Raw genomic sequence first — 57671 nt, 5'->3', positions numbered from 1 at the left:
GCACGGGCAGGGCAGTCTTGCCTGGGTGTCGCTGCTCGCGCTGGTCGGCATCGTGTTGTTGTCGCGCGTCGGCGCCTGGTACTCGCGGCATGCGCTGAAGCCGAAAGCGATCAGGAGTGCCGCTGCGCCCGTCCCGACGCTGCCGCGGCGTCAGGTCGCGATCGCGATCGCGGTGCTGCTGGCGCTGATTTTCTCCAAGTATTTCTATCTGATCAGCCTGTCGAGTTACTACACGTTCTATCTGATCGAAAAATTCCAGCTGAGTACACAAAGCGCACAAATCCACTTGTTCTACTTTCTCGGCGCGGTTGCGCTCGGCACCTTCGTCGGCGGCCCGCTCGGCGATCGCTTTGGGCGCAAGCTCGTTATCTGGGGTTCGATCCTCGGCGTGCTGCCGTTCACCCTGCTGTTGCCCCACGCCAACCTGTTCTGGACCAGCGTGCTCAGCGTGGCCATCGGCCTGATCCTGTCGTCCGCGTTTTCCGCGATCCTGGTGTATGCGCAGGACCTTCTGCCGGGCAAGGTCGGCATGGTCGCCGGCCTGTTCTTCGGCTTCGCCTTCGGCATGGGCGGCATCGCTGCGGCCGTGCTCGGCGAACTCGCCGACATCAAGGGCATCGAGTACGTGTACCAGATCTGCGCCTTCCTGCCGGTAATCGGTCTGCTGACTGTTTTTCTGCCCGACCTGCATCGGCGTGCCCTGGTGCAGTGACGCTGAGAAGCAGTACCGGATATCGGTGCGCGTTGTGGTGTAGGTTGTGCAGCAGACAAGTCCGCTCGTCCACGCCGATGCGAGACACTACACCTGGTCGGCCCCGGGCAACATGCTTCACAGCTGATTGCAGAAGGAGGAGACATGGGCACGATCAGCGATCCGCTTTCCGCGCAGCGCGCCCTGCTGGCGATGTATGCGGAGGAAATGTACAACCCCAGTCAGAGCGATGCCCTGAATCCACCGCTGGATGTCCGCGCGCGTGATTCCTGGCGAATCGTGGGCTATCTGACGGCCGCGAACGCACTGTTCAGCGCGCAGGCGATCCAGCTCGGCGAGCGGGTCTATTTTGGGTTCCTCGCAAACTCGATCGCCACACCGAGTCAGTATGTCGCCGTCGTGCGCGGCACCGAATCGGCGATCGAATGGCTGGAAAATATCGAAGGGCTGCTCGTGCCGCATCCGCTGGCGGGATATGTGGAGCAGGGCTTCTTCTCGATCTACCAGTCGATGCGCTACAGCCCGGCCGGAGTCGGAACGCTGTTGCGCGCACAGGCCGATGGCGGTGCGCCATGCGCGGCCGGCATCGGCGCGGCACTGCCGGCGAATGCGACGTTGACCGTTATCGGACACAGCCTGGGTTCGGCGCTGGGCACCTATCTGCTGTGCGATCTGGCGCAGATCACGCCACAGCGGTTTTCCCTCGACGCGTGCCTGATCGCATCGCCGCACGCCGGCGATCGCCAGTTCGTCGAGCGCGTCGACCACGATGCGCCACTCTACAAAGTGTACAATTACATTTTCGACATCGTGCCGCACGTTCCGCCGAGCCTGCCGCTCGGATTGGGATTCCAGTCGCTGCCCAAGGCGATGTGGATCACCTCCAACGATGCCCAGGCCAGGATCAACAACGATCTGCTGTGCAATCACCACGCCTTCTGCTACGCGGCGATGCTCGACTACGCCTCGGTGGCCGGCATGGTGAACCCGTATACCAAGTGCATTCTGCGCAAGTCGGGTTGAGCCGGGCAGCCAGCCCGTTTCGCCGCTGCCGATTCTAGAGTATAATGCGAACCATTCTTATTTAGATTGGTTGTAGCGTGCTGCTTTCGGAGTTGGCCAAGGGTGATTCCGCCGTGGTGCTGCAGGTTGACGACAACGGGCCCAATGACGCGATCGCACAGCGTTTGCGCGATCTGGGCTTCGTTGCCGGCGAGCCGGTGCGGCTAGTCGCGCGCGGGCCGCTCGGCGCCGACCCGCTGCTCGTGCAGATCGGCTACACGCGCTTTGCGCTGCGCCGTGCCGAGGCCGCGCGCGTTCGCCTCGCCGCCGCAAACGGGCAGGGCTGAAGCATGACTGCCGCGGCCATCCAGATCGCCCTCGTCGGCAATCCGAATTGCGGCAAGACCGCCTTGTTCAATCTGCTCACCGGCACGCGGCAGAAAGTTGCCAACTACGCCGGCGTCACGATCGAACGCAAGGAAGGCCACTACACCGCGCCCTCGGGCCGCAGCGTACGCGTGCTCGACTTGCCCGGTGCCTATAGCCTGGCAGCGGCGAGTCCCGACGAAGCGATCACGCGCGATATCGTCACCGGCCGACATCCGCAAGAGGCCGTGCCCGACCTGATCGTCTGCGTCGCCGATGCGACCAACCTGCGCCTGCACCTGCGCTTCGTACTTGAGCTCGCGCGCCTCGGCCGGCCGATGCTGCTTGCGCTGAACATGATGGACGCGGCCGCACGCCGCGGCATCCGCATCGATACCGTTGCGCTGTCGAGCGCGCTGGGCATGCCGGTGGTCGGCACGGTGGCGGTCAAGCGCGGCGGTGCGGCGACGCTGATCGCGCAGGTCGATGCGGCGATGCCGCCGGCACCGGTCGCGCCCGGTGCGGACGCGGACCTGCACGCGCAGGTGCGCGCGCTGCTCGCATCCGCGGTCAGTGTGCCGCAGCGCACGGCGGCGCTCGACGACGCGCTCGACCGCATCGTGCTGCATCCGGTGTTTGGCCTGGCGATACTCGCGGCCGTGATGTTCCTGATTTTCCAGGCGGTGTTCTCGTGGGCGACACCGCTGCACGACGGCATCGGCGCGGGCGTGTCGGCGCTGGGCAATGGCCTCGGTGGGCTGCTGCCTGCGGGCGCGCTGCGCAGCCTGCTTGTCGACGGCGTGTTCGCCGGTCTCGGCGCGGTGCTGGTGTTCCTGCCGCAGATTCTGATTTTGTTCCTTTTTATACTTGCGCTCGAGGAATCCGGCTATCTGCCGCGCGCCGCATTCCTGCTCGATCGCATGATGTTCATGGCCGGGCTGAGCGGGCGCTCGTTCATTCCGCTGCTGTCGAGTTTCGCCTGCGCGATTCCGGGCATCATGGCGACGCGCAGCATTTCCGATCCACGCGACCGCCTGACCACGATCCTCGTCGCGCCGCTGATGACCTGCTCGGCGCGCCTGCCGGTGTACACCCTGTTGATCGCGGCCTTCGTTCCGCAGCGCACGATTGCCGGCCTGTTCAATCTGCAGGGCGTGGTGCTGTTCACCCTGTATGTCGCCGGTATCGTTTCCGCGCTGTTCGTGGCATGGGTAATCAAGCGCGTGCGCCGCGACAAGAGCGAACATGCGCTGATCATGGAACTGCCCGCGTATCGCATGCCGCATCCGCGCGATATCGCGATTGGCCTGTACGAGCGCGCAATGATTTTCTTGAAGCGCGTCGGCGGCATCATCCTCGCGCTGACCGTGCTGTTGTGGTTCCTGTCGAGTTTCCCTGCGCCACCCGCAGGCGCTAGCGAACCCGCGATCAATTACAGCCTGGCCGGCATACTCGGCCGCGGCCTGCACGTCGTGTTCGCGCCGCTCGGCTTCAACTGGCAGATCTGCATCGCGCTGATCCCGGGTCTCGCCGCGCGCGAAGTCGCGGTATCGTCGCTGGCGACGGTCTACGCGCTTGCCGGCAACGCCGACGGTTTGCAGGCGGTGGTCGCGGCGCAATGGTCGCTGGCCACGGCGCTGTCCCTGCTCGCCTGGTACGTGTTCGCGCCGATGTGCATTTCCACACTGGCGACCGTGCGGCGGGAGACCAATTCCTGGCGTAACGTCTGGATTATCGCCGGTTACCTGTTCGGCTTGGCCTATTTCGCCTCGCTGGCGACGTATCAAATTACGCGGTTGTTGTCATGATCTACGCGATTTTCCAGGGCGTCGTGATTGCACTCGTTGTCGCGTGGAGCGCGTGGTTCGCGGCGCAACGCCTGTTCCCGCGCAGTTATCGCGGCGTGCAAGCCAATCTGGCCAAACGCCTTGCCGTCTCGTCGAATGCTTTCCTGCGCACGCTCGGCGACCGCATGACGCCGCTACAAGTCGCGAGCGGCGCCGGCTGCGGCAGCGGCGGCGGCTGTTCGAGTTGCGGCGCCTGTGTGCCGTCGTCGCCGTCGCCAGCCGACGTGCGGCCGTTGGTGTTTCATCCGCGCGCGAAATCCTGATGGGACAATGACCGTTCGCCCTGAGCGTGGGCGCAGGGCGCCGAAGTCGAGGGGTGCGCTTCGACTTCGCTTGCTGCGCAAGCTACGCTCGGCACGAACGGTTCGGGGACAGCGGCAGAAACATGGCTGCGGCGGATATGCAACAACAAGCAATTGACGTTCTTGTCGTCGGTGGCGGCATCAATGGTGCGGCGATCGCGCGCGACGCGGCGGGTCGCGGCTTGTCGGTGCTGCTGTGCGAACAGGACGATCTCGCCGCACACACCTCGAGCGCAAGCAGCAAGCTGATTCACGGCGGCCTGCGCTATCTCGAACAATACGAATTCGCCCTGGTCGGCAAGGCGCTGGCCGAGCGCGAAGTCATCCTGCGTCTGGCGCCGCATATCGTGCGCCCGCTGCGTTTCGTCCTGCCGCACGAGCCGCACCTGCGCCCGGAATGGATGATCCGCGCCGCGCTGCTGCTGTACGACAATCTTGGCCGCCAGCGCGCGCACAACCTGATTCATTCGCGTCGCGTGGACTTGCACGAGCACGTGGCCGGCGCGCCATTGCAGCCACAGCTACGCAAGGGTTTCATTTATTCCGACGCCTGGGCCGACGATGCGCGGCTGGTCGTGCTCAATGCGCTGGACGCAGCCGAGCGCGGCGCGGAAATCCTCACGCGCACGCGCTGCGAGCAGGCGCGGCGCGACGAGCAGGGCTGGTATGTGCAGCTGCGCGCGGCAAACGGAGGTTTGCGCGAAGTGCATGCGCGCAGTCTGGTCAATGCCTGCGGACCGTGGGCCGCGGAATTCCTCGCCGATGTCGCGCGACTGCCGCAACCACGCGCGCTGCGATTGATCAAGGGCAGCCATATCGTCGTGCGCAAGCTCTACGAACACAAGTATGCGTATACGTTTCAGCAGGAGGATCGGCGCATCGTGTTCGCGATTCCGTTCGAGCAGGATTTCACCCTGATCGGCACCACCGATGTCGAGTTCGATGGCGATCCTAGCGTGGTGCGCATCGATGCGGGTGAAACGGCGTATCTGTGCAACGCGATCAACGGCTATTTCGCGCGCTCGATCGCGCCTACCGATGTGGTCTGGAGCTACAGCGGCGTGCGGCCGCTGCTGGAAGAGGAAGGCCGAGCGGCGGCAGAAGTCACGCGCGACTATCAGCTCGATTTCGATGCGCAAGGCGCACCGCTGGTCAATGTGTTCGGCGGCAAGATCACCACGCATCGCAAACTCGCCGAGGAAGCACTCGACTGGCTCGCGCCGACGCTTGGCAACGAAGCTCCGGCGTGGACCGCGGATGGGCCGCCGCTGCCGGGTGGCGATCTGGACAACAAACGGCCCGCCGACAACACCAACTTCGACCGCTTCCTGCACAACGTCGTGCAGCGTTATCCGTGGTTGCCGGGCGGACTGGCGTTGCGCTACGCGCGCACCTACGGCACACGTGTACATACCGTGCTCGACCATGCCGCGCAGCTAGGCGACCTCGGCGAAAACATCGGCAGCGATCTGTATCGAGTGGAAGTGGACTACCTCGTGCGCACGGAATGGGCGCGCAGCGCGGACGATATTCTCTGGCGGCGCACCAAGCTCGGTCTGCGCGTGACTGCCGCCGAACGCGCGCGTCTCGACACCTGTCTGCAATCCATGTTGCGCGGCACGCCGGCATGAAGGAGTGCATTCTCGCGATCGATCAAGGCACGACGAGTTCGCGCGCGCTGGTGTTCGATCATGACGGCCAGATCGTCGCCAGTGCGCAGCGCGAGTTCGCCCAGCACTTTCCGCAGCCGGGCTGGGTCGAACACGATGCGCTGGAAATCTGGACGAGCGTGCAGACGGTCGTCGCCGAAGCGCTCGCCAGTGAGCACATGCCTGGTCGGCGCGTCGCCGCGATTGGCATCACCAACCAGCGCGAGACGACCGTGGTCTGGGATCGGCAGACCGGCAAACCCATCCATAACGCGATCGTCTGGCAATCGCGGCAGACGCGCGACATCTGCGATCGGCTGATTGCCGCCGGCCACGATGCGCTGGTGCGTGAGCGCACCGGCTTGTTGATCGACGCGTATTTTTCCGCGACCAAAGTGCAGTGGATATTCGATCGCGTCGACGGCGCACGCGCGAAAGCGCAGCGCGGCGAGCTGCTGTTCGGCACGATCGACAGCTGGCTGATCTGGAACCTGACCGACGGCAAGGTGCACGTCACCGACTACAGCAATGCCTCGCGCACGATGCTGTACGACATTCACGCGCAGCGCTGGGACGAGGAGTTGCTTGCCCTGTTCGAGGTGCCGGCAGCGATGTTGCCCGAGGTGCGCGCGTCGAGCGAAATCTACGGCCACACGTCCTTGCTCATAGCGGGCGAAGCTGTGCCGCTTGCGGGCATCGCCGGCGATCAGCAGGCCGCATTGTTCGGCCAGGCGTGTTTCAGTCCGGGTATGGCCAAGAATACCTACGGCACCGGTTGTTTCATGCTCATGCACACCGGCGACAAGGCGGTGAAATCCGCCAACGGCCTGCTCACCACGATCGCCTGGGGACTCGACGGCAAGGTCGAATACGCGCTCGAAGGCAGTATCTTCGTCGCCGGCTCGGTTGTGCAATGGCTGCGCGATGGCTTGGGGATCATCGCCACAGCCGCGGAGGCGGATGCTTGCGCGAGCCGCCTGATGTCCAACGACGGTGTCTATCTCGTGCCGGCCTTCGTCGGCCTCGGCGCGCCGTACTGGCGCAGCGACGTGCGTGGTGCGATCTTCGGTCTGACCCGTGGCACGCGTCGCGAGCAATTGGTGCGCGCCGCACTCGAATCGATGGCCTACCAGACGCGCGACGTGCTCGCGGCGATGCAGGCCGATGCCGGCATCGAGTTGAAAACGTTGCGCGTCGACGGTGGTGCGAGCGCAAACGATTTTCTCGCCCAATTCCAGGCCGATATTCTCGGCGTACCCGTGAAGCGCGCGCGGCAGACCGAGACCACCGCACTTGGCGCGGCCTATCTGGCCGGCCTCGCCGTCGGCTTCTGGAAGAGCAAGGACGAAATCGCGCAGCATTGGAATGCGGATCGGCATTTCTCGCCGACGCTGAGCGCAATCGAACGCGAAGCGCTTTATGCAGGCTGGAAGCGCGCGGTCGGAGCGACGCTGGAGTTTCGAATCGAGTGAGAGTAAATGGACGGGAGCGTACATCTGAATTGTTCTGCATAGCGATTTTGGTTGATTATCAGGATTACCACTGACGATGCGCGACACGCTGATGAAATGCACAACCCACCGCACCCCGGCGAAATACTTCGTGACGATGTATTGCCCGAATTGGGGTTCAGCGTCACTGCTGCTGCGGCTGCGCTCGGCATCTCGCGTGTGAGTCTATCGCGCGTGTTGCATGGGCACGCTGCGATTTCCGCCGAGCTTGCCGTACGCCTGGGCGAATGGCTGGGCAATGGTGGCGGAGTCTGGCTGCGCATGCAGGCGGCGTACGATCTGTGGCAGGCTGAACGTGCCTCACGTCCACGTATCGCGCCCGCGCGCAAGGCGGCGTAGTCTCTGCTTCAATAATGAAGAAGCCGGCGCAAGGCCGGCTTTTCTGTGGAGCGAGTGACGCTCAGCGCTTCATCGAATTGAAGAACTCGTCGTTCGACTTGGTGTTCTTCATCTTGTCGAGCATGAATTCCATCGCCGCGAGTTCGTCCATCGGGTGCAGCAGTTTGCGCAGGATCCAGATCTTCTGCAGCATGTCCGGCTCGATCAACAACTCCTCGCGGCGAGTGCCGGAGCGGTTGATGTTGATCGACGGATAGACGCGTTTTTCGGAGATGCGGCGATCCAGGTGCACTTCCATGTTGCCGGTGCCCTTGAATTCCTCGTAGATCACCTCGTCCATCTTCGAGCCGGTTTCGACCAGCGCGGTGGCGAGGATCGTGAGCGAACCGCCTTCCTCGACATTGCGCGCGGCGCCGAAGAAGCGCTTCGGCCGTTGCAACGCATTCGCATCTACACCGCCGGTGAGCACCTTGCCGGACGACGGCACGACGGTGTTGTAGGCGCGCGCGAGACGCGTGATCGAATCGAGCAGGATGACCACATCTTTCTTGTGTTCTACTAGGCGCTTGGCGCGCTCGATGACCATTTCGGCGACCTGCACATGACGCAGCGCCGGTTCGTCGAACGTGGAGGAAACCACTTCGGCGCGCACGCCGCGCTGCATCTCGGTGACTTCTTCCGGACGCTCGTCGATCAGCAGGATGATCAGATGCACGTCGGGATAGTTGTGCACGATCGCCTGCGCCACGTTCTGCAGCAGCATGGTCTTGCCGGCTTTGGGCTGCGAGACGATCATGCCGCGCTGGCCGCGGCCGACCGGCGAGATCAGATCGAGAATGCGTCCGGTGATGTCCTCGGACGAACCGTTGCCGCGTTCGAGGCGAAAGGTCTTGCGCGGGAACAGCGGCGTGAGGTTTTCGAACAGCACCTTGTTCTTCGACGCTTCGGGCGGCTCGGCATTGATCGTGTCGACCTTGAGCAGAGCGAAATAACGTTCGCCTTCCTTCGGTGGCCGCACGCGACCGGTGATCGAGTCGCCGGTGCGCAGGTTGAAGCGGCGGATTTGCGAGGGCGAGATATAGATATCGTCCGGACCGGCCAGATACGACTCGTCCGGTGTGCGCAGGAAGCCGAAGCCGTCCTGCAGGATTTCCAGCACGCCTTCGCCGAAGATGCTGCCGCCGGCGCGTGCATGCGCCTTGAGGATCAGGAACACGATGTCTTGCTTGCGTGCGCGCGCAACGCCTTCCTGGATGCCGAGCGTCTCGGCAAGGTCGAGCAGGAGGTGCGCGGGCTTGCGCTTCAATTCGTTCAGATCGATCACCACGCCCGTGTTCGGGCCCTGGATCTCGGTGAACTCTTCTTCGCTGTCGCGGTTCTGCCCGTTCTGGTTCTGCTGTTGATTGCGGTGACGATTGCGCCCGCGCGGACCGCGGCGATCGTCGCGTTGCGGACGACCGTCGTTCTGCTGCCGGGGAGCGGATTCACCGCCGCCGCTTTGCGGCGTGGCGACGTTGCCGTCGCCTTGCGGCGCGCGCGGCGCGGCTTCATTGGAATTGTCGCGGCTGTTGCCGCCGTCTTCTTTGGATTCGGTTTCGGACACGGGCAAACCTCTTGGGCGCCGTTTTGGCTGGATACGGATTGGAGCGGGGATGGGGTGTTGCAGGCGGGGGCGGTACACCCCTCTGTCTTAAGTATACATTAGCACCTTGCGGCAGCGCCGTCCAGCAATGCTGGCGCTGCCGTTCAGACTGGGACGGGTTGGGTCGACGCGACGCCCGCCTGCAGTCTGCATCAACCGCGTGTTAAATCGCGTTGTCGATCAGCTGCGCGAGCTGCTTCTTGCCGACCGCGCCGATCTGCGTCGCCTGCACCTTGCCGTCCTTGAAAATCATCAGCGTCGGAATGCCGCGCACATTGTAATTGCGCGGAGTCTTCTGATTCTGGTCGATGTTGACCTTGGCGATCTTGATCTTGCCGGCGTAGCTCAGCGCGAGCTCGTCGAGGATTGGCGCGATCATCTTGCACGGCCCGCACCATTCGGCCCAGAAATCGACGAGCACCGGCTCGCTGGATTTCAAGACTTCGCTGTCGAACTGATCGTCGCTGATATGGGTAATGGTGTCGCTCACGGCTTTGGCTCCGGCATGGACTTGACTAGGTGTGGCCGCATCGAAAGCGGCAGATTGATCCGGCTTAGGCTACACTCGCAAGGTTACACGAAGCGCAAGGGTGCTGATATGCGGCGGGTCGCCCCCATTTCAGCCCAAGCGCAGATGTAATTCAAGCAGCAGCATTGCAAGCGGATATGGGGTCTGATTTGGGTCGGCGTCGAGGGGTTTCAAGCCCGAATCGGCAGGCCCGCCTGATCAAGCATGCCCAGATGCCTGCCCCCGCCACTCGCGCGTCCTCGCGCCATCAATGATTTGAACGCATGCCACAACAAACGCTCACCGATATCTTCTTCGAAAGCTTCGACCTGCATCCCAGCGTCCTTTCCGGCCTGCACGCGGCCGGCTTCACCCGCTGCACGCCGATCCAGGCGCTGACCTTGCCGCTTGCACTGATCGGCCGCGACGTCGCCGGCCAGGCGCAGACCGGCACCGGCAAAACGGCCGCGTTTCTGGTCGCCACGCTCAATCGGCTGCTCACGCGCCCGGCCCTGCCCGAGCGCACGGCGACCGATCCGCGCGCGCTGATCATCGCGCCGACGCGCGAACTGGCGATCCAGATCGAGAAGGATTTCCAGGCCATCGGCCGCAACACCGGCCTGAAATCCGCGCTGATCTACGGCGGCGTCGACTACGACAAGCAGCGCGATCAATTGCGCGGCGGCGTCGACATCATCATCGCCACGCCCGGTCGCCTGCTCGACTACTTCAAGCAGCACGTGTTCTCGTTCCGCGCGGTCGAGGTGATGGTGATTGACGAGGCCGACCGCATGTTCGACCTGGGCTTCATCAAGGACGTGCGCTTCGTGATGCGCCGCCTGCCCGAGCGCGACCGCCGCCAGTGCATGTTGTTCTCGGCGACGCTCTCGCATCGCGTGCTCGAACTTGCCTACGAGCACATGAACGAGGCGGAAAAGCTCACGGTCGAAACCGAAAATATCACCGCCGACCGCGTGCGCCAGACCATTTATTTTCCGGCCAGCGAGGAAAAGATTCCGTTGCTGGTCAGCCTGCTGTCGCGCATCGACGCGACGCGCAGCATGATTTTCGTGAACATGAAAGTCGCCGCGGAAAAAGTCGCGCGACGCCTAGAGCGGCAGGGTTTCCTGGTCGGCATGCTCTCCGGCGACGTACCGCAGAAAAAGCGCCAGACCCTGCTCGGCAAGTTCCAGCGCGGCGAGATCGAAGTGCTGATTGCGACCGACGTGGCCGCGCGCGGCCTGCATATTGCCGACGTCAGTCATGTGATCAACTACGACCTGCCGCAGGATGCCGAGGATTACGTGCATCGCATCGGCCGCACCGCGCGCCTCGGCGCCGACGGCGACGCGATCAGCTTCGCTTGCGATCTGTATGCGCAGAGCCTGCCGGAAATCGAGGCCTACATCGGCCAGAAGATTCCGGTCGCCACGATCGATCCTGCGATGCTCGTGCTGCCGCCGCCGCGCCATCGACCCGCATCGTTTGTGTCGAGCATCGATCAGGACGATGAGGAAGAAACCACGCTCGCGGCCGCAGTGAGTGGTCCCGGCGGATCCCGCCGCCCACCGCCGCGCCAACGCCATGGTTCGTCGGGCCCGCGGCGTGAAGGATCCTCGCGCGAAGGTGCGCGCCGGCCGCATGTCGCTGCCGCCACTGCTGTGGCGCCGATCGTCGCCGCGGCGGGAAACACGCCGGCAGCGAATGAATCCGTAGCGAAAGAACCACGTTCGAATGACGCCGCATTGAATAATCCAGGCGACAAACGCCGGCGTCGCGGTGGTCGCGGCCGGCGTCGCGGTGAACGCATCGAGCGTGGCGACGCCCCGACCGAATCGGCGCAGCCCGCCGTCGCCGCGGCAAGTGCCGCAGCGGCCAGCAAAGCCGAGGCCAGACCCGCGTCGAAGAAGCCCGGGTTCTTTCATCGTCTGGGCCGCTTGTTCAAACGCTGACGCCGCACACGCATGCTCAATCCGCTGTCCGCCGCCGACACAGAGCGCACGTCAAAATTCGCGGCGCGCGCGGCGTGTGCGCTCGCCGGACTGCTCTGCATCTGGCTGCTCGTGCGCGTGATCTGGTTGTTCGTGCCGCGCGCCGGCGACTCCGCGCTCGCGCCAGCCGTGCCGAATGTGGCGCCGGCGACCGCGGCAGCTTCCGTGGCGCAGTGGCATCTGTTCGGCAACCCACAGACCGTGGATCTCGCCGCACGCGCGCTGAATGCGCCGAAGACCGCGCTCAAGCTGGTTCTGCGCGGCACCTTGGCGATGTCCGACGCGAAGGCCGGCATCGCCATCATCGCCGACGAACAGAATGTCGAACACAGCTACAACGTCGGCGATGCGGTTGCCGGCAGTGCGAAATTGACCGAGGTGTACACCGATCACGTCGTGCTGAGCCACGACGGCGTGGCCGAAAGCCTGCAGTTGCCGCGTCCCGACGAGTACGCCGCGCCGAGCGCCGATCGTGCGACGGTTCGCGCTCCTGGCACCGCGGCAAGCGTGCCGCCCGGTTACGCGCCGAATGCCGGCGCCAATTCCGCTGCCGTGCGTGCGGGCAATCCCGGCGCGCTCGCACGCATGAACGCGGCCGATCTCGCGCGCCAGGTGCAGTTCGAACCGGTGTTCGACGGTGGCAAGATCACCGGCGCGCATCTGTCCGGCAGCGGCGCGGCGGCGGCGTTGATGAACCAGATCGGGCTCAAGCCCACCGATATGGTCACCGCGGTCAACGGTACGCCGCTGTCGAGCGTCTCCAACCCGCAGCAATTGCTCGACCAGCTCGGCAACGCGTCAAGCCTGCAAATCACCGTGCAGCGTGACGGCAGACCCGCTACCCTTACCCTCAATTTGCGATAATCTCGCTGAAGCAGGCGCAAGACTACTGCGCTCGTCAGCTTGTGCGCCGGCGGTGCTCGGAATGCTCATGTACTTCAACGTACACTCCGCTTCCTGCGCTCCGGCGACACACAATCTGTCTTCGCTCGCTACGTCTTGCGCCTGCTTCAGAAAGCGACTCTCTAGTAGAGAAATATAGAATGCTACTTCGCCCCTTGCGCGTCGCGTCGGTCCTGATCGCAGCCGTTCCATTGTTCATCGCCGCCGCGGTTGCGCTGACCGGCGCGGACCTTGCCGTGGCCGCGCAAAACGCGGGCAGCGCCAGCGCGGCGAAGAATCCGCCGGGCACGCATACGCTGAATCTCAAGGATGCGGATATCGGCGTGCTGGTCGCCACGGTGTCGGAAATCACCGGCAAGAACTTCATCCTCGCGCCAAACGTGCAGGGCAAGGTCACCGTGATCTCGGCCAAGCCGATGCGCCCGGACGAAATCTACGATGTGTTTCTCTCGGTGCTGCGCGTGCACGGCTTCGCCGCGGTTTCGGCCGGCAGCATGATCAAGATCGAGCCCGAAGCCGCCGCCCAGCAGGACGGTTCGGCGGGCCTGAGCAGCGCGCCCGCACAGACCGCCGACGAGCTCGTCACCCAGATCGTGCCGGTCAAGCACGTGAGCGCGACCGAACTGGTGCCGATCCTGCGTCCGCTGATGCCGCAAGGCGCGCAGCTGATCGCGCATGCGGGTTCCAATTCGCTGGTCGTGTCCGACCGCGCCGGCAATGTCGCGCGCATCGTCAGCATCGTGCAGCGCATCGACACGGTGTCCGACGCGCAGGTCGAGATGATTCCGATGCAGCATGCGAACGCGGCTGAAATCGCGCGCACGCTGACCGCACTGAGTGAGAACAAGGCCGCCGACGCGACCGGCGACTCGCCCAAGGTATTCGCCGATACGCGCACCAATTCGATCCTGCTGTCGGGCGGAAAAAGCGGGCGCCTGCGCCTGCGCGCGTTGATCACGCATCTGGATACGCCGGTCGCCAACGGCGGCGATACCAATGTGGTCTATCTGCACTATGCCAGCGCCAAGGATCTGGTGCCGATCCTGCAGGGCGTCGCCGCGACGCTGACCGGCGAAGCGGTGCCCGGCCGCGGCGCGAATGCGGCCAATTCCGCGGTGGCGAGCAATGCGTTGACCGGCGCCGGCGCGCAGGGCGGCAGCCTGGCCACCATCCAGGCGCACGAAGACACCAATGCGCTGGTCATCAGTGCGCCGCCAGCGGTATTCCGTTCGTTGGCGGATGTGATCCACAAGCTCGACATCCGGCGCCAGCAGGTGTTGATCGAAGCGGTGATCGCCGAGGTCTCCGAGGAAACCGCGAACGAACTCGGCGTGCAGTGGCAGTCGGGCGACAGGCACATCATCGGCGGCACCAATTTCACCAGCGGCAACAGCAGCGCCGCGGGCAACAACATCATCGGCGCAAGCGCGGGCCTGAACGGCGTGCCGCCGAGCATATCGCTCGGCAACGGCTTCAATCTGGGCTACCTGGAAAGCATCTCCGTGGGCGGGCATAAGCTGGTGCAGCTGGGCGCCTTGGTCACCGCGCTGCGCAGCAATGGCAAGAACAATATCCTGTCTACGCCGTCGGTGACGACGCTGGACAACCAGCAGGCGATCGTCAAGGTCGGCCAGGAAGTGCCCTTCGTCACCGGTTCCTATTCGACCAATACCGGCACCACGGTCAACACCGGCGGCACGGGCACGGCGACCACCGGCATCAGCAATCCGTTCCAGACGATTCAGCGCAAAGACGTGGGCATCACACTCACCGTGACGCCGCATATCAACGAAGGCGATACGGTCAAGCTCGATATCCATCAGGAAGTCTCGTCGCTGGCGCCGCCGGTCAGCGGCGCCAGCGACCTGGTCACCAACAAGCGCGAGATCCAGACCACGGTGCTGATCAAGGACGATGCCGTGCTCGTGCTCGGCGGCTTGATTTCGGACAACGTGCAGGACAACGTGCAGAAAGTGCCAGGCCTCGGCGACATTCCACTGCTTGGCAATTTGTTCCGCTATCGCAGCAACAGCCACCAGAAGCAGAATCTCATGGTGTTTCTGCATCCGCGTATTCTGCGCGATCCGGCAACCGAAGCTTCGGTCTCCAGCGAAAAGTATAATTATATACGAACCGAGCAACTGCAGATGCGCCAGAACAGCGAGATCGTCACGCCGCCGATCAACATGCCGATGTTGCCCGATGTGCACGACTTCCTCGCCAGCCCTCCGCTCGACGGGACGCGCGCACAAGCGGCGCCGGCCGGCAAGCATCAATAACGGCGGCGCAATGACTGCCCAAACGCATCCGCCACGCCCTGGGTTCGGTTTCGCCCGGCGCAACGGCGCGACGCTGATCGCATGGCGCGACGATGCGGCCGATGTCGCCTATCGCGATGGCGTGAAACCCGAAGCGCTGGCCGAGCTGCGCCGTTATCTGGGCGTACCACTGCATCTGCATAGGCACGACAGCGCGGGCTTCGAGCGTCTGCTGCGCGCGCTCTACGAAGAGGGCGACGATGCGCGCGCGATGGTTGCCGATTTCGACGGATCGTTCGGCGACGATCTGGATCTGAAAACCCTCGCCGACGAATTGCCCGAGCCCGACGATCTGCTCGAATCCGAGGACGACGCGCCGATCATCCGCCTGATCAACGCGCTGCTCACCGAGGCGGTGAAAGAGGGCGCGTCGGATATCCATATTGAACCGTTCGAGAACCGCCTCGTCGTGCGCTTTCGCATCGACGGTGTGCTGCGCGAAGCGCTTGCCTCGCAGAAGGCGATTGCCAGCGCCGTGGTTTCGCGCGTCAAGGTGATGGCCAAACTTGATATCGCCGAGAAGCGTCTGCCGCAGGATGGCCGCATCAGCCTGCGTATCGGCGGGCGTCCGGTCGATGTGCGCGTGTCGACGATTCCAGCCGGCCATGGCGAACGCGTGGTGCTGCGCCTACTCGACAAACAGGCCGGCAAGCTCGATCTCGCCCAGCTCGGCATGGGTGCGGAGACGCTCGTCCACCTGAGCGAAACGATCGAGCGCCCGCACGGCATACTGCTGGTCACCGGTCCCACCGGTTCGGGCAAGAGCACGACGCTGTACGCCTCGCTGCTCAAGCTCAACGACCGCAGCCGCAACATCATGACGGTCGAGGATCCGATCGAGTACTACATCGACGGCGTTGGTCAGACCCAGGTCAACACGCGCGTCGACATGAGCTTCGCGCGCGGTCTGCGCGCGATCCTGCGCCAGGATCCTGACGTCGTCATGGTCGGCGAAATCCGCGACCTCGAAACCGCGCAGATCGCGGTGCAGGCGTCGTTGACCGGGCACCTGGTGCTGTCGACTCTGCACACCAATTCGGCCGTCGGCGCGGTCACGCGCCTGCGCGACATGGGCGTCGAGCCATTTCTGCTGTCGTCATCGCTGCTCGGCGTACTCGCCCAGCGCCTCGTGCGCGTGCTCGATCCGGCCACGCGCGCAATGGACAGCGCCAGCGCGCGCGAACTCGCCGCGTTTGGCCAACCCGCCGACGCGCACGCGAGCGTGTATCGGCCCGCCGCAGGGAACGGTAATCGTCACGCCGGCTACCGTGGCCGCACCGGCATCTACGAATACGTCGTCGTCGACGAAACCATGCGCCGCCTGATCCACGCGAGCGCGGCCGAGGCCGACCTCGAACGCCACGCGCGCACGCGCACGCCGGCGATGCTCGACGACGGCTGGCGCAAGTGCCTTGCCGGCATCACCTCGACCGAGGAAGTGTTGCGGGTAACGCGGGAGGAGTAGATGGATGCAGTTGCCGCGAGCAGGGTATGGGTTGCTGTCGATCCGGAAGGAATCGAACACGAAATCGTCCTGAGGGTTGGCGTGCCGTCGCTTCAGCCTCGCGGGGAGTGGCTTGCGGAAGCGACACTCGATGGACTTGAGAAGAGGTCCCACCGCATTGCGGGTGTCGATGCTTGGCAAGCCGTCGGTTTGGCTATGTCCTTCATCGCAAGCCAAGTTGAAGATTTCGAGAGCCGTGATTGGCGTTTTTCTGGGGACATGGTGGAGATTCCGTCTCGGCGTCAGATCTCGCAAAACCACTTTCGGTTAGATGATCCGCATCGCTGCAGCGAACGATTTCCCAACCATCCTCGCGCTCAATGCCGAATCAGTGCATTTCCTGAGTCCGCTCGATGAGACCCGTCTGCGTCATCTGCATGCGCAGGCTGCCTATCATCGCGTCGTCGAAATGGAAGGCCGCGTGGTGGCATTCCTGCTTGCGTTCCGCGAAGGCGCGGACTACGACAGTCCGAACTATCGATGGTTTGCGCGGCATTACCCGGCATTCCTGTACATCGATCGCGTGGTCGTCGCGCGCGCGGCGCAAGGTCAGGGTCTCGGTGCGAAACTCTACGACGATATCCTCGCGTTTGCCGCGCGCAGCAGCGTTGCGCGTCTGACTTGCGAGTTCGATCTGGATCCGCCGAATCCGCCTTCGGCAAAATTCCATCAACGCTACGGTTTCCGCGAAGTCGGCACGCAGTGGCTCGGCGGCGGCAAGAAACAGGTCTCGCTGCAGCTGCGCGAGGGTTGAAGTCCGGGCGCGGAACTCCGGTATCATCGCCGCGCTGATTACCCGGGGAGAGTCATGAGTCTGATCGCGCAACTCACGCGGCACAAATCGATCGAACAGTTGCAGGCCGATCTGGGCACGCGCAAGGATTTCCGGCGCGTGCTCGGACTCTGGCAGCTCACCGCAATCGGTCTGGGCGGCATCATTGGCGTCGGTATCTTCGTGCTGGCCGGACAGCAGGCCGCGGCAAACGCGGGACCCGCGGTGGCGCTGTCGTTCATCATCGCCGGCATCGCCAGCACGGCGGCCGCGCTGTGTTACGCGGAATTCGCCGGCCTGATTCCGGTCACCGGCAGCGCCTACACCTATGGCTACGCGGTGCTCGGCGAGGGCGTGGCCTGGCTGATCGGCTGGGATCTGCTGCTCGAGTATGCGTTGATCGTCGCCGCGGTCGCGAGCGGCTGGTCCGGCTATGTGCTCAATCTGCTCGACGCGTTCGGCATCCATTTGCCGGTAGCGTTGCGTGGCGCGCAGGGTTCGGGCGAGGGTCACGTCTTCAACCTGATCGCCGCGGTGGTCGCAATGTCGGTTGCCGTGCTGCTGACGCTGCGCACGGAGTGGGGCGCGCGCGCCAACACGCTGATCGTCGCGATCAAGATCGTCGCCGTGATACTCGTGATCGGCGTCGGCATCTTTTACGTCAACCCGGCGAACTGGCATCCGTTCGTTCCGGAGCGCGTCGTCGATGCGCAAGGCGTTGCACATTTCGGATGGTCAGGAGTCGTCACCGCCGCGGCCGTGGTGTTCTTCGCCGTGTTTGGTTACGACACGCTGACCACCGCGGCCGAAGAGGCGAAGAACCCGCAACGCGACCTGCCGCGTGCGATCCTGTTGTCGCTCGGCATCTCGATGGCGCTGTACATCACGATCACGCTGGTGTTGACCGGCATGGTGCCGTACACGCAACTCGGCAACGAAGCGCCGGTCGCGGAGGCGTTTCAGGCGCTGGGCATGAAGTGGATCGGTGCGGCGATTTCGGCGACGGCCATCGCCAGCATCCTCAGCGTGATCTTCGCGTTCATGCTCGGCGCGGCACGCATCTGGTTTGCGCTGGCGCGCGATGGCCTGCTGCCGGGGTGGTTCGCGAAAGTGCATCCGCGCTACGGCACGCCGCACCGGCCGACGATCGCGCTGGGTTTGTTCACTGCGGTGGTCGCCGGTCTGTTCCCGCTAGGCGAAGTCGCAAAACTCGTCAACATCGGCGTACTTTCGGCATTCATCGTGATTTGCAGCGCCGTGATCATGCTGCGCGTGCGCAAGCCTGAGCTGGCACGCGCATTCCGCACGCCATGGGTGCCGTTCGTGCCGGTCATCGGTATACTTTTTTCTATCTGGCTGCTGAGCGAACTCGCCGCGATCACCTGGATGGTGTTCCTCGCATGGATCAGCCTCGGTCTGCTGGTGTACTTTGCCTATGGCATGCGCCACAGCAAGTTGGCGCAAAGCGAGCAACCTTAGGTCCGCGGTGCCCGCATTCGCCTACCAGGCTCTGGATCAAGGCGGCAAGACGCAACGCGGCGTCATGCAGGGCGACACCGCGCGCGCGGTGCGCGCGACGCTGCGCGAGCGCGGCCTGAATCCACTCGATGTCGCGCCGGTCGCCGAGGCGCAATCACGTTCGCTGCTGTTCGGCCGGCGCGGCCTGAGCGGCGCGCAGCTTGCCCTGCTCACGCGCCAGCTGGCGACCCTGCTCAAGGCCGGACTGCCGGTCGACGAGGCGCTCGCCGCGCTCGGTGAACAGAACGAGGATTCGCGTTCGCGCGCGCTGGTTGCGAATTTGCGTGCGCGTGTACTCGAAGGCTCGTCTCTCGCGGCGGGCTTGGCCGAGGCGCCGGAAAGTTTTCCGGAAATCTATCGTGCGTCGGTTGCGGCCGGCGAACAGTCCGGACGTTTGGATACGGTGCTCGCGCGGCTTGCCGATTACAGCGAAGCGCGCGATGCGCTGAACCAGAAGATCTGGGCCGCACTGATTTATCCATTGCTGCTGAGCGTGGTTGCGGTCGCCGTGGTGACGGGCCTGCTCGTCTACGTCGTGCCGCAGATCGTCGGCGTCTTCACCCAGATGCACCAGGCCTTGCCGTGGCCGACGCGCGCGCTGATTGCGCTGAGCGAATTCGTCAAAGCCTGGGGACTGCTCCTGCTGGTATTGATCGTGATTGCGGCGATCGGCGGACGTCTCGCCCTGCATACCGAGCGCGTGCGCACGGCCTGGCACGGGCTGCTGCTGCGCCTGCCGCTGGTCGGCCGTCTCGTGCGCGCGGCGAACACGGCGCGCTGCACGCGCACGCTTGCTCTGCTCACCGCGAGCGCGGTGCCACTGCTCGATTCGCTCAATATCAGCGCGCAGGTGATGCCGAACCTGCCGATGCGCGCGGCCGTGCGCCGTGCCGCGGTCAAGCTGCGCGAGGGCAGCGGGTTTTCGCGCAGCCTGGGCGAGAGCGGTTATTTTCCGCCAGTCACGTTGCGCCTGATCGCCAGCGGCGAACGCGCGGGTGAACTCGAACGCATGCTCGATGAGGCGGCGAACCACCAACAGCGCGAACTCGATCGCTGGATGACCGCGCTCACCGCGATTCTCGGGCCGCTGGTGATTCTGCTGGTCGGCGCGATGGTGCTGTTCATCGTGCTGGCGATACTCTTGCCGATCTTTGATTTGAATCAGATGGTGAAGTGAAAGCCGGGACTCGGGACTCGGGACTCGGCCAACTATCGGCAATCAAGAATTATAGAATGGTGCATATGCTTTTCATTTGTAGACATGACACGCCGGATTTCCGTGACGAAGCCGTTCTCGCGAGTCCCGAGTCCCGAGTCCCGAGTCCCGGCTCTCCAGCCTGATGATCCGCTTCGAGCAAGTCAGCAAACGCTACCCATCGGGGCAGGAGGCACTCGGCGATCTGTCCTTCGAACTCGATGCGGGCGAGATGGCCTTTGTCGCCGGGCATTCCGGCGCGGGTAAAAGTACACTTCTGCGCCTGATCGCGCTGATGGATCGGCCCACGCGCGGACAGGTCACGGTGAATGGGCAGAATCTGGGTCAGACCAAGCGTCGCGGCATTCCGCAGCTGCGCCGCGGCATCGGCATGGTGTTCCAGGATCATCGTCTGCTGATGGATCGCAGCGTGTTCGACAATGTCGCCCTGCCGCTGCGCATCGCCGGCGTCGCGCGCGAGGAAATCGGCAAGCGCGTGCGCGCGGCGCTGGACAAGGTCGGTCTGCTTGCGCGCGAGGCGTCAGCGCCGGTGACGCTGTCGACCGGCGAGCAGCAGCGCGTCGGCATCGCGCGCGCCATCGTGGCCAAGCCACCGGTGCTGATCGCGGACGAACCGACCGGCAATCTCGATCCAATGCTTTCGGCCGAGATCATGGCGCTGTTCGCCGAGTTCCAGCAGGTCGGCACGACAGTGCTGGTGGCGAGCCACGATCTCGCCCTGATCAAGCGCATGCACAAGCGCGTGCTGGTGCTGGACCACGGGCGCCTGATCGACGACTTCAGGCCGGCGGCGCGCGCATGAATCGGCGCAAACCCAACGGGCGTGCCAAGGAACCTGCAGTTCCGCCGGTTGCGCCGGTGCGCGAAACTTCACGTGCGTCAGCGCGTGCGCGTCCGGGTCTGCGCGCGTGGCGCGAGCAGCACGTGCAGAGTTTTTACTCGAGTTTGGGCCGGCTCGCCGCGCGGCCGTGGGCATCGACATTGACCCTGCTCGTGATGAGTCTAGCGCTGACCTTGCCGCTGCTGCTCTGGCTGCTGCTCGACAATGCGCGCGCGCTCGGCGGCAATCTCGACGACGCGCGTGCGATCAGCGTGTTCCTTAAAGCGGATCTCGATCCCGCCGCCGCACAAGCGTTCGCCGCGTCGTTGCGCACACGCGGCGACGTCGCCCAAGTCACGTTGAAGACGCCCGAACAGGGCTTGCAGGAATTCCGCAACCAGTCGGGGTTTGCCGATGCGCTCAAGGTGCTGCAGACCAATCCGCTGCCCACGGTTTTGATCGTCACGCCGAAAATCGATGCGCTGGCGAAGAGCGTGCCGCCGCCTCTGGTCGCCGAGCTCGAACGCGACGCCAGCGTCAATCTGGTCCAGTACGACGCGCTCTGGCGCCAGCGCCTCGATGCGATACTCGAGTTCAGCACGCGCGCCGCAGCGGCACTAGCGATCCTGCTCGCCCTCGCTGCGCTGCTCGTGGTCGGCAACACCGTGCGCCTGGATATACTGAGTCGTGCGGACGAGATCACAGTCGTGCAATTGCTGGGCGCGAATAATGCGTTTGTACGCCGGCCGTTCCTGTATGGCGGCCTGTGCTACGGTGTCGTCAGCGGCTTGCTCGCGCTGCTCATGATCGGTATCGTCGAGCTCGTGCTGGCGCACCCGCTGAGCGAGCTCACCGCGAGCTACGATCATCGCTTCGCGGTGCATGGCCTGTCCGCCGCGCAGGCGCTGGCGCTGATCGCGACGAGCGCGGTGCTCGGCTGGCTCGGCGCGTGGCTGGCCACGACGCGGCATCTTGCGCTGGGTCAGCCGCAGTAACAAAGTATACTTTTGCGGCGCCGCCGCTCTCGGGAAACGACGATGGAAGCCAAGCCGCTCACCTACATTGCCAACGAGCAGCCGCGCGTCATGGTCGTCGACGGCTCCAAGGTCGTGCGCCGCCTGCTCGAACAGCTGCTCAAGGCCGACCTCGCCCAGGTCGACGTCGTCGCCTGCGAGACCGGTGCGGACGCGATGCGCGCGCTCGCCGCCGGAGCGGTCGATTTCGTCAGCACCGCGCTGCGTCTGCCGGACATGGACGGCATGGAACTCGCGCGCCATGTACGCGAGCAGACGGCGACGCAGACCTACGTACCGATCGTGATCGTCTCCGGCGATGTCGACGAGCGCTTGATCAACCGCGAACTTTCCGAGCACGTCACCGATTATTTCGACAAGGCGCTGGGCCTGTCGGCGCTGGCCGCGTTTATCCGCGGCTACGTCAATCCGCAGGCGCATGCGACCGGCACGGTGCTGTACGTGGAAGACAGTCGCGTCGTCTCGGTGACCACTCAACGCCTGCTCGAACGCCACGGTTTCAGCGTGCGCCACTTCACCAGTGTCGAGGACGCGCTGGAACTGCTGCATGCGGCGCGCGACGCGGGCACGGGTCCCGGCGTCGACGTGGCGCTGTCCGACGTGAGCCTGCGGAGCAAGCTCACCGGTGGCGATCTGCTCGACCGCGTGCGCGACGAGTTCGGTTACGGCAAGGGCGAACTGCCGGTGCTGATCATGACCGGCGATCATAATCCGCGCCACCAGACCACGCTGTTGCGCGCGGGTGCGAACGATCTCGTGCTCAAACCGGTGGACGAGCGCCTGCTGATCACCAAACTCGCGTTCCAGACGCGCATCGCGCAGGACTGGCGCGCGCGGCGCGCACATGTGGCGTGAGTTCTGGTTCGCCCAAGCCGGATTCGCTCAAGCCTGATTCGATCAGGCCCGATTCGAGCGCGAGCGGGCGCGTAAAACTCGAAGCTTCGTGGCGCACGCGCGTCGGCGCGTACCTGGAGCGCCCCGAGATGCTCAAGCTCAGCGAATTCCTGCGCAATGAACTGAAACTCGGCAAGGCGATCTACCCGCCGCCGAAAAGAATTTTTGCGGCGCTTGATGCGACCCCATTCGATGCAGTGAAGGTTGTCGTCCTCGGCCAGGATCCGTACCACGGCCCCGGCCAGGCACACGGCCTGTGCTTTTCCGTGCCGCCAGGGGTGGTGGTACCGCCGTCGCTGGAAAATATTTTTGTCGAAATCCAGCGCGATCTGGGCATTGCGCGGCCCGAGCACGGCTGCCTGTTGCCATGGGCGCGCCAGGGCGTGCTGCTGCTCAACGCCACCTTGACGGTGGAGCGTGGACTGGCCGGCTCGCATCAGGGCAAGGGCTGGGAAGGCTTTACCGATGCCGTGGTCGATCAGCTCAACCGCGAGCGCGAAGGTCTGGTCTTCCTGCTCTGGGGCAGCTATGCCCAGGCCAAGGGAAAACTGATCGACGCGCGCCGCCATCGGGTGCTCAAGGCGCCGCATCCGTCGCCGCTGTCGGCCTATCGCGGCTTTATCGGCTGCGGGCATTTTTCCAGCGCGAACAACTGGTTGCGCGAACACGGCCAGAGCGAAATCGACTGGCGCCTGCCACCGATCGGCGAAATTTCGTTGGATTGAGTTCCTTTCGAACCTCTAGCGCAACGCAGCGTTCCATGGGCGGCACGCTGGGATAATAAAGTTTAACGCCGTCCTAACTCGTTTCATGTACTATCGAGTACAGGAACGGTGTTCGATCAATGGCGGCAGCCCCCAGATCATGACGATCGCAAAACAGGCGGGCGCCTGCCTTGGGCGCTGTTCCGAGGGAACTTAGCTCGCTCTTAGCACTCTCAATACACGAGTGCTAAAATGCGCTCCAACGGAGACCCCAATGTCATCAGCTGCTACCGCGTCTGTTACTGCTTTGGTTGCGAACAATCTGCCGATCCCGAGTGCGATCGGTAGTCTGGATTCTTATATCAGCGCCGTACACCGATTTCCGGTGCTCACGGTCGAAGAAGAACAGTCTCTCGCCAGGAATTTTCGCGCGAACGACGATCTTGAAGCGGCGAAAAGGCTCGTCATGGCGCACCTGCGCTTCGTCGTGCATGTCGCGCGCGGTTATTCCGGTTATGGCTTGCAGATCGGCGACCTGATCCAGGAAGGCAATATCGGCCTGATGAAGGCGGTCAAGCGCTTCGATCCGGACGTGGGCGTGCGCCTGGTGTCGTTCGCGGTGCACTGGATCCGCGCCGAGATGCACGAATTCATCCTGCGCAACTGGCGCATCGTCAAGGTCGCCACGACCAAGGCGCAGCGCAAGCTGTTCTTCAACCTGCGCAAGTCGAAAAAGCGCCTCGGCTGGATGAACTCGCAGGAAGTGCAGGCGGTGGCCAAGGATCTGGGCGTGCCGGTGGCCGACGTGCTCGAAATGGAATCGCGCCTGTCCGGTCAGGATATGGCGTTCGACGCGCCGAGCGATGCGGACGACGATGCCAGACCGGCGCCGGTCGCGTATCTCGTCGACCATGCCGCCGATCCGTACCACACGCTGGAAAATAACAATCAGGAAGAGTCCGATCTCGGCACGCTCAAGGCTGGCCTGGACAAGCTGGATGAGCGCTCGCGCGATATCATCCGCCGGCGTTGGCTCAGGGACGGCGACAAGACGACTCTGCAGGAACTCGCCGACGAATACGGAGTTTCCGCCGAGCGTATCCGCCAGATCGAAGTCAACGCGATGAAGAAGATGCGCACGCTGTTCGCCGCGTAATCTCAACTTCCAACAGTCCAACACAACGGCCCGCAGCGGGCCGTTGTCGTTTTTGCGGGTCGCCGCGCGCGGTCAGGTGACCTGCAACACGAGCTTGCCGGTATTTTCGCCGCTGAACAATTTGAGCAGCGCGTCGGGGAACGTTTCGAAGCCGTCGACGATATCCTCGCGCGTCTTCAGCTTGCCCTGCGCGATCCAGCCGGCCACCTCGTGCGCGGCGTCGGCGTAACGGGCCGCATAGTCGAACACGACCATACCCTGCATGCGCGCGCGGCAAACCAGCAGGGCGAGATAGTTGCTCGGGCCCTTGACCGGCGCCGTGGTGTTGTACTGCGAAATCGCGCCGCAGACGACGATGCGCGCATGCATCGCGAGCTGGGTCAGCGCCGCATCGAGAATGTCGCCGCCGACGTTGTCGAAGTATACATTGATGCCTTGTGGACAATGCCGCTTGAGTGCGGCTTTCACATCCTCGCCCTTGTAGTCGATCGCGACGTCGAAGCCGAGTTCGTCGACCAGCCAGCGGCACTTTTCCGCACCGCCGGCGATGCCGACCGCGCGGCAGCCCTTGATCTTCGCGATCTGGCCGACGATCGAGCCGACCGCGCCGGCCGCGCCGGAAACCACCACCGTGTCGCCGCTCTGCGCCGCGCCGACATCGAGCAGGCCGAAATAAGCAGTCATGCCAGGCATGCCGAGTGCGCCCAGATAGACCGGCAACGCCGCCAGCTTCGTATCGACGCGGGTGATGCCCTTGCCGTTCGAGCGCGCATATTCCTGCACGCCGAACGTGCCGGCGACATGCTCGCCAACCGCGAACTTCGGATGCCGGGAGGCGACGACCTCACCGCCGGCGTAGGCGCGCATCACCTCGCCGATGCCGACCGGCGGCACGTACGATTTGCCTTCGTTCATCCAGCCGCGCATCGCCGGATCGAGCGAGATGTACTCGATGCGCACGAGGAATTCGCCGTCGCCCGGTTCGCGCAGCGGTTCCTCGACCAGGTTCCAGTCGTTGCGCTTGGGCAGGCCGACCGGACGTGCGGCGAGGCGGAATTGACGATTGACGGTCGTACTCATAAATTCTCCGCTGCGGAAAGTCGAAAAATATTCAACATGGTCCCCTTGATAGGGGTTCTCCTACACGGTCAGGTAACCGCCGTCGACGACCAGACTCGATCCCGTGGTGTAGCTCGCCGCCGCGGAGACCAGATAGAGCACGGCGCCGGCCATCTCGGCGGGCCGGGCGACGCGGCGCATCGGCACATGCTGCATGGCCTGCTTGAGGATGGCCTCGTTTTTCACGAGGGCGGAAGCGAACTTCGTGTCGGTGAGGCCGGGCAGCAGCGCATTGACGCGCACGCCGCTGGGCGCGCATTCCTTGGCAAAGGCTGCGCTCATCGCGATGACGGCGGCCTTGGTGATCGAGTAGATTCCCTGCAGATCGCCCGGCACGACGCCGTTGATCGAGGCGACGTTGACGATGCTGCCGCCGCCGTTCTTCGCCATCAGTTTGGCGCCGAGCGCGCACATGAAGAAATAGCCGCGGATATTCACATCCACGGTCTTCTGGAACGCGCCCAGGTCGGTATCGACGATCGGGCCGAAGTACGGATTCGCGGCCGCATTGTTGACCAGGATATCGAGGCGTCCGTGCGCGGCTTCGATGTCGGCGAAGATGCCCTGCACCTGATCCATCTCGCCGATATGGCAGGCGCGCACTTCGGCCTGGCCGCCGTCGACACGGATCGCCGCGGCGACTTTCTCGCAATCGGCGGCCTTGCGGCTCGACACGATCACGTGAGCACCGTGCGCAGCGAGCAGTCTGGCGATCGCTTCGCCGATGCCACGGCTGGCGCCGGTGACGAGCGCGACTTTTCCGCTGAGGTCGAACAACGATGAGGTCATGTAGCGTTCCGCCTTGCTTGGCGACGAGTAAAGGTAGAGCGAACCGGAGACAAAGCAAACCGGATTCGCACGCATACAATGTTTCCGCTTGGTCGGCCGCGTGCGCGGTCAGTTCGTGTCGTCGCCGTCGTTGCCGAGGATGATGCGCGCGCCGCGGTAGTACTTCCAGTAACCCCAGGACCAGTCGATCATCACGCGCAAGCGGTTGCGGAAACCGATCAGGAAAAAGATGTGGACCGTCAGCCAGAAGCACCAGGCGAACGCACCGGACAGGCGTACACGGCCGAGATCGACGACCGCGGCCCAGCGCCCGATCGTGGCGAGCGCACCGTCGTCGCGATAGCGGAATGGCGGCGGTGTGCTTCCCGCTATGCGTCCGCTGATGACGCGCGCGACATACGCGCCCATCTGCTTCGCCGCGGGGGCGACGCCTGGCACGGGCTCGCCGTCCAGTACGAGCGCGGCGAGATCGCCGGCGACAAAAATATTCGGTGCGCCGGGCACGCTCAAGTCGGCATTCACCTGCACGCGGCCGGCGTGATCGAGTGGCGCGCCGAGCGTGGCGCCGAGCTTCGACGCGGCGACACCGGCGGCCCAGAGCACGGTGCGCGCGGCAATGCGGCGGTCGCCGATCGCGATGCCATCTGCATCGACTGCGGTAACCGGGCTGGAAGTAAGCACTTCGACGCCGAGACGCTCGAGCTGCACGCGCGCTTTTGCCGACAGGATTTCGGGAAACGTCGCCAGCACGCGCGGGCCAGCCTCGACCAGCATCACGCGGGCCTTGCTTGTATCGATGCGGCGGAATTCGCGCTTGAGCGTGTGCCGCGCGATTTCGATCAGGGTGCCGGCAAGCTCGACGCCGGTCGGCCCCGCGCCGATCACTACGAAGGTGAGCCAGGCGTCGCGCGCGAGCGCGGCGTCGGCATGCAACTCGGCCTGTTCGAACGCGCCGAATACACGGCGCAGGATCACCTCCGCATCGTCCAGTGTTTTCAGTCCTGGTGCGTGCGCGGCCCAGTCGTCGTGACCGAAATAGGCATGCGTCGAGCCGCTCGCCAGCAGCAGCGTGTCGTATTGCAGGCGCGTGCCGTCGGCGAGTTGCACGGCGCTTGCTGCGCGATCCACCTGCGCGACCTCGGCCATCAGCACGCCGACATTCGCTTGGGCCGACAGGATATGCCGCAGCGGGGCGGCGATATCGACGGCGGCCAGGCCTGCGGTCGCGACCTGATACAGCAGCGGCTGAAACAGATGGTAGTTGCAGCGGTCGATGAGGGTGATGCGTACCGGTGCCTTGGCCAGACCGCGTGCGGCCCACAGGCCGCCGAAACCGCCGCCGACGATCACGATATGCGGGAGTGCGGAATCGCCGGCCATTGCGCAAGTGTATACATTTACCGCGATTCGACAAGCGCGCGGGTAGTTGTGCCAAAAGTGTCGCATGCGGCGCCTGTGGTGACTGCCGCCGATGCGCGCGAAAGGCTCAGTACAAATCCAGCGGATCGACATCCAGCGACCAGCGCACGCGGCGCGCCTGCGGCTGCGCGCGCAGGCGCGCCACCCAATCGGGCAGGAATGCGTGCAGGCGTGCGCGCTCATCGGCGCTGAGCAGCAGCTGGCCGCGTTGCAGGCCGGCGCGGCGCGGCATCGGCGCGGGCATCGGTCCGAGTAGGGCAATGCCATCAGGTTGTGCGGCGAGCGCGACCGCCGCCTGCAGGAAATCATCGACCGGCGTCTGCGATTTCGCATCGGCGCGCAGCAGCGCGAGATGCGCATACGGCGGCAAACCCGCGGCGCGACGTTCGAGTAGCAGGCGCTGCGCGGCGGCGGCATAACCGTGGTGCATCAGGGTCTGCAGCAGCGGATGCTCGGGATGATGCGTCTGCAGCCAGACCGCGCCGGGTTTGCGTGCGCGTCCGGCGCGTCCGGCGACCTGCACGACAAGTTGGGCGAGGCGTTCCTCGGCACGGAAATCCACGCTGTACAGGCCACCATCGACATCGACGATCACGACCAGGGTCAGATTCGGCAGATCATGCCCCTTGGCCAGCATCTGCGTGCCGACGATCAGCGCCGCGCGCTCGGGGTCGAGCGAACCCAGCAGATCGTCGAGCGCGTTCTTGCGTCGCGTGGTTTCTCGGTCGATGCGCAGCAGCGGCACACCCGGAAAAATTTCCGCGAGGGATTCTTCGAGGCGTTCGGTGCCGAGACCCTGCGGCGCCAAGTGATCGTTGCTGCATTGTGGACACTGCGCCGGTACGCGCTGCTCGGCGCCGCAGTGGTGACAACGCAGGCGCGCGACGCCGCGATGCCAGGTCAGCGGTTTGTCGCAGCGCGCACAGGACGCGTGCCAGCCGCAGCTGTGGCAAGTCAGCACCGGCGCATAGCCACGCCGGTTGCGGAACACCAGCGCCTGTTCGCCGCGCGCGATGCAGGCGCGCAGTGCGGCGATCGTTGCGGTGGCAAGACCATGGCGCAGCGGTTTGCCGCGCAGATCCACGCAATGGAAATCCGGCAGGCGCGCCGCGCCAGGGCGCGCGCTCAAATGCAGCTTGCGATAGCGTCCGGCCTCGACGTTCGCCAGCGTTTCCAGCGATGGCGTGGCCGAACCGAGCAGCACCGGCACCTCGAGCGCCTTGCCGCGCACCAGCGCAAGATCGCGCGCCGAGTAGCGCCAGCCTTCCTGCTGCTTGTACGAACCGTCATGCTCTTCATCGATGATGATGAGCCCCGCGCGAGTCAGCGGCGCGAACACCGCCGAGCGCGTGCCGAGCACGACGTCGGCCTCGCCGCGCGCGGCGGCCAGCCAGGCGCGCGTGCGCTCGCCTTCGCTCAGACCCGAATGCAGCACTTCGATGCGTGCGGGCAGGCGTTCGCGGAAGCGGCGCAAGGCCTGCGGAGTGAGACCGATCTCGGGCACCAGTACCAACGCCTGTTCGCCGCGTGCGATCACCTGTTCGATCAGCGCGAGATAAACCTCGGTCTTGCCGCTGCCGGTAATGCCCTCAAGCAGCACCGGCGCGAACGTACCGAGTTGCGCGGCAACTTGGGCGATGGCATCGGTTTGTTCGCCGCTCAGCGGCGGTCCGGCTATGCGCGTGCGCGGCGGGGTGCGCAGCGCAAGTTCGGTGATCGCAATCAAGCCGCGCTTGCGCAGCCTTGCCGCGGCGCCGCGCCAGCCCGCCAACCGGGTATCGAGCTCGGTGAATGTGAGCGGTCCGCGTGCGAGCAGATCGAACAGCGTCGCAACTTTCGAGCCTGCGCGCAGCGTTAAGCCTTCTGCCTCGATCGCCGCATTGCGGATCAGCGCGGGCGCTGCCGAAGACGGCAGCGGTTTCACCTGACGCAGGCCGACCGGCAGCGCGCTTTCCAGCACTTCGCCCAGCGGATGCTGGTAGTAGCGCGCGGCCCAGGCGAGGCTTGCGCAAAGTTCCGACGAAATCAGCGGCTGCGCATCGAGCAGTTTCGTCGCGCGTTTGAGCCGGCGCGCATCGACCGCCGAATCGCTGGCGCTGCCGACCACCACGCCGACGCGCTGCGAACGGCCGAACGGTACGGCGACGCGGCAGCCCGGCGCGATCGCATCCGCCTCGATGCCGTCTGGCGCTAGGTAGTCGAAAACCTGCGCCAGCGGCACCGGTACGGCTACGCGCAGGACGGCTGGCATCGGCGCTCCGTAAACCTGAAAAAAGCGGCGGCTAAATTGCAGTTTTCCTTGAGAATCATGGCTTGCGTGAAAGACTTGATGGAACTGTGAGCATTAACCTACAAGTGGGCGCTGGGCTTGAGCTTTTTGGCTTATCCACAAATACTGTGGATAAGTCTGTGGACGAGCCTTCTGTGCGCGCGGTGCAAGGCGCATGGCTGCGTGTCCGCGCTTGGCTTGGTGAATCTTTAACCAGTTTGAAATAAAGATTTCCAATCAATGGGTTGGAAGGCAAAATTCGCTGCGATCGGGGCCGATTTCAAGCCCGATCAGTAAGTTGATCGGATGCTTCCAGCGCTTGTGTACAAGCGTGGCCGGTGAACCTCCCCAAGGTCAACCGCACGCGCGCCACCGCGTTACCTGAAGCGTACCCGGAGCATACGTCATGAGCGGCATTGCTGGCACAATCAGCGTCTCCCTACCGAACAGCCCTTGCGTGGAAACAGTCAGCACGAATCAGCGCGCGCTCGATCAATTCCTGCGCGGGGTCGAACGGCGCGCGCTGCGCATGGCCGAGCTTGCCAGCGGCAATCGCGACGAGGCGCTCGATCTGGTGCAGGACGCGATGTGCGGCTTCGTGCGCAACTACGCCGGCAAACCGCAAGCCGAATGGGCGCCGCTGTTCTACCGCGTTCTCGACAGCCGGCTGAACGACTGGCATCGTCGGCGCAAGGTACGCGGGCGCTGGTTGGCGGTGTTCAATCGCGACAGCGCGGAGGAAGAGGCCGACGTGATCGCGCAGGCGCCGGATTTGAACGACCCGGGTCCACTGCTGCGTCTGGCCGGTAACGAAGCCGCCGCGGCGCTCGATCAGGCGCTGGGAAATCTGCCGTTGCGCCAGCGCCAGGCGTTTCTGTTGCGCATGTGGGAAGGCTTCGATGTCGCCACGACGGCACAAACCATGCGTTGCAGCGAAGGCAGCGTGAAAACCCATTTGTCGCGCGCGCTTGCCGCCTTGCGCCGCGCGCTGGAGCAGCACCAATGAACGACCCCGACAAGAACTCCTTCGATCAGGCTGCGTGGATCGCGCAGGCCAGGCAACTGCTCGACGAATCCGCGCGCGATCTCGATGCGCACACTGCTTCGCGTCTGAATCGCGCGCGGCAAACAGCGCTCGCGCTGCAGTCCGTACGTTCACCGCGGCGCTGGCTATTGCCGGCCGGGCTGGCCAGCGCCTGCGCGGCGCTCCTGCTTGCGGTCGCGATCTGGCAACCGCATCATTCCGCGTTGAGTCCGGCGCCGGATACGCTCGACTCCGCAGCAACGACCGCCGGCGCAGTCGGCACGGCCGATGCCGATACATCGCCGGCGGACGATACGCTTGAGTTCTATCAGAACCTGGAGTTCTACGCATGGCTGGATGCGCAGGGGAAGGACGGCGACGGTTGAACCGGCAATACCAATTTGCGCGTTATGGCATAGGCGCAGCCCTGCTGCTATGTGCCGTGCACGTGTCGGCCGCGCAAGTCGCGGCCGCACCGTCAGTCGCCGCCGTGGCGGAAACGCCGCCGCAAACGCAATCCTGGTCGGCGCTCGGCAGCAATGAACAGCAGATTCTCGCGCCCGTGCGCGGGATCTGGGACGAACTCGCGCCCGATGTGCAGCAGCATCTGCGCAATGCCGCGCAGCGCTGGCCGAAACTGACGCCGGTGCAGCGCGATCAGCTCAGCCAGCGCATCCAGAAGTGGGCGAGCCTGACCCCGGAACAACGCGCGAGAATGCATCAGCGCTATCTGCAATTTCAGCAGCTGCCGCCCGAGCAACAGGCGCATATCCGCAACGCGTTCAAACGCTTCGACGCGCTGCCCGATGCCGAGCGTGCGCAATTGCGCGAGCGCTTCGAGCGCATGAATCCGGCCGAACGCGCCGCGTTCCTGCAAGGTGCGGGCGCGCAAACGCGCGCCGCCGCCGTGCACCAGCTCATGCAGACCGTGCCCCGGGAAGAGCGCCGCGCCACGCGCGCAATGCTCGAAACATTCACTCCGGCACAGCGCGCCGCCTTCATCAAGGACTGGCGCGCGCTACCCGAGGAGCAACGCGACGGTTATCGCCGGCAGATGCTGACGATGTCGCCCGAGCAGCGCAGCTCGGCCTTGGCGCAGTAGTCGTACTCGCAACCCGGTCAGGTCGCCGATTTACACATTGTGGCATTGTATACATTACAGCAATGCTGCCGGAGCGAGCCCGACTTCTAGGTCGTCGCCAGACTGACGAGAAAGGCGACGCCGACGCCGAGTCCGATCATGATCGAGTAGCCGATGCCGATCGTGGCGTATTTGAGCGTGGTCAGGGTCCAGCCCTGCTTGTATACTTTCTTCTGCATGAGGAACAGATAGATCGGCAGCCACCAGCCGAGCGCGAAGATGATCCAGGCAAGCGGATCGATCAGCCAGGGCGCAGCCGTGGCGGCCCAGGTCTTCGCCACGCCGGCGAGCATCAACAGGAACAGCGACAGAAAAATGAAGCTGTGGCTGTGCAGCGCGACGATCAGGTGCTCCATGTACAGCCGGCGCTTGAAGATATAGAAGATTTTCAGCAGCAGCGCGAACAGCGGCATCAGCACGAAGAGCACCTGCGGCAGCACGCTCACCGCGCCGATCAGGAACGGTTTGGGATCCTTGCGGATTTTCGAGATATTGTCGCGCGCGCGCCCGGTGAGCTGATTGAGCTTGTCGTTGGCGAACTGCGGCAGCCAGTCGATGCCGATCGGGTTGGTTTTCGGATCCCAGCGCTTGCCGTTGAATTCAAAACCCTCGTCCTTGATGGACGGATCGGGCGGGGGTGCGTCGCCTTTGGCTCTGGCCGCGTCGGCCTTGCCCAGATAGTCGAGGCGTTGGTCGGCTTTCTTCTGCAGCGCCGCGATCGCCTTTTCGATGCCCTTGCTCGCCTCCGCCGGCATCATCGGCGCGGATTCGGTTTTCCTGAGTTCGGCGATCGCGGTATCGCGCTGCTTGACCACCTCGTCCGCGGTCGCCGCCATGGTGACCGCATCGCTTGCATCCGCATCGACGTTGATGATGTTGTTCATGCCCATGTCGCCGAGCGCAAACTGGATCAGGAAAAACGTCGCGATGCTGAGGAACACATATAGACGAAACGGTGTCACGTAGCGCACGCGGCGGCCGGCGAAATATTCGGTGGACAAAAAACCGGGCCGCACAAACAACGGCCACAGCGTGCGGAAAATGCGCGAATCGATATTGAGGATCGTATCCGCCGCGTCGGCGAGAATGCTCGACAGATGCCGCACCATGCCTTTGACCGGCTGGCCGCAGGCATAGCAATGCGGTCCGAGCAATTCGACACCGCAGTTCGCGCACTGCGCGAGCGCGGGTGGCGCAACGGCCGCCGGCGCATCCGCTGGCGCAACGGCCGGGGCAAGCGGTGCGAGTTCGAAAGGGGCGTCGTCGCCGGGACTGTGCATGCGCCTATCCTAACGTGGAACCACGGCCCGGGTGCGCGCGTTCGGCTAGACTAGGCGGCCTTGTCTTGGGTTGATCTGCGATGCCAGCCACTCCGGGCGCGGATGCAGCGGCTGCGGACACGTCGCGGTTTGATCCGTCCGCCTTCCGCGGCGAACTGCGCGCCACCGCCAATCTCGCACTGCCCCTGATCCTCGGCCAGTTGTCCGCAATCGGCATGAACGTGGTCGACACGTTGCTGGCCGGACATCTCAACGCGCACACGCTGGCCGCGGTCGCGGTCGGCACCAGCGTGTGGGCGCTCGCGATCAACGCCGCGATCGGCGTGATCATGGCGCTGCCGCCGACCGTCGCGCATCTGGCCGGCGCGGGCCGGCACGGCGAGATCGGACCGATATTTCGCCAGGCTTTGTGGCTGGCGACCTTCGTCGGACTGGCGCTGTTGCTCCTCGTGCGCTACGCGGGGCCGTGGCTGATCGGCGCGTTCGGCGTCGATCCGAGCATCGTCGAGGACACCGGCAAATTCCTGCGTGCGATCGCCTGGGGCGCGCCGGCGCTGACCGGCTATCTCGCGCTGCGCGGCCTGTCCGAAGGACTAGCGCTGACGCGGCCAACCATGTATTTCGGCGCGCTGGGTCTGGCCCTGCTCGCGCCGATCGGCTACGTGTTCATGTATGGCAAGCTCGGCATCGCGCCGCGCGGTGCGCAGGGTTCGGGCGAGGCGAGTGCGCTGGTGCTGTGGCTGATGTTCGGAGCGCTCGCGCTGTATCTGCACCTGCGCCGCAACTATCGCGAGATCGCACCGTTTGCGCATTTCGAGTGGCCGCGCTGGCGCGACATAAGCGCGCTGCTGCGTCTGGGCGTGCCGATGGCGGTGACCGTGCTGATGGAGTCGGGATTGTTCGTGTGCACGGCGCTGCTGATCGGCTCACTCGGCGCGATCACGGTCGCGAGCCATCAGGTGGCGATCAATGTCGCCTCGATCACCTTCATGGTGCCCTTGGGTCTGGCGATGGCCACGACCGTGCGCGTCGGCCATGCGGCCGGCCGCGGCGACGCGCGCGGCGCGCGCAGCGCGGGATTCGCCGGCATCGGCCTGTCGCTGGCGACGCAATCGGTCGCGTCGCTGTTGATGGCACTGCTGCCGCTCGCGATCGCGCGCTGCTACACGAGCGACACCGAGGTCACCGCGCTCGCCGCGCGCCTGCTGCTGCTCGCCGCGGTGTTCCAGTTTTCCGACGGCATCCAGGTCACCGCGAACGGCGCGCTGCGCGGACTCAAGGACACCACGCTGCCGATGGCGATCACCGTGCTCGCCTACTGGGGTATCGGCATGCCGGTCGGCTACTGGCTCGCGTTTCATCGCGGCTACGGCGCGCGGGGTATGTGGATGGGTCTCGTCGCCGGGCTCACGGCGGCGGCGCTGCTATTGCTGCTGCGCTTCGTGCGCCGCAGCCGTTTGGTGCCCAGCAGCGCGCGGGCATGACTTCAGACGTGTGCCGCGACCTCGCTCTTGGGGTACGCTGCACAGCAGGAATGCAACGTTTCATTGCGCGAGGTTCGTATGGCGGAGAAGAGTCGCGGCGTTTTTGCCACCCTGTTTGTCTGGGTCTGGAATTTGTTCAATTTCATCCGCCGCCTGGTGTTCGGTGCAATCGCCCTGTTGTTGCTGATCATCTTCCTGGTGGCCCTGCGCAGCAGCGGCGGCACGAGACTCGGCGAGCGCACCGCGCTTGTGCTCGATCCGAAAGGCAATATTGTGGAACAGTATACTTCCGAGCCGGCGCAGCGCGCGCTCGCCAGCGCGTTCGGCGGCAAGGTCAGGGAAGTGCAGTTGCGCGATATCCTGCGCGCGATCGACGCCGCTGCCGCGGACAGCCGCATCGAGCGCTTGGTGATCGAGCCGGATGAAATCGCCAGCGCCGGCATGTCGACCCTGCACGAAATCGGCGCGGCGATCGAGCGCTTCAAGGCGGCGGGCAAGGACGTCGTCGCCGTATCCAATTCGATGAGTCAGGGCCAGTATCTGCTGGCCGCGCACGCGAACCAGATCCTGCTGCACCCCGAGGGCGATCTGCTGCTCGAAGGTCTCGGCCGCTACCGTACCTACTACAAGGATGCGCTCGACTGGCTCGGCGTCGACGTGCATCTGTTCCGCGTCGGTGAATACAAATCCTACGCCGAACCCTACATCCGCAACGACGCCTCGCCCGAATCCAGGGAAGCCGATCTGTTCTGGATGAACGATGTGTGGAACGATTACCTCAAGGAGGTTGGTGCTGCGCGCAAGCTCGATCCGAAGGTCATCAGCGCGCAGATCGACAACTATGCGACCTCGATCAAGGCGGCGAACGGCGACCTCGCCAAGCTCGCGCTCGATGACAAACTGGTCGACAAGCTGGCTACGCACGACGAAGCCGAGGCGATGCTGATCGCCAAGGGCGTGAAAGAGGAGCACAGCTTCCGTCAGGTCGATTTCCAGGACTATCTTTCGATCGTGCAGCACGAAAACCTGCGCGATACGCGCCCGCAAGTCGCCGTGGTCGTCGCCGAGGGCGAGATCATGGGCGGCGATCAGGCGGCGGGCACCGTCGGTGGCGAATCCACGGCCAAGCTGATCCGTCGCGCGCGCGAGAACAACAAGGTCAAGGCGCTCGTGCTGCGCGTGAATTCGCCTGGCGGCGACGCGTTTGCCTCGGAGCTGATCCGCCGCGAAATCGAACTGACCAAGGCGGCGGGCAAGCCGGTCATCGTGTCGATGGGTGATGTCGCGGCCTCGGGCGGCTACTGGATTTCGATGAACGGCGATCAGATTTTCGCCGAGCCGAACACGATCACCGGTTCGATCGGCATCTTCGGCCTGTTCATGAACATTCCGAACACCCTGGCCAAGATCGGCGTGCATACCGACGGCGTCGGCACGACTGCGTTCGCCGGCGCGATCGATCCGCGCCGAGCGCTCGACCCGAAAGTCGGCGCGGTGATCCAGAGCATAATCGACAAGGGTTATCAGAACTTCATCGGCAAGGTGGCCGCCGCGCGCAACAAGACGCCGCAGCAGATCGACGCGATCGCACGCGGCCGCGTGTGGAGTGGGGCGCAGGCGAAGGAGCGCGGCCTGGTCGATCAACTCGGCGGTCTGCGTGAGGCCACGGCCGCCGCCGCGCAGGCAGCGAATATCGCCGGCAACTACCAGGTACGCTACGTCGAAAAGGAAATGTCGGCGTGGGAGAGATTCGCTGTCAGCCTGAGCAACGACGCGCTGACGCGTATCGGCCGCGCGGTCGTGCCGGAAGCTGCGCGCGTGTTGCTCGCACAATCCGACGTGCAGGACCAGCTCAAATTGCTGCGTTCGCTCGACGCCAACAAGGTCGGCGTGTTCGCCTATTGTTTCTGCGAGATCAAGTAGCGCTCGCACCTGCCGGGCAGCAGCGACCGCATGCGGTCCGGGCGCCTGCGCGCGCGCACGGTCTTGCGCCACGCGGCTGGCGCCGCCGGTAGGCCTTCGTTCTGCATACGTGTGGAAAATTTCAGTTTTGACGAGGGCATCATGATTTTCATCTGCCGCACATTGTTCGCCGTTACCCTGGGTCTCGCCGCCATGCCAGCGCTTCACGCCGCAAATATCCATATGGAGCTGGATCCTCATTCCTACGCGCAGCCGGACAAAGTGCGAGTGACGGCGCTCGACCTCGATCTGTCGGTGTCGTTCGACAAGCACGAGCTTGCCGGCAGCGCAACACTCGATCTGGATTGGCGCGACAAGGCGGCGCGTGAACTGGTCCTCGATACGCGCGACCTGAAGATCGACAAGATCGAAGCCGTGGACAAATCCGGCAAGTGGAGCGAGGCGAAGTTCAGTCTCGACCAGCCCGAGGCGCTGCGCGGCTCGGCGCTGCGCATTGCGCTGCCGGCGCAAAACAGGAAGGTGCGCATCGTCTACGCGACCAGTCCCGATGCGGCCGGCCTGCAGTGGCTCGATCCGGGCCAAACCGCGGGCAAGAAATACCCGTTCATGTACTCGCAGTCCGAGTCGATCGCCGGGCGCAGTTGGGTGCCGCTGCAGGACTCGCCGAGCGTGCGCTTCTCCTACACGGCGCACGTGCATACGCCGAAGGAATTGCGCGCGGTGATGAGCGCCCGATCTTTGAATGAATCGGACGATGCCCATCATGCGCTCGACGGCGATTTCCATTTCGTCATGCCACAGAAGATTCCGTCGTATCTCCTGGCGCTGGCGATCGGCGACATCGCGGTCAAGGAAACCGGCCCGCGCAGCGCGGTGTATGCCGAGCCGGAAACCGTGGCCGCGGCGGCGAAGGAGTTCGAAGACGTCGAGACGATGATCGCGACGACCGAGAAACTCTATGGACCCTATCGCTGGCAACGTTACGACATCCTCGTGCTGCCGCCGTCGTTCCCGTACGGCGGCATGGAAAATCCGCGCCTGACCTTCGCCACGCCGACCGTGATCGCGGGCGACAAGTCGCTGGTCAGCGTGATCGCGCACGAGCTTGCGCATTCCTGGTCGGGCAATCTCGTAACCAATGCCGCATGGCGCCACGTCTGGCTCAACGAGGGCTTTACGACCTACGTGCAGGGCCGCATCGTTGAGGCGGTCTACGGCAAGCAGCAGGCCGACGAGGAGTTCCTCGTCGCCGCCGCCGAACTGCGCAAGACCTACGCCACGGCGCCGGCGGCGGAACAACTGCTGGTGCCCGATCTCACCGGCAAGGATGCAGACGACAGTCTCTCCGATACCCCGTACACCAAGGGCTCATGGTTCCTGCAAACGCTCGAAGCAAAATTCGGCCGCGATACGTTCGATCGTTTTCTGCGCAGCTACTTCGATCATTTCGCATTTCAAAGCATCACCACCGATCAGTTTGTCGCTTATCTCAAGGCGAATCTGCTCGATAAATATCCGGGCAAATTCAACATGGACGAAGTGAACGTGTGGCTGCATCAGCCAGGCATTCCGGCCGCTGCGCGGCTGCCAAGTTCTGCGCGTTTTGCCGAGCAGGACAAACTCCGCGAGCAGTTCGTCGCGGGCAAGCTCGATGCGGCGGGACTCGGCGCGAAGACGTGGCGCACGCAGGAGTGGCAATACTTCCTCGATCAGCTGCCGGCCAAGCTCAGCGCTGCGCAGATGCAGGATCTCGACGACACCTGGCATCTCACCGGCACGCACAATGCGGTGATCGCCTTTCGCTGGTATCGACTCGCGATCGGCAGCGATTACCGTGCCGCGTTTGCGGCGATGCGCGAGCACATGTTGCGCGTCGGTCGGATGATACTCGTCGTGCCGCTGTACGAGGCGCTGGTGAAAACGCCGCAAGGCAAGGCGCTCGCGGAAAAGATCTACGCTGAGGCCAAGCCCGGCTATCACCCGATAACGCGTGGGGCGGTGGAAAAGGCGCTGGCCGGCAAGAAGTAGCCACACTCTTGGTCGCAGGCAGATGGAGCGCGCGCGCTGACGCGCTCCATCCACTGTCCACTCAACTCACCGCTACTTCTTTTTCTTCAGCGCTTCCTCGGGTGGAATTTCCTTGCCGTCGGCATTGACGTAATGCGTGTCGAAGGCGCCATCCGCCTTCAGGAACATCACGCATGTGGACAGGCAGGTGAACTGGTGCACATGGTGTCCGGGCATCATCGCGTAGCCGCCGGAGCGCAGCACGGCGGTCTTGGCGTCCTTCATCTCCATCCTGCCGACGCCGCTGGCCAGCATCACGTGCTCATCCGGCGTATGCCAATGCCAGGGGACGCTGCATCCACTTGCGAACTTTCCCACGAGTAGCGATGGGCCCTTGCCCGGATCGCCGCTCAATACCGCGCCGACGAAACAGGCAGGAAGGCCTGGAAAGGCTCCGAATTTCTGTTCGTTCAAGTTTTTTGCCATCGATTGCTCGCCTGCAGGTGTACCGTCCGCTGCGAAAGCGTTACAGCAAAACGAAGCGACCAGTGCGGCGAGGGCGGAACGAAAAAAGACTGCTCGTAGTTGCATGACTCCCTCCAATTCCTGATTTTGACGACTTGCGGAATTCCTTCCGTCGGGCATCGGCGGAAGGATGCTGCGCCGCGGCGCTGGCAGCGGCGGTGCGCGAATGATAGTCCAACCGCAGCACGCCGGCGCTGCGCCGATCGATGCGCAAATCAGCGCGCCAGGCTGCGCAAATCCCGTGCCCGCGACCGACTCACAGGCAGACAGGTGCCGTCCTTCAGTTCGGCAAGCATATGGCCGTCAGCCTGGCGCCGGAACGCCTGCACGTGGTCGAGATTGACGATATGCGTGCGATGGATGCGCGTGAAACGCCGCGGATCGAGGCGGCTCTCCAGTTGGCTCAGCGACAGGTGCAGCAGATGCTGGGTGTCGCCGACGTGCGCGGCGATATAGTCGCCGACCGCTTCGAACCAGGCGATATCGGCAACCGCCAGTGGAATGATGGAACGACCGGCGCGCACGAACAGCCGGCTCATCGGCGCATGACTCAGTGCCTCGCCGAGGCGGTCGAGCGACGGCACCCGCGGTTCGCCGATCGCCGCGCGCACGCGATCGAGCGTGGCATGCAGCCGTTCCGCGCCAAAGGGTTTGAGCAGATAGTCGAGCGCGCCAAGTTCGAACGCGGTCACCGCGTGTTGCGCGTAGGCGGTGGTGAAAACGAACAGCGGCTGATGCTTTACCAGACGCGCTACATCGGTGCCGAGCAAACCCGGCATCTGGATATCGAGGAAGACCAGTTCCGGCTTGAAAGTATCGATTGCCGCGACCGCGGCGGGTCCGCTCGCCGCTTCGCCGACGCAGGCGATCCAGTCGATTTCGGCGAGCAGATGGCGCAGGCCGGCGCGCGCGACGGGTTCGTCATCGACGACCAGCGTCGAGACTTTCGCGGCGTCATTCATCGCCGATCCGGTCTGCAAGTTGCGGCATGCGCAACGTGGCGCGGAAACCATGGGCAGTTTCACTGGAAAGTTCAAGCTGCGCGCGATCGCCATACAGCCAGCGCATACGTTCGCGCAGGCGGCGCAGGCCGGTGCCTGCGCTGCGCTCGATATCGCCGACGTTCACACCGGCACCGTCGTCGCTCACCGTCAGCGTCAACGTCGCGGCGGTTGCCGACGCCGTGATCGCCAGTCGGGTCGGTTCCGCGCGCGGCGCGGCGCCGTGGCGCACCGCATTTTCAACCAGCGTCTGCAGCGCAAACGAGGGCAACAGCGCCGCGCGTGCGGCCGCGTCGATCTGCGCTTGCACGACCAAGCGGTCGCCGAAGCGGATGCACTCGATCGCCAGATAGCGCTCGACAAAGGCCCACTCCTCGGCCAGCGAAACCAGATCGCGTTGCTCTTCGATCGTGACGCGCAATGCGCCGGCGAGTTGCTCGGCTGCGCGCGTCGCGCCGCGCGGATCGATCGGTATCAGCTGCACGACTGTGTGCAGGGCATTGAAAAGAAAGTGTGGGTGCAATTGCGCGCGCAAGGTATCGAGCTGCATGCGCGCGGTCTGCGCCTCGATCTTCGCCGTGCGCTGCGCAGCGAGATTGGCGTAGGCCACACCGGCGACAACGATGTACAGCCAGATTCCGGTCAGGAAGAACAGCCCCAGGCCCGGGCCGATGACGAGTACAAGATGGCCGACGATCAGGCTGTCGATCAGGCTCATCAGCACCAGCCAGCCCGCCGCGTACGCGGCTGCGGCGAGCACGTGCGCGCCGACGAAGCCCAGCCGGAACGGATGCGGCCACGGCATGCGCTCGGTGAATTTGTATACCACGACACCGAGCACCGCTCCCGCAGCGATCATGCGCAGCGCGCCGAGCGCGGCATTGCCAAAAGGCATGCCGTGCGCAAGCACGATGAGCGCGGCGAACAGCGCCCACATCGGCAGCCACGCGACGGCGAGTTGCAACCAGACCCAGCCGCGTGCCATGCGTGCCTCTAGTCCGTACGCAATCGTGGGAACAGGATCACGGCGTTGCGCTCGCAGCCGTGCGTTTGGCATCGATCGTCAGCACGCCTTCTTCCCAGGTCTGGCCGTTATCGGCCGAGCGATCCTGCTGCATGTGGAAACTGTCGGCGCTGATATCGTAATAGCGCGTGCGGGTTATCTCGGGTTTGCCCTCGGCATCGGTGGAGTGTCCTTCGAAACGCATCTCGCCACCTTGCAGTTGTCCACTCGCTTCGCTGAAGCGTGCACGATAGGCATCGACGCCACTGACTTTCCAGCGCGCGTCGGTTTTGGCGTAGATACGCAGCGCGCGGGTCAAGGATATCGGATTGCCGGAGCCATCAACAATGCGTATTTCATCCTCGATGCCAAGACCATCCAGTACGCGCCACGCCTTCCAGGTGCCGGCCAGTTTCGGTGCGCCGTGGATCATCGCCACCAGGCTGCTGACTTTCGGATGCACCTGCAGCTCCCATTGTCCAAGCAGGAAATCGAATTGTTTGGCCTCAACCGGAACCGCGCCGGGTGAAGGCGCGGGCGCATCGGCGCTGTGCTGCGCAAGGGCGACGATTGGAAGCATCAGGACCAGCGAGAATACAAGTATACAAGCGCGATTCATTGGAAGCTCCGTGGATTGAAGGTGAACGCAGCATGCCACCAGAGCTGGCGCGCGAGCGGACGCTTTCGCCGAACGGTTGGTCGATGCCGCCGAACGGCGCTCGCGCGAATGCGCGCGCACGGGAATTCGCCGAAGCGTCGAATGGAGCTGCCGAGCCGCACGCTCCAACCCTCCGCCGCGACTTACAGTGCAACCACAGCATCGATTGCTCTGGAGCGACACCGTGACGCTACTTTCCAACCCGAGTCCGACATCCGCTTCGCTGATCTCGCTGCGCAGCGTCGGCAAGCGCTATGCAAGCCTGGCGGGTGACTTCAACGCGCTGATCGATATCGATCTTGCGATCGAGCGTGGCGAGTTCGTCGCCGTCGTCGGCCAATCCGGCAGCGGCAAGTCGACCCTGCTCAATCTGCTCGCCGGCATCGATCGCCCGAGCAGCGGCGAAATCATGATTGACGGTCAGGCGCTGCGCCAGTTGTCGGAGAAAGCGCTTTCGGCCTGGCGCGGACGTTCGATCGGCATCGTGTTCCAGTTCTTCCAGTTGCTGCCCACCCTGACCGCGGCGGAGAACGTCATGCTGCCGATGGACTTCGGCAAGCGTTGGCCTGCGCGCGAACGCCGACCGCGCGCACTCGCCCTGCTCGAACGGCTCGGCGTTGCCGACCAGGCCGACAAGCTTCCCGCGGCACTGTCGGGTGGGCAGCAGCAACGCGTCGCAGTCGCGCGCGCACTGGCGAACGCGCCGGCCATCCTGCTGGCCGACGAGCCGACCGGTAATCTCGATTCGCGCACGGCGCAAGCCCTGCTCGAAGTGCTTTCGGATCTGGTGCGTGAAGGTCAGACTGTGGTCATGGTCACCCACGAGCCCAGCGCGATCCGCCACGCGACGCGTGCGGTGACGCTGGCCGATGGACGCATCGTGGAGACCGCGCATGCCGATTAGTCCGCGCTGGCGCAAGATGCTGCGCGACGCCTGGCTGCACAAGGCGCGCACGCTGCTCGTGGTGCTCGCGGTCGCGACCGGGATGATCGCCGCCGGCGCCTTGCTCGATGCCTGGGCGCTGGTGCGGCGCGTGACCGCCGAAACCTATCAAGCGAGCCATCCGGTATCCGCCACGCTGCATGTTGACGCGGTCGATGACGCCCTGCTCGCGCAGGTGCGCGCGTTGCCGGCGATCACGGCCGCCCGCGCGCGCCGCAGCGTGTTCGCGACGGTCGAATCGAATGGCGCACGTCTCGTCGCCGAACTCTACGCATTGCAGGATTTCAGCGCGCAGGATATCGGCAAGCTGCAACCCGAACGCGGCGTGTGGCCGCCGCGCGATGGCGAGATCGTCCTCGAGCGATCCTCGCTGGATTTTTCCGGCTCGGGCCTCGGCGAATCGCTCGCCCTGCAGGTCGGAAAAAATCCGCAGCATGCGCTGCCGGTGACGGGAATTGCGCGCGATGTCAGCCTTCCGCCCGGCTGGATGGATCACATCGTGTATGCCTTCGTCACGCCGGCGACTCTGGAAACGCTGGGTGTCCCCGCAACGTTCGACGAGATCCAGATCGTCGTGCGCGATGCCGCGGCCGATCGCGACGCGGTGCGGCGCATCGCCTACGAGGTCAAGGCCCTGATCGAACGCAATGGAAAACAGGTCGGCAAGGTCGATGTGCCGGTGCCCGGGCAACATGCGCACGCCGCGCAGATGGATTCGCTGATGCTGACCCAGGGCGTGTTTGGCCTGCTCACCCTGCTGGTCTGCAGTTTCCTGATCGTCAACCTGATCACCGCGATGCTCGCCGGGCAGACGCGCGAGATCGGCGTGATGAAAGCGCTCGGTGCGGGGCCGCGCCAGATCGGTGCCATGTATCTGGTCTTCGCCCTGTTGCTAGGGGTGCTCGCTTCGACGATCGCGCTGCCCGCGGCGATTGCAATCGGACGTCCATACGCGGCGTTGAAAGCCGACATGCTGAATTTTCCGATCGCCGGCTACGCGATTCCGTGGTGGGCGATCGCGTTGCAACTCGCTGTCGGTTGCCTGCTGCCGGTTGCGGCTGCGGCGACTCCGGTCGTGCGCGCCTGTCGCATGCCGGTGCATGCCGCGCTCAGCGATCCGGGCATCGCCGCCGAGCGCGGCGGGTTTTATCTGCGTCGCCGGATCGCGATTCCCGGTATCGGCCGACCGCTGCAGCTGTCGATCGGCAACGCGTTCCGGCGCCGCCAGCGCATGCTGTTGACCCTGCTCGCGCTGGCCGCAGGCGGTGCCGTCTACCTCGGCGCCGACAATCTGCGCAGCGCGGTGCGCGGGTCGGTGGATATGCTTTTTTCCAGCCAGCACTACGACGTCGTCTTGCGCATGGCCACTGCCTATCCGGCCGCGCAGATGGAGACTACCGCCGCGAATGTCGAGGGCGTGGAGCGGGTGCTGGCGCTGGCCAGCGCAAGTGCGACGAACACGCATGCGGATGGCATACCCGGCAACGCGTTCACCGTGGTCGGCCTGCCTGCCGACTCGCCGATGCTGGTCCCGGTGGTGAAGCAGGGGCGTTGGCTTGATCCGTCCGATCGCAGTGCGCTGGCGATCAGCCGCGCCTTGCTCAAGGACGAGCCCACGCTGACCCCGGGCGCGCAAGTCACCTTGCAGATCGACGGTCAAGCGACGCCTTGGACGATCGTCGGCATCGTCGAGGCCGGACCGCAGGCGCTCGCCTACGCGCCGCGTGCCGCGCTTGACGCCTTGCACGGTGACGATCGCGCCTCGACCCTGGTCGTCGCGACGGGCGCACATAATGCCGCTGCACAACTCGACGTGATCGCGCGTCTGCGCGCCGAGCTTGCCACCAAGGCCATGCCCGTCGCCAGCAGCCAGCTGCTCAGCGAGGCGCGTCGCGTCGTCGAGGATCACCTGCTGATGGTGGTCGAATTCCTCGGTGCGATGGCCTGGGTGATGATCGCGGTCGGCGGCATGGGTCTGGCGTCGACGATGAGTCTTGCGGTGCTTGAACGTACGCGCGAGATCGGCGTGATGCGCGCGATCGGCGCGCGCCACGGCGCGATCATGCGCATGATCCTGGCCGAGGGCATCGTCATCGCTGTTTTGGGTTGGCTTGTATCGCTGCCGTTGTCAGTACCAATGAGTGCGGCGCTCGCCTCAGCCTTCGGGCGCGTGATGTTCAGCCTGCCGACGCGCTATGCGCCCGGCGCTTTCGGCGCGTTGAGCTGGCTGCTGCTGATCGTGTTTGTATCCGTGCTGGCCTGTGTCTGGCCCGCCCTGCGCGCGACGCGGATTCCAACGGCTGCGGCGTTGAACTACCAGTAACAGGCCGGACGAAAACCCAAACGCGCAGCGCGATCATCAATCGACGCTGCGCGTGGCTATCCCTGGTGCGCGGTCAAATGATTCGCTGTGGATTACTGCGGCGGCTGATCGCCGCTGAATTTCTGCGCGCTCGCGCCTTCGACCGCACCGATCGTCGCACTGTCGCTGACATAGAGGTCGACCTCGCGCTTGAACGTGAGCTTGCCCTGCACGATCGCGTGCGGGCCGATCACGATGCGCGGCTTGTGCGAGGTACCCCAGTTGAGCAACGAATGATTCTCGTCGACGAAGATGCCGCCTTCGACGCGCGAATTCGCGCCGACCGTGATGTCGCCATTGACGGTTTCGATGCCGCCGCCGACATGCGCAGCGTCGAGCTTGATCCCGCCGTTGACGTTGGTCAGCTTGCCGGCGACGTCGGCGCCGTTGCCAAGCGTGATCGAGCCGTTCACGGTTTCCGCGGTTTTCGCCACCGTGGTCTTGCTGCCGAGCTTCACGCCGCCGTTGACCGTCTCGACGGAATCGACGCTGGAGCCCGCGCCGATGTCGACGCCGCCGTTCACGGTTTCCGCGCTGCGCGCATGCGCGTTCGCGCCGACATGGATGCCGCCGTTCACGGTGGTGAGTTTGCCGGCCGTGTTGCCGTCGGCGACCTGGATGCCGCCGTTGACCTTGTCGATATCGCCGTCGTCGGCGAATGCCGGTGCAGCGACGCCGAGCGTGAGCAACAGGGCGAATGTGGTGCGGATCATGGAAATCTCCCTTCTACAAGACGGAATGAGCGAGTTGCGCAAGTTGAGATGCGGCAAACGCCCTTGGGGTTTAATCGCAGCCGGCGATCATCGCAGGCGCCGGTCGAATTCCGCTACCATGCGCGTGATCAAACAGCGCAGGGAGTGGAGAAAGTCATGCCGGCACCGAAGCCTGTCTTGCTGCTGATTCTCGATGGCTGGGGCCATCGCGAGGAAGCCGCGAACAACGCGATCGCCCAGGCGAAATTGCCGAACTGGCGGCATCTGCTCGCCACCTATCCGCATACCCTGGTCGAAACGCATGGCCACTTCGTCGGCCTGCCCGACGATCAGATGGGCAATTCCGAAGTTGGCCACATGAACATCGGCGCGGGCCGCATCGTCTATCAGGATCTGACGCGCATCGACGCGGCGATCGAGGATCGCAGCTTCTTCACCAATCCGGCGCTGCTCGGCGCCTGCGCCGCGGCGAAAAACCATGTCCTGCATGTATTCGGTCTGCTCTCGCCCGGCGGCGTGCACAGCCACGAGGAACATATCTTTCGTCTGCTCGAACTTGCCGCCGCGCAAGGCGTTGCCCAGGTCGCCGTGCATGCGTTTCTCGACGGCCGAGATACGCCACCGCAGAGTGCGCGCGCCTCGCTGGAAAAGCTGCAGGCGAAATGCACCGCGCTTGGCAATGCACACATCGCGACGATCGGCGGGCGCTATTATGCGATGGATCGCGACCAGCGCTGGGAGCGCGTCGAACTGGCCTACAACGCGATCGCGGAAGGCGAGTCCGAATTCCATGCGACGGACGCGCTGGCAGCGCTCGACGCAGCTTATGCGCGCGGCGAAAACGACGAGTTCGTGAAACCCACCGTGATCGGCTCGACCACTGATGCCGGCGCCGGATTCGCCGATGGCGATGCGGTGATCTACATGAACTTCCGCGCCGATCGCGCGCGTCAGCTCACACGTGCGTTCGTCGACGAGGCATTCGCCGGATTTGCAAAAGTGCGCAAAATCCACTTGTCCGCATTTGTCACCCTGACCGAATACAGCGTCGATCTGGCGGTGACCGCGGTCGCCTATCGGCCGCAGTCGCTGTCCAATTCGCTCGGCGAATATCTGGCGTTCCTGGGCTTGCGCCAATTGCGCATTGCGGAAACGGAAAAATACGCGCACGTGACGTTCTTCTTCTCCGGCGGCCGCGAGCAACCCTACACCGGCGAAGAGCGCATCCTCGTACCGAGCGCGAAAGTGGCGACCTATGATCTCAAGCCGGAGATGAGCTGTCCCGAGCTGACCGACAAGCTTGTCGCGGCGATCGCCGGTGGAAAATACGATTTCATCGTCTGCAACATCGCCAACGCCGACATGGTCGGCCACACCGGCAAACTCGACGCCGCGATCAAAGCCGCCGAAGCCGTCGACGCCGCACTCGGGCGCATCACCGCGGCGATCGTGCAAGCCGGCGGCGAAATGCTGATCAGCGCCGACCACGGTAACTTCGAACAGATGCTCGACGCCAACGGCGTGCCGCACACCCAGCACACACTCGGCCCGGTCCCGCTCGTCTACGTCGGCCGCAAGGCAATGCTCGAACACGGCGCCCTGCGCGATCTGGCGCCGACTGCGCTCGCATTGATGGGGTTGGCGCAGCCGGCCGACATGACCGGCCATTCACTCGTCCGCTTCGCTTGAGATTGCTCGCGCTGTTCGACCTTTGGTCGTGGCTATGGCGCAAGCCAGATAGCATCGGCACGCGGCAGGGGCCCCGTGTAATACAGCGTCTTAGCTTTAGCTCGTCATTCCGGCGAAAGCCGGAATCCAGTTTCTCGCTTTTCGCTCTTTCGAAAGCAAAGGCTTTCACTCGCCTGCGGCGAGCGAGTTACTTTTGCCATTGCGCAAAAGTAACCAAAAGGCTAGGCGCCCGACGCGGTGTTGTGCTGCGCGTCAGCGCAGCACAATGCCCTGTGCTTCTCGGCTGCGACGGGGTTCGCTTGATGTACATCCATGTACATTCGCTCACGCGCGCGCCTCGTGCGCGCGCCCCTTCGGGCATTTACCGCCGCAGCCTGCGATGCTCGGCACCGCGAAGGCCGCCGTTTCTTCCACGAACACGTCCATCCTTGGACTACGCCGCGATGGCGTGGCTAGGGGGAAAAGATCAAGGGCACGGCGTGCGCCGCTTTGCTCTTGATCCGGGTCCCTCTTTGGCGCGGCGAGGGCACGGCGGAAATGTCCGTGAGGAGGGCGCGCCTGAGGCGCGCCCGTTCGCGAATGGACATGGATGTCCATCAAGCGAACCCCGCCGTGCGCTCGCGGACTCGGAGCGCGCAGCGCGCAGAGCGCGGCATCGGGGGTGCATTTCTTTTGGTTACTTTTCTTTGGGCACACAAAGAAAAGTGACCCGCTCGCCGCAGGCGAGTGGAAGCTCTGCTCTTGAACACCGCAAGAGCCAAAGACACTGGATACCGGCTTTCGCCGGTATGACGAGCAAAACGATCGCCGCGGCGATTATCCTCGCCCTCGGCGCAATGCTGGGAATGAGCCAGGCGCGTGCCCAAGCCGACGCCACCCAGCACACCACGCAAGAGGCGCAAGCCAAACAAAAACTCGACGACGTGCGCGCGGAAATAAAAAAAATCAGCGAAGCGCAAAAAGAAATCGCTAGTCAGAAGAACGATGCCGATGCCGCGCTGCGCGAGCAGGAGCTGAAGGTCGCCGCCAGCGCGAAAGATCTGCGCGTGATCGAGCAGAAACTCGTGGCGCAGCAGGACAAGCTCAGGGATCTGGAAACCCAGCGCGATGCGCTGAACGTGAAACTGCAGTCGCAGCGCGAGGCGCTGGCCGCGCTGCTGCGTTCGGCCTACGCGCTGGGCAACAACGAGGAGCTGAAGCTGCTGCTGGCGCAGGAAGACAGTGCGGCGATCGGACGCATGCTCGCGTATTTCCGTTATTTCGAACACGCGCGCATTGGCGAAATCGACAATCTGCTGAACAGTCTGAACGCGCTGGCGCTGGTGCAAAGCGCGATCGATCAGGAAACTGCCGAACTCAAGGCGTCTCGCGACGAGCGTGCAACGCAGGCGCAGATGCTCGATGCGGAGCGTACGCAGCGGCGTGCGCTGCTGGCCGATCTGGAGACTCAGCTGAAGGATGAACAGACGCGCCTCGCCGCTCTGGGCAAGGACGAAAAAGGTCTCGTCGATCTGCTTGAAAGACTGCGCGACGTGTTCGCCGATATTCCGAAACAGCTCGCCGGCGCGGAACCCTTCGCCCAATTGCGTGGTCGATTGAACTGGCCGGCGCGCGGCAGGATCATTGCCCGCTTCGGCGTCAAGGAAGGCCAAGGCAGCGACCGCACCAGCAACGGCGTCGTGATCGCTGCGGCGGAAGGCAGCGAGGTGCACGCAGTTTCGCACGGGCGCGTGGTGTTCGCCGACTGGATGCGCGGCTTCGGCCTGCTGCTGATCGTCGATCATGGCGACGGTTTCCTGAGCCTGTACGGCTACAACGAAACCCTGCTCAAGGATGTCGGCGACTGGGTCGGCGCGAACGAGACCATCGCCAGCAGCGGCGTCAGCGGCGGGCAGAAAACCGCGGGCGTGTATTTCGAGTTGCGCGCGCAGGGCAAGCCGGTCGATCCGCGCGCGTGGCTCAAGCCTTGATTGTCGGCGCGCGCGGCCCTATTGCGTTTAACCTGATTGCTGCGCTTGCAGCCCTATAATCGAACGTGTTTGCTGAGCCTGAAAGGATCGCGCTTATGTCGGCCAAAATCGTAGTCGCCACGCTTGCCCTGCTCGTCGCGCCGTGCGCGTTGGTTGCGGATGACGCGAAACCGGACGCGCCGGCCGTCGCTGCGGCGCCAGCGCAGAAGCCGGTCAATCTCGACGATATTCGCGCGTTCGCCGCGGTGTTCGGTCTGGTCAAACAGGCCTACGTCGAACCGGTCGACGACAAGACCCTGATGCAGGCGGCGATCCGCGGCCTGCTCGGCAATCTGGATCCGCACAGCGAATATCTGGATGCGAAGGCGATGGAATCGCTGAGCGAGGACACCAGCGGCAGCTACAACGGTCTGGGTCTGGAAGTCATCAACGTCGACGGCGCGCTGCGCGTCGTCGCGCCGATCGACGACACGCCGGCCGAGCGCGGTGGCATCAAGCCCGGCGACATCATCGTGCGCATCGACGGCAAGGCGATCACGCCGGAAACCTCCGCCGCGGCGGTCAACCTGCTGCGCGGCAAGATCGGTACCTCGGTCACGCTCGGCGTGCTGCACGAGGCAGCGACGGTACCGGTCGATATCAAACTCACGCGCGAGGTGATCAAGGTCGCCAGCGTGCGCGGACGCTGGGTCGAACCCGGGTACGTCTATCTGCGCATCGTGCAGTTTCAGGAAGACACCGGCAGCGAAGTCCGGCGCAAGCTCGCCAAGCTGCGCGAAAAACAGAGTGCGTTGCACGGCGTGATCCTGGATTTGCGCAGCAACCCCGGCGGCCTGCTGACATCGGCGGTGGAAGTGAGCGACGAATTTCTCGACAGCGGCATCATCGTCACCACCAAGGGGCGGTTGAAGGAATCCGACCTGAGCTTCAACGCCACGCGCGGCGATCTCGCCGACGGCGCGCCGATGGTCGTACTGGTCGACAACGGCACCGCATCGGCCGCCGAAATCGTCGCCGGCGCGCTCAAGGACAATCACCGCGCGCTGATCATGGGCCGGCGCACCTTCGGCAAGGGCTCGGTACAGACCGTGTTGCCGCTCGACGACACGCACGCGGTAAAGCTGACCACGGCGCGCTACTACACGCCGAGCGGCATCTCGATCCAGGCGGCCGGCATCCATCCGGATATCGAGTTGGGCGATTTGAAACTCGTCGTGCGCGACTCGGAACCGAGCCTGATCACCGGCGAGCGCGACCTGCCTAATCATCTGAAGGGCGACAACGAAGTTGCCGAAGACAAGGCCAGCGCGCACAGCAATGTCGACGACTACGCGTTGACCGAGGCGCTCAACGTGCTCAAGGGTTTGGCCTTGCAGCGCAAGCCTGTGCCTGCGGAAACCGCTACTCCGGTGCCGGCGCCGAAAAAAGGCTAGTCGGCGGACGGCAGCGAACGCCGGATCCAGCGGCCGGCGCAGTACTTATTTTCCACCGCGCTGTGGCGGCGCGATCGGGAATGGTGTAACCACTCGTTCCCCGCTCGCTGCGTCGCGGATGCTCAGCGGCCCGCGCTTTTCGACTTCCTCGACGCGCACGATGCACTGGATCGGCAGATGCAGCACACGGGTGTGCTTGAACTCCTCGCGCAGGCGTTCCTCGGTCGGGTCGATGAGCACGCCGTCGCCTTGCTGATCGAACAGGATGTCGCCGATCTCGGTGAATCCCCACAGCGTGCTTGAGCCGACATGCTGCGCGTACAGTTCGAGCGTTTTGCCCTGGCTGAGGAAGGTGACTTTGTATAGTTTTTTGCTTTTCATGCGCGCATTGTCACACGACCGATAGTGCGAGGCGAGAAGGTTCTATTGTCGCAATCGCCGGGCGATCGCCGGGCGCGAGATCAGCGCAAAGACTATACCGATCGCGAAGCCGACGATATGCGTCCACCATGCCACCGCCGCGCCGAAGGCCGGGCCGACGAAGGTGAAGGCGACCTGCAGCAGCGCCCAGAAGCCGATCAGCAGCGGTGCCGGCACGCGCACGAACTCGAGGAACATGCCCAGCGGCAGCACGAGGCCCAGGCGCGCGCGTGGAAACAGACCAAGGTAGGCGCCGATAATCGCCGACACCGCGCCGCTGGAACCGACGATCGGCGCATTCGCGCTGGCCAGGATGAAGGCCTCGGCCAGATTCGCCAGCGCGCCACCGACCAGGAACAGGAAGAGAAAGCGCCAGGGCCCGAGCGCTCGCTCGGCGGGTACGCCGAAAATCATCAGGAACAATAGATCGCCGCCGAGGTGCAGCCAGCCGGCGTGGATGAACAAGGCGGTGACGAGGCGCAGCCAGCGCAGCTCGGACAATTGCTGCAGCAGCGGCACATGCGCGTCGAACAACCAGGCCGGCACCGTGCCCCATTGCCGCACGAATTGCACGCGCGCGGCTTCCGGGGTGAAAGCCAGCCAGAGAAACAGCGCCACGCAACCGCTGATGATGACGAATGTCGCCCACGGCGGCGGCGGCTTGCGGCGCCTGTCGACCTGTACGAACACGGCAGTTCCTCAACTATTCCGCACGTCAGGAGCCCGGACGTGGCATGAAGAAACGCTGACCATGGAATTCGAGAACGACGCCGTTCGCGCGGATTTCGCGCAGGGCGACCGTATCCTTGATCGTGTCGCCCTCCACTTTGCGCTCGCCGTCGACGACGACGAAACGTCGCGCCGTGTCGGGCGAGTACACCTGCATGCTGATCAGGATCTCGGGCAGGTCCTTGCGCACGCTGTAGGGCATATCGTCGATCGACGGCACCCCGGGTGCCTGCACCGGCTGACTGGCTGTCGGCGCAGGCGGGGCTGCGGAATTTGTCGCTGTCGAGGCAGCTGGCGGCGCTGCCGCGGTCACGGTCGGCGCCGGTGTCGAGGCGGGTGTCGGCATGGTCGTCGGGGGAGCCGCATTCGGCGCTGGCGCGGACGACGGCGGTGCAACGTGTGTTGCAGTCACCGGTGCGATAGTCGCCGTCGCCGGTAGGGGTGTGCCAGTGGCTGCGGGCGGCGCCGGTCTGGACACGACGGGGCGCTCAGCGGGCGCGGGGTTCGAGCGTTGCGCATCAGCAGCGGACGTGCCCGCGGGGATATTGGACGGCGCGCCGCTCGCTCTGATCGCGGAGTTCGTCGCAACATTGCCGTCGACCGTGGCCGGCTGCGAACGCAGCCACCACCAGCCGCCCGCGGCGACGATCGCGATCGCGAGCAGGAGCCACGGCAGCGGACTGCGCCGGCGCCGGCGCGCCGTGAACGGCGTGCCCAGATCGGGCGCCTCGCCGAGGCGACGTTGCGATTCGGATTTCTTCAGAGCTTCGAGTATCAACGACATGTGGGGTTCCGGTGTATCGGCGTTTGCGCAATCCGCGCGCCAGCTGAGACTATCTTTACACTTTTATACTATTGCATATCGCCACGGCGCCTGCCGCGCCGATGAAAGTAAGGTTTTCGACATTCACTGCAGCGTGCGCGCCAGATGCGGACCGGCCGGATCGAGCGCCGACAGCGCGAACAGCGTTTCCGGGCCGACGATCGCGTCGGGCTTGATGCCGTACGCGGACTGCAGTTTGCGCACGCGCTCGTCCAGCGTCGCGTCGAAAAACGCCGGCCCGGCGTCCGCGGCCTTGCCATCCATGCGCGCGAGCTGGGTCTTGATCCAGGCCACGCCCGCGCCGGCGTCGCCGTTGTGCAACCTTGCGGGTACCGCTTCGGGCAGGCGCCACAACGCGATGAACTCGCCGTTCCACACTTCGCCGAGGCGCGCCTTGTCGAGTGCGAGACTTTCGCCGGCGAAATCGAGCCTGACCTGATCGCCTGCCGCGCCTTGCAGCAGCGCGTAGCCCCGCACGTCGTCCTTGGCGAGCAGCAGGATCAGCGGCCGGTCGAAGCGCGCGAGCTGTTCGATCGTTGCGTGTCCGCGCAGGCAATCCAGGCCCGGGAACACGACCGGTTGGCAGCGCGTCGCGTCGCGCACGGAAATGTCGCTGGAATTGACCTGCCAGCGCGACAGGAGTTGCGTCCATGCGGCCAGTTCCGAATCCGGATTGCGCTTGAGCGCGGCAAGCAGGCGCTGCTCTGCGATTTTTCCCGGGTCGGGTTTTGGCGCGACCGGCGCCGCTGCCTTGGCTGCCGCGGCCGCGACCAGGGCGGCTTGCTCTGCGCTTTGACGTTGCGCAAGGTAGCCACCCGTAACAGTGGCCAGCCCGAGCACGACCAGTGCCGCCGCGGCCCAGCGCCCGTAGCGATACAGCCAGTAACGCGTCGTGCCGGGCAGGGTTTCGTCGGCGGCGCGATCGATCAGACGCTCGCCGATCGTGCCCTGTTCGCGCGCGTAACCGGCCATCAGCGCGCGATCGCCGATCACATTGATCAAACGCGGCACACCGCCCGAACGCTTGTACAGCGCGCGCAGGGCGAGGCGCGAAAACGGTGAGCGCGCTGAACCGGCGACGGCGAGGCGATGGCGCGCGTAGGCCTCGGTTTCGTCGCGATCGAGCGGGGTCAGGTGATAGCGCGCGGTGATGCGCTGGGCAAGCTGGCGAAGTTCGGTGTCGTTGAGTTTTTCGCGCAGTTCGGGCTGGCCCAGCAGGATGATCTGCAGCAGCTTCTGCGTCGGCGTTTCCAGATTGGTCAGCAGGCGTATCTGCTCGAGCGATTCGGTCGACAGGTTCTGCGCCTCGTCGACGATCAGCACCACACGCAGGCCCTGCGCATAGGCGTCGAGCAGATAGGCGTTAAGCGTATCGACCAGTCCCTTGAGGCTGCCTTTCTTGTCCGCGATGGACAGATGCAACTCGTCGCAGATCGATTCGAGCAGCTCGATCGGCGACAGCTTCGGATTGAGCACGAGCGCGACGCGCGTGTTCTCCGGCAACTGCTCGAGCAGCAACCGGCACAGCGTCGTCTTGCCGGTGCCGACCTCGCCGGTCAGCTGCACGAAACCGCCGCCGCCGCCCTTGCCGACGCCGTAGAGCAGGTGCGCGAGCGCGTCCCGGTGGCGCTCGGAGAGAAACACGTAGCGCGGATCGGGGGTGATCGAAAAGGGGGCCTCTCTGAGGCCGTAGAACTCCAGATACATCGGGCTACTTTACCCTGTGTGGAGTAAAAGTTTGTAGTTCGCCCAGCGCTGATGCAAGCAGATGGGAATGGGAGCAGAATCTGCTTGGGGGTCGGTTGGCGGCGCGCTGAGACGACTCGCGCGCTGGACCGAACCGTTTGCACAAGGCAGCGACTTGCATGACCACGGCACGCGTCGACAAGGTAATCGCGACGAATTTTGGCGCCCTGCGCACGAAATACGGTGCCGGCCTTGCGCGGATCCACACGGCCCTTGCGGCTCTGGTAGCGGCGGACAAGGCGCGTGGAATAGCGACTCGGGTTATCGCGATCGACCACACCGGCGCGATGGCCAGGGTGGGCGGACGCGCGGTCACGTCCGCGTCCAACCCGAAACAGAACAAGGCCGCGATCGATGCGATCTACAAGGCATTGACGCCGGACTATCTGTGTCTGCTCGGCTCCGTCGATGTCATCCCGCACCAGGATCTCACCAATCCGGCCCTGGGCGATGGCGACGCATTGGTGCCCAGCGATCTGCCGTATGCCTGCAACCACCCCTACAGCGACAAGGTCGCGAATTTCATGAAGCCGACCCGCGTCGTCGGCCGCCTGCCGGACCTGACTGCCGGCAAAGACCCAAGTTACTTGGTCAAGCTGCTCCACACAGCGGCGAAGGCGACGAGTTCGCCCGCGAGCAGGTACCAGGCGTACCTCGGTCTCACCACGATCTCATGGCACGCATCGACCCACCTCAGCCTGGCGAACATCTTCGGCAACGCCAAGGATTTGCACAGGGTGCCGCCGACGGGGTCGCCGAAGGGGCCTCCCTGGCGTTCCATCGGACGTCTCGCGCACTTCATCAACTGTCACGGTTCATCCGCCGATTTTCATTTTTACGGCAAGCGCAGGGAAAAGTTCACGATCGCGCACGACGCCACCAAATTGCACGGCGTCAAACCCGGCACCGTCGTCAGCGCCGAATGCTGCTATGGCGCCGAGCTCTACGATCCAGCACGCGCCCAAGGACAGGCCGGCATCTGCAACACCTATCTCGGACTCGGCGCGCACGCGTTCTTCGGCAGCTCGACGATTGCCTACGGACCGAACACGGGCAACAGTCAGGCCGACTTGATCTGTCAGTATTTTCTGCAGCGCGTGTTGCAGGGCGCTTCGGTCGGCGAAGCCACCTTGCTCGCGCGTCTGAGCTTCATCAAGCAGATGTCGGTGGCCGCCCCCACCGATCTGAAGACGCTCGCACAGTTCAACCTGATGGCCGATCCCTCCGTGCATCCGGTTGCGGCGCCGCCGATGGGTCATCATGATTCGATCATCGCGGGCAAGAAAGCATCCGCGAGCAAACCCAAATCCGCCGCACCCGATCTCGACGTGCGCACCGCTTCGCGCGCGCAGCGCCGCCGTCACCTGGCGGCCTTGGGGTCGGTGCTCAGTTCTACCGTCGCTACGGTCGAGACCGATTCGCGCCACGCGGCGACCGGCGGCATCGCCAAGCTCCTGCAACGCGAATTGCACAGCCAGGGCGCCAGTGACCATTCGATTTGCGCGTACGCGCTGAATCCGCCCGAGGCCGTCGAAATGTCCGCGAGCTTCGGCCTTGCCGCGATGAAAAGCACGACCGCCACCCAGGCACGCCGGATATATACTGCGATCGGCAAGCTGCCGAAGGGGCAGCATCCTTTCGACCGCTACTGCGCGATCGTCGCGCACGAGATGGAACGCGGTCTGGCATTGGAGCGGCTGTACAGCCGATAACACGTGCAAGCGACCGGCAACGTCATCCGCAAACGCATCGCGATCGGCTCCAAGAGCGAGCGCGACGCAGTCCTGTTGCAAACCCGCGATCAGGAATATGTCCTGCGCATCGTCGGCGCCAACCCGTTCCAGGATCCGCGCCTCGACGCCCTCGTCGGCAAGCGCATTTGCGCGCAGGGCGACGTGCATGGCAACGCATTTCTGATGACGGAGTGGCGGGAAGACGCTGCGCGCTGACCTCGCTTTTTCGCTTTGCTCGTCATTCCCGCGTCTTAGCTCTAGCTCGTCATTCCTGCGAAAGCAGGAATCCAGTGTCTTTTCTTTTACTGTTCTGCTTAAGAGCAAAAGCTTTCACTCGCCTGCGGCGAGCGAGTCACTTTTGGCATTGCCCAAAAGTAACCAAAAGGCTAGGCGCCTGACGCGGTGTTTCGCTGCGCATCCACGCGCAGCGAAATTCCCTGCGCTTCTCGCCTGCGTCGGGGTTCGCTTGATGTACATCCGTGTACATTCGCTCACGCACGCGCATCCTGCGCGCGCCCCTACGGGCATTAACCGCCGCAGCCTGCGATGCTCGGCACCGCGAAAGGCGCCGGGTTCTGCTAACCCGTCCATCCATGGACTACGCCGACGACGCGTAGGCTGGGCTGACAAGCCCAGCGTGCCCCATCTTCAATCGACAATTGTCGAAGAACAAAGCTATCGCATGTCTCTTGAATGCTGGGCTTTGCAGCCCAGCCTACGGGCTTCGATGTGGGCCGCAAGACAAAGTTTAGTTGCCTAT

At 64.4% G+C, this 57671-nt stretch carries 50 protein-coding genes (1 of these 50 running past the window's edge); 34 read left to right on the top strand and 16 right to left on the bottom strand.

The annotated features are described in order from the left end of the window. The 8 genes from VIE67_RS02480 to VIE67_RS02445 all read left to right on the top strand — a co-directional run. On the top strand, positions 1-712 hold the 3' portion of the coding sequence (locus tag VIE67_RS02480) for an MFS transporter (protein ID WP_332022936.1). 536 nt of this gene lie to the left of the window's left edge; 712 of the gene's 1248 nt are visible here — the last part of the coding sequence; its start codon lies beyond the left edge, outside the window; it ends in the stop codon at positions 710-712. A 144-nt stretch (positions 713-856) separates the two neighbouring features. Further along, complete coding sequence (locus VIE67_RS02475) at positions 857-1735, top strand: lipase family protein (RefSeq protein WP_332022934.1); 879 nt, start codon at positions 857-859, stop codon at positions 1733-1735. 77 nt (positions 1736-1812) lie between these two features. Next, the gene (locus VIE67_RS02470) at positions 1813-2061 is read left to right on the top strand and encodes a FeoA family protein (protein ID WP_332022932.1); all 249 of its coding nucleotides are present in this window, start codon (positions 1813-1815) and stop codon (positions 2059-2061) included. Between the two features lie 3 nt (positions 2062-2064). Next, on the top strand, positions 2065-3888 hold the full coding sequence (feoB, locus tag VIE67_RS02465; RefSeq protein ID WP_332022930.1) for a ferrous iron transporter B: 1824 nt from the start codon (positions 2065-2067) through the stop codon (positions 3886-3888). Beyond that, a complete protein-coding gene (locus tag VIE67_RS02460) occupies positions 3885-4190 on the top strand; it encodes a DUF6587 family protein (protein WP_332022928.1) in 306 nt (101 codons plus the stop codon). Before feoB ends, VIE67_RS02460 begins: the two co-directional genes overlap by 4 nt. A 137-nt stretch (positions 4191-4327) precedes the next feature. Continuing rightward, positions 4328-5860: a glycerol-3-phosphate dehydrogenase gene (glpD, locus tag VIE67_RS02455; RefSeq protein ID WP_332022927.1), complete on the top strand. Its 1533-nt coding sequence runs from the start codon at positions 4328-4330 to the stop codon at positions 5858-5860. Further along, positions 5857-7350, top strand: coding sequence for a glycerol kinase GlpK (gene glpK / locus VIE67_RS02450; protein WP_332022926.1), 1494 nt, complete (start codon positions 5857-5859; stop codon positions 7348-7350). Before glpD ends, glpK begins: the two co-directional genes overlap by 4 nt. A gap of 96 nt (positions 7351-7446) precedes the next feature. Continuing rightward, complete coding sequence (locus tag VIE67_RS02445) at positions 7447-7728, top strand: HigA family addiction module antitoxin (protein WP_332022924.1); 282 nt, start codon at positions 7447-7449, stop codon at positions 7726-7728. A gap of 61 nt (positions 7729-7789) precedes the next feature. On the opposite strand, the gene rho is transcribed toward VIE67_RS02445, so the two are convergent. Both rho and trxA read right to left on the bottom strand, forming a co-directional pair. Beyond that, positions 7790-9331 carry a transcription termination factor Rho gene (gene rho, locus VIE67_RS02440; protein WP_332022922.1) on the bottom strand — a complete coding sequence of 514 codons (1542 nt, stop codon included), beginning with the start codon at positions 9329-9331 and terminating at the stop codon, positions 7790-7792. A 202-nt stretch (positions 9332-9533) separates the two neighbouring features. Next, positions 9534-9860 (bottom strand): thioredoxin TrxA, encoded by a 327-nt coding sequence (trxA, locus tag VIE67_RS02435; protein WP_332022920.1) that lies wholly within the window; start codon positions 9858-9860, stop codon positions 9534-9536. 302 nt (positions 9861-10162) lie between these two features. On the opposite strand from trxA, the gene VIE67_RS02430 reads away from it, so the two are divergent. The 13 genes from VIE67_RS02430 (at position 10163) to rpoH (ending at position 24708) form a co-directional block, all read left to right on the top strand. After that, the gene (locus VIE67_RS02430; protein ID WP_332022918.1) at positions 10163-11830 is read left to right on the top strand and encodes a DEAD/DEAH box helicase; all 1668 of its coding nucleotides are present in this window, start codon (positions 10163-10165) and stop codon (positions 11828-11830) included. Positions 11831-11842: 12 nt separating this feature from the next. After that, on the top strand, positions 11843-12733 hold the full coding sequence (gene gspC / locus VIE67_RS02425) for a type II secretion system protein GspC (RefSeq protein WP_332022916.1): 891 nt from the start codon (positions 11843-11845) through the stop codon (positions 12731-12733). Positions 12734-12912: 179 nt separating this feature from the next. After that, positions 12913-15051, top strand: a complete 2139-nt coding sequence (gspD, locus tag VIE67_RS02420) for a type II secretion system secretin GspD (RefSeq protein ID WP_332022914.1) — start codon at positions 12913-12915, stop codon at positions 15049-15051. 10 nt (positions 15052-15061) lie between these two features. Beyond that, positions 15062-16555: a type II secretion system ATPase GspE gene (gene gspE / locus VIE67_RS02415; protein WP_332022912.1), complete on the top strand. Its 1494-nt coding sequence runs from the start codon at positions 15062-15064 to the stop codon at positions 16553-16555. Next, positions 16556-16951 (top strand): DUF6968 family protein, encoded by a 396-nt coding sequence (locus tag VIE67_RS14745; protein ID WP_414707260.1) that lies wholly within the window; start codon positions 16556-16558, stop codon positions 16949-16951. Continuing rightward, a complete protein-coding gene (locus VIE67_RS02410; RefSeq protein WP_332022909.1) occupies positions 16866-17348 on the top strand; it encodes a GNAT family N-acetyltransferase in 483 nt (160 codons plus the stop codon). The genes VIE67_RS14745 and VIE67_RS02410 overlap by 86 nt, the downstream gene beginning before the upstream one ends. A 54-nt stretch (positions 17349-17402) precedes the next feature. Next, positions 17403-18845: an amino acid permease gene (locus tag VIE67_RS02405; protein WP_332022906.1), complete on the top strand. Its 1443-nt coding sequence runs from the start codon at positions 17403-17405 to the stop codon at positions 18843-18845. 7 nt (positions 18846-18852) lie between these two features. Continuing rightward, positions 18853-20061 (top strand): type II secretion system inner membrane protein GspF, encoded by a 1209-nt coding sequence (gene gspF, locus VIE67_RS02400; RefSeq protein WP_332022904.1) that lies wholly within the window; start codon positions 18853-18855, stop codon positions 20059-20061. Positions 20062-20224: 163 nt separating this feature from the next. After that, complete coding sequence (ftsE, locus tag VIE67_RS02395) at positions 20225-20902, top strand: cell division ATP-binding protein FtsE (RefSeq protein WP_332022902.1); 678 nt, start codon at positions 20225-20227, stop codon at positions 20900-20902. Further along, on the top strand, positions 20899-21915 hold the full coding sequence (ftsX, locus tag VIE67_RS02390) for a permease-like cell division protein FtsX (protein WP_332022901.1): 1017 nt from the start codon (positions 20899-20901) through the stop codon (positions 21913-21915). The genes ftsE and ftsX overlap by 4 nt, the downstream gene beginning before the upstream one ends. A gap of 42 nt (positions 21916-21957) precedes the next feature. After that, the gene (locus VIE67_RS02385; protein ID WP_332022899.1) at positions 21958-22809 is read left to right on the top strand and encodes a response regulator; all 852 of its coding nucleotides are present in this window, start codon (positions 21958-21960) and stop codon (positions 22807-22809) included. 41 nt (positions 22810-22850) lie between these two features. Beyond that, the gene (gene ung, locus VIE67_RS02380) at positions 22851-23573 is read left to right on the top strand and encodes a uracil-DNA glycosylase (protein WP_332022968.1); all 723 of its coding nucleotides are present in this window, start codon (positions 22851-22853) and stop codon (positions 23571-23573) included. Positions 23574-23826: 253 nt separating this feature from the next. Then, the gene (rpoH, locus tag VIE67_RS02375; RefSeq protein ID WP_332022898.1) at positions 23827-24708 is read left to right on the top strand and encodes an RNA polymerase sigma factor RpoH; all 882 of its coding nucleotides are present in this window, start codon (positions 23827-23829) and stop codon (positions 24706-24708) included. 72 nt (positions 24709-24780) lie between these two features. Here rpoH and VIE67_RS02370 read toward each other — a convergent pair whose 3' ends face one another. From VIE67_RS02370 to VIE67_RS02355, 4 genes are all read right to left on the bottom strand, one after another. After that, positions 24781-25788, bottom strand: coding sequence for an NADP-dependent oxidoreductase (locus VIE67_RS02370; RefSeq protein ID WP_332022896.1), 1008 nt, complete (start codon positions 25786-25788; stop codon positions 24781-24783). 60 nt (positions 25789-25848) lie between these two features. Continuing rightward, positions 25849-26616, bottom strand: a complete 768-nt coding sequence (locus tag VIE67_RS02365) for an SDR family oxidoreductase (RefSeq protein ID WP_332022894.1) — start codon at positions 26614-26616, stop codon at positions 25849-25851. Positions 26617-26724: 108 nt separating this feature from the next. Further along, positions 26725-27996, bottom strand: coding sequence for an NAD(P)/FAD-dependent oxidoreductase (locus tag VIE67_RS02360; protein ID WP_332022892.1), 1272 nt, complete (start codon positions 27994-27996; stop codon positions 26725-26727). A gap of 106 nt (positions 27997-28102) precedes the next feature. After that, the gene (locus VIE67_RS02355; protein WP_332022890.1) at positions 28103-30286 is read right to left on the bottom strand and encodes a primosomal protein N'; all 2184 of its coding nucleotides are present in this window, start codon (positions 30284-30286) and stop codon (positions 28103-28105) included. Between the two features lie 424 nt (positions 30287-30710). On the opposite strand from VIE67_RS02355, the gene VIE67_RS02350 reads away from it, so the two are divergent. Genes VIE67_RS02350 through VIE67_RS02340 form a run of 3 tightly spaced genes read left to right on the top strand, consistent with a single transcriptional unit; the run spans position 30711 to position 32430 of the window. Continuing rightward, positions 30711-31310, top strand: a complete 600-nt coding sequence (locus VIE67_RS02350; protein ID WP_332022888.1) for an RNA polymerase sigma factor — start codon at positions 30711-30713, stop codon at positions 31308-31310. Further along, on the top strand, positions 31307-31714 hold the full coding sequence (locus tag VIE67_RS02345; protein ID WP_332022886.1) for a hypothetical protein: 408 nt from the start codon (positions 31307-31309) through the stop codon (positions 31712-31714). Before VIE67_RS02350 ends, VIE67_RS02345 begins: the two co-directional genes overlap by 4 nt. Next, positions 31711-32430: a DUF3106 domain-containing protein gene (locus VIE67_RS02340; RefSeq protein ID WP_332022884.1), complete on the top strand. Its 720-nt coding sequence runs from the start codon at positions 31711-31713 to the stop codon at positions 32428-32430. The genes VIE67_RS02345 and VIE67_RS02340 overlap by 4 nt, the downstream gene beginning before the upstream one ends. Before the next feature lie 86 nt (positions 32431-32516). Here the strand turns inward: VIE67_RS02340 and VIE67_RS02335 are convergent, their stop codons facing one another. Further along, the gene (locus tag VIE67_RS02335; protein WP_332022883.1) at positions 32517-33749 is read right to left on the bottom strand and encodes a DUF3667 domain-containing protein; all 1233 of its coding nucleotides are present in this window, start codon (positions 33747-33749) and stop codon (positions 32517-32519) included. A gap of 80 nt (positions 33750-33829) precedes the next feature. Here VIE67_RS02335 and VIE67_RS02330 point away from each other — a divergent pair, with 80 nt between their 5' ends. From VIE67_RS02330 to VIE67_RS02320, 3 genes are all read left to right on the top strand, one after another. Next, positions 33830-35233: an MATE family efflux transporter gene (locus VIE67_RS02330; protein ID WP_332022881.1), complete on the top strand. Its 1404-nt coding sequence runs from the start codon at positions 33830-33832 to the stop codon at positions 35231-35233. Between the two features lie 78 nt (positions 35234-35311). Next, complete coding sequence (gene sppA / locus VIE67_RS02325) at positions 35312-37156, top strand: signal peptide peptidase SppA (protein WP_332022879.1); 1845 nt, start codon at positions 35312-35314, stop codon at positions 37154-37156. A gap of 141 nt (positions 37157-37297) precedes the next feature. Next, on the top strand, positions 37298-39184 hold the full coding sequence (locus VIE67_RS02320; protein ID WP_414707259.1) for a M1 family metallopeptidase: 1887 nt from the start codon (positions 37298-37300) through the stop codon (positions 39182-39184). A 72-nt stretch (positions 39185-39256) separates the two neighbouring features. On the opposite strand, the gene VIE67_RS02315 is transcribed toward VIE67_RS02320, so the two are convergent. The 4 genes from VIE67_RS02315 to VIE67_RS02300 all read right to left on the bottom strand — a co-directional run bounded on the left by VIE67_RS02315 (position 39257) and on the right by VIE67_RS02300 (position 42311). Next, positions 39257-39649, bottom strand: a complete 393-nt coding sequence (locus VIE67_RS02315; protein ID WP_332022877.1) for a cupin domain-containing protein — start codon at positions 39647-39649, stop codon at positions 39257-39259. Positions 39650-39903: 254 nt separating this feature from the next. Next, positions 39904-40650 (bottom strand): LytR/AlgR family response regulator transcription factor, encoded by a 747-nt coding sequence (locus tag VIE67_RS02310; RefSeq protein ID WP_332022875.1) that lies wholly within the window; start codon positions 40648-40650, stop codon positions 39904-39906. Beyond that, positions 40643-41674: a sensor histidine kinase gene (locus VIE67_RS02305; RefSeq protein ID WP_332022873.1), complete on the bottom strand. Its 1032-nt coding sequence runs from the start codon at positions 41672-41674 to the stop codon at positions 40643-40645. Before VIE67_RS02305 ends, VIE67_RS02310 begins: the two co-directional genes overlap by 8 nt. 37 nt (positions 41675-41711) lie before the next feature. Then, a complete protein-coding gene (locus VIE67_RS02300) occupies positions 41712-42311 on the bottom strand; it encodes a hypothetical protein (RefSeq protein WP_332022872.1) in 600 nt (199 codons plus the stop codon). Positions 42312-42534: 223 nt separating this feature from the next. Here VIE67_RS02300 and VIE67_RS02295 point away from each other — a divergent pair, with 223 nt between their 5' ends. Next, a complete protein-coding gene (locus tag VIE67_RS02295; RefSeq protein WP_332022870.1) occupies positions 42535-43254 on the top strand; it encodes an ABC transporter ATP-binding protein in 720 nt (239 codons plus the stop codon). Continuing rightward, positions 43244-45616 carry an FtsX-like permease family protein gene (locus VIE67_RS02290; RefSeq protein ID WP_332022869.1) on the top strand — a complete coding sequence of 791 codons (2373 nt, stop codon included), beginning with the start codon at positions 43244-43246 and terminating at the stop codon, positions 45614-45616. Before VIE67_RS02295 ends, VIE67_RS02290 begins: the two co-directional genes overlap by 11 nt. Positions 45617-45708: 92 nt before the next feature. Here the strand turns inward: VIE67_RS02290 and VIE67_RS02285 are convergent, their stop codons facing one another. Next, on the bottom strand, positions 45709-46368 hold the full coding sequence (locus VIE67_RS02285; protein ID WP_332022867.1) for a DUF4097 family beta strand repeat-containing protein: 660 nt from the start codon (positions 46366-46368) through the stop codon (positions 45709-45711). A gap of 156 nt (positions 46369-46524) precedes the next feature. Here VIE67_RS02285 and gpmI point away from each other — a divergent pair, with 156 nt between their 5' ends. The 3 genes from gpmI to VIE67_RS02270 all read left to right on the top strand — a co-directional run bounded on the left by gpmI (position 46525) and on the right by VIE67_RS02270 (position 51460). Further along, entirely contained in the window at positions 46525-48057 is a 1533-nt protein-coding gene (gpmI, locus tag VIE67_RS02280; protein WP_332022865.1) for a 2,3-bisphosphoglycerate-independent phosphoglycerate mutase, read from the top strand. Positions 48058-48845: 788 nt separating this feature from the next. Beyond that, entirely contained in the window at positions 48846-50027 is a 1182-nt protein-coding gene (locus VIE67_RS02275; RefSeq protein ID WP_332022864.1) for a murein hydrolase activator EnvC family protein, read from the top strand. A 95-nt stretch (positions 50028-50122) separates the two neighbouring features. After that, positions 50123-51460 carry a S41 family peptidase gene (locus tag VIE67_RS02270; protein ID WP_332022861.1) on the top strand — a complete coding sequence of 446 codons (1338 nt, stop codon included), beginning with the start codon at positions 50123-50125 and terminating at the stop codon, positions 51458-51460. 45 nt (positions 51461-51505) lie between these two features. On the opposite strand, the gene VIE67_RS02265 is transcribed toward VIE67_RS02270, so the two are convergent. The 4 genes from VIE67_RS02265 to VIE67_RS02250 all read right to left on the bottom strand — a co-directional run bounded on the left by VIE67_RS02265 (position 51506) and on the right by VIE67_RS02250 (position 55139). Beyond that, on the bottom strand, positions 51506-51841 hold the full coding sequence (locus tag VIE67_RS02265; protein WP_332022859.1) for a DUF1820 family protein: 336 nt from the start codon (positions 51839-51841) through the stop codon (positions 51506-51508). 42 nt (positions 51842-51883) lie between these two features. Next, a complete protein-coding gene (locus tag VIE67_RS02260) occupies positions 51884-52570 on the bottom strand; it encodes a rhomboid family intramembrane serine protease (protein WP_332022857.1) in 687 nt (228 codons plus the stop codon). 25 nt (positions 52571-52595) lie between these two features. Further along, a complete protein-coding gene (locus VIE67_RS02255) occupies positions 52596-53393 on the bottom strand; it encodes a general secretion pathway protein GspB (protein WP_332022855.1) in 798 nt (265 codons plus the stop codon). Positions 53394-53516: 123 nt separating this feature from the next. Continuing rightward, a complete protein-coding gene (locus VIE67_RS02250) occupies positions 53517-55139 on the bottom strand; it encodes an AAA family ATPase (RefSeq protein WP_332022853.1) in 1623 nt (540 codons plus the stop codon). A 158-nt stretch (positions 55140-55297) separates the two neighbouring features. Between VIE67_RS02250 and VIE67_RS02245 the strand changes: the two genes are divergently transcribed. Beyond that, the gene (locus tag VIE67_RS02245) at positions 55298-56890 is read left to right on the top strand and encodes a C25 family cysteine peptidase (RefSeq protein WP_332022851.1); all 1593 of its coding nucleotides are present in this window, start codon (positions 55298-55300) and stop codon (positions 56888-56890) included. Between the two features lie 3 nt (positions 56891-56893). Next, positions 56894-57127, top strand: coding sequence for a hypothetical protein (locus VIE67_RS02240; RefSeq protein ID WP_332022849.1), 234 nt, complete (start codon positions 56894-56896; stop codon positions 57125-57127). The last annotated feature ends 544 nt before the right edge of the window (positions 57128-57671 follow it).

It is taken from the genome of Rudaea sp., from assembly GCF_036560865.1.
Lineage (GTDB): Bacteria > Pseudomonadota > Gammaproteobacteria > Xanthomonadales > Rhodanobacteraceae > Rudaea.
This window is presented reverse-complemented; position numbering and strand designations above follow the sequence as displayed.

Coding starts and splice junctions, on each gene's coding strand:
- VIE67_RS02355 (WP_332022890.1), bottom strand. CDS start 30,286: ATGCCAGCCGTCCTGCGCGTAGCCGTACCGGTGCCGCTGGCGCAGGTT.
- VIE67_RS02285 (WP_332022867.1), bottom strand. CDS start 46,368: ATGATCCGCACCACATTCGCCCTGTTGCTCACGCTCGGCGTCGCTGCA.
- VIE67_RS02300 (WP_332022872.1), bottom strand. CDS start 42,311: ATGAATCGCGCTTGTATACTTGTATTCTCGCTGGTCCTGATGCTTCCA.
- VIE67_RS02445 (WP_332022924.1), top strand. CDS start 7,447: ATGCACAACCCACCGCACCCCGGCGAAATACTTCGTGACGATGTATTG.
- VIE67_RS02315 (WP_332022877.1), bottom strand. CDS start 39,649: ATGGCAAAAAACTTGAACGAACAGAAATTCGGAGCCTTTCCAGGCCTT.
- sppA (WP_332022879.1), top strand. CDS start 35,312: ATGGCGGAGAAGAGTCGCGGCGTTTTTGCCACCCTGTTTGTCTGGGTC.
- VIE67_RS02460 (WP_332022928.1), top strand. CDS start 3,885: ATGATCTACGCGATTTTCCAGGGCGTCGTGATTGCACTCGTTGTCGCG.
- gpmI (WP_332022865.1), top strand. CDS start 46,525: ATGCCGGCACCGAAGCCTGTCTTGCTGCTGATTCTCGATGGCTGGGGC.
- VIE67_RS02305 (WP_332022873.1), bottom strand. CDS start 41,674: ATGGCACGCGGCTGGGTCTGGTTGCAACTCGCCGTCGCGTGGCTGCCG.
- VIE67_RS02310 (WP_332022875.1), bottom strand. CDS start 40,650: ATGAATGACGCCGCGAAAGTCTCGACGCTGGTCGTCGATGACGAACCC.
- VIE67_RS14745 (WP_414707260.1), top strand. CDS start 16,556: ATGGATGCAGTTGCCGCGAGCAGGGTATGGGTTGCTGTCGATCCGGAA.
- VIE67_RS02365 (WP_332022894.1), bottom strand. CDS start 26,616: ATGACCTCATCGTTGTTCGACCTCAGCGGAAAAGTCGCGCTCGTCACC.
- VIE67_RS02335 (WP_332022883.1), bottom strand. CDS start 33,749: ATGCACAGTCCCGGCGACGACGCCCCTTTCGAACTCGCACCGCTTGCC.
- gspD (WP_332022914.1), top strand. CDS start 12,913: ATGCTACTTCGCCCCTTGCGCGTCGCGTCGGTCCTGATCGCAGCCGTT.
- VIE67_RS02405 (WP_332022906.1), top strand. CDS start 17,403: ATGAGTCTGATCGCGCAACTCACGCGGCACAAATCGATCGAACAGTTG.
- VIE67_RS02370 (WP_332022896.1), bottom strand. CDS start 25,788: ATGAGTACGACCGTCAATCGTCAATTCCGCCTCGCCGCACGTCCGGTC.
- VIE67_RS02360 (WP_332022892.1), bottom strand. CDS start 27,996: ATGGCCGGCGATTCCGCACTCCCGCATATCGTGATCGTCGGCGGCGGT.
- VIE67_RS02265 (WP_332022859.1), bottom strand. CDS start 51,841: ATGAAAAGCAAAAAACTATACAAAGTCACCTTCCTCAGCCAGGGCAAA.
- VIE67_RS02385 (WP_332022899.1), top strand. CDS start 21,958: ATGGAAGCCAAGCCGCTCACCTACATTGCCAACGAGCAGCCGCGCGTC.
- VIE67_RS02270 (WP_332022861.1), top strand. CDS start 50,123: ATGTCGGCCAAAATCGTAGTCGCCACGCTTGCCCTGCTCGTCGCGCCG.
- ftsE (WP_332022902.1), top strand. CDS start 20,225: ATGATCCGCTTCGAGCAAGTCAGCAAACGCTACCCATCGGGGCAGGAG.
- VIE67_RS02275 (WP_332022864.1), top strand. CDS start 48,846: ATGACGAGCAAAACGATCGCCGCGGCGATTATCCTCGCCCTCGGCGCA.
- VIE67_RS02320 (WP_414707259.1), top strand. CDS start 37,298: ATGATTTTCATCTGCCGCACATTGTTCGCCGTTACCCTGGGTCTCGCC.
- VIE67_RS02255 (WP_332022855.1), bottom strand. CDS start 53,393: ATGTCGTTGATACTCGAAGCTCTGAAGAAATCCGAATCGCAACGTCGC.
- VIE67_RS02430 (WP_332022918.1), top strand. CDS start 10,163: ATGCCACAACAAACGCTCACCGATATCTTCTTCGAAAGCTTCGACCTG.
- rpoH (WP_332022898.1), top strand. CDS start 23,827: ATGTCATCAGCTGCTACCGCGTCTGTTACTGCTTTGGTTGCGAACAAT.
- VIE67_RS02410 (WP_332022909.1), top strand. CDS start 16,866: ATGATCCGCATCGCTGCAGCGAACGATTTCCCAACCATCCTCGCGCTC.
- feoB (WP_332022930.1), top strand. CDS start 2,065: ATGACTGCCGCGGCCATCCAGATCGCCCTCGTCGGCAATCCGAATTGC.
- VIE67_RS02245 (WP_332022851.1), top strand. CDS start 55,298: ATGACCACGGCACGCGTCGACAAGGTAATCGCGACGAATTTTGGCGCC.
- VIE67_RS02330 (WP_332022881.1), top strand. CDS start 33,830: ATGCCAGCCACTCCGGGCGCGGATGCAGCGGCTGCGGACACGTCGCGG.
- glpK (WP_332022926.1), top strand. CDS start 5,857: ATGAAGGAGTGCATTCTCGCGATCGATCAAGGCACGACGAGTTCGCGC.
- VIE67_RS02290 (WP_332022869.1), top strand. CDS start 43,244: ATGCCGATTAGTCCGCGCTGGCGCAAGATGCTGCGCGACGCCTGGCTG.
- VIE67_RS02250 (WP_332022853.1), bottom strand. CDS start 55,139: ATGTATCTGGAGTTCTACGGCCTCAGAGAGGCCCCCTTTTCGATCACC.
- ftsX (WP_332022901.1), top strand. CDS start 20,899: ATGAATCGGCGCAAACCCAACGGGCGTGCCAAGGAACCTGCAGTTCCG.
- glpD (WP_332022927.1), top strand. CDS start 4,328: ATGCAACAACAAGCAATTGACGTTCTTGTCGTCGGTGGCGGCATCAAT.
- VIE67_RS02345 (WP_332022886.1), top strand. CDS start 31,307: ATGAACGACCCCGACAAGAACTCCTTCGATCAGGCTGCGTGGATCGCG.
- gspE (WP_332022912.1), top strand. CDS start 15,062: ATGACTGCCCAAACGCATCCGCCACGCCCTGGGTTCGGTTTCGCCCGG.
- VIE67_RS02350 (WP_332022888.1), top strand. CDS start 30,711: ATGAGCGGCATTGCTGGCACAATCAGCGTCTCCCTACCGAACAGCCCT.
- gspC (WP_332022916.1), top strand. CDS start 11,843: ATGCTCAATCCGCTGTCCGCCGCCGACACAGAGCGCACGTCAAAATTC.
- VIE67_RS02475 (WP_332022934.1), top strand. CDS start 857: ATGGGCACGATCAGCGATCCGCTTTCCGCGCAGCGCGCCCTGCTGGCG.